The sequence below is a fragment of the Chitinophaga niastensis genome, assembly GCF_003014755.1.
Classification (GTDB): domain Bacteria; phylum Bacteroidota; class Bacteroidia; order Chitinophagales; family Chitinophagaceae; genus Chitinophaga; species Chitinophaga niastensis.
Genome location: NZ_PYAW01000001.1, coordinates 865,073 through 922,743, shown reverse-complemented (window position 1 = coordinate 922,743; position 57,671 = coordinate 865,073). Strand labels below are relative to the sequence as shown.

Sequence of the window (57,671 nt, the reverse complement as noted above, 5' to 3'; positions counted from 1 at the left end):
TACAGAACAAGAAATAAATGGTGAGGTATATATTTATATTCCTTTCCCCTATACTATAAAATACCTGGCAAACATATCAGCGCCGGAGCTTAAAAAATATTCCATACGGCTGGCCGACCTGCTGGAGCAACGTTTCTGTGGAAAATCAAACCTTCTTTTCCATTTTGAAAATGCTAACTGGGGCTACCTCGCACAGCGTATCAAAACAACATTGAATGCTATTATTACATGCGGATATAATGGAACAACAATAACCGGCAATACCATGCAGCTGGCCATGATAACATGCGCAAACAGCATACTTTGCACCAGTCAGGTTGCCAGGAAACAATTGCTGGTCGCTTATCCGCATGCCATCGAAAAGGTAACCGTAATATATAATGTTACCACCCGGATAAATAAAACAGCGATTCTTCCGGAGCAACGTAATGCCTCCAAAATAGCCTGGGGGCTTCAGCCGGAGGAAACTATATTTGTTTTTAACAAACAAATAGCCGGAGAGCAATATAATATGCAGTCTCTTATTCTTGCATTCAGCGCTTTTAAACAGGAGATCCCGCAGGCCAGGTTATTTATCCTCCACGAACCGGATATCATGTCATATCCAGCATTTATAGAGAAGAACTTATGGAGTAGTATCACTTTTATTAACGGCTTGTCAGAGGGCGAAGTGATGGAGTTATATGCCACCGCGAATGCTGTTATCATGCCTGCGCTCACCGAAGATAACTTTCTATACATTTTATTATTGTTACAAAGAGGGATTCGCTTTATTTATGATAACGCACCGGATGATAACAGCTGGTTTAATGAGCTGGTAAATATGGAAGTGGTAAAGCCTCTAACAAGCAACAGTAGTAGCACGCACTATTTATTGCATCAGTTGAAGAATGTGCTTACACAAAATAATAATGCACCCGGGAAAATGCTGCCGGCCGCTTTTACAACAGCATTTATACAGGAACAGCTCATAGCTGTTTATGAGAAGATACTGGGTGCTAGCGTAATCGGCTGAACGTAAAACTTAATGATTAGTATATCAGATCGTGAATAAGATTCATTTAATAATTTAATACATTAAAATGCCGTCTTTACTTTTTCTCTAAATACTGCTGCGCTTCAACAATCCAGTTTTGTGAGGAATTCAGTTTTATCGCAGGCTGCAATCCTACATTATCAATACCTTTTCCCATATCAATTCTCCTGCTCCTTGTTGTTGCATAATACAATGTATATGGCATACACGGAAGTGCCACCTCCCTCATATTCGCATAGTCCAGTACGCCGGCAGTCGCTTCACCCATTACGGTTACTTTCTTACTTTGCATAGCTTCCAGCAGGAACTCCTCCGTAGTACTGCCACACCCTTTGTTGACGAGGATGGCTATTTTCTGCGGGTAAGGCCTGATACTGTCCAATACCTGTTTCTCGTCTTCATCCAGGCTCACAAAGCCTCCCTTCCCCCGTTCCATTGATTCAATCATTCCCGCAATTTGTTTTTTCTGCTCTGCAAGAATATCATCCATTTTCAATAGTGGTTTCCACCCTTCAATATTTCTTTCCGTTGCTAATACATCTGCACCAATTTTCTTAATAGTATCGGTATAGAGGTAGGGCGTGATGGGCTCATAAGCGAAATCTGATCCTCCACCATTGTCCCGCAGATCTATAATCAGATTAGGTATTTTATCCAATACAGCTTTATGTGTTTTAAATAAAGAATCAATATTGGCTGCGTTGCTTTGATCAAAGGATCTTATTTTAATGTAAAATGTCTTTTCAGATAATAACCTGCCAGCTACACTTTCAGTAGAGAGGGCTTCACCACTATTCCTCACAGTACCTTCCCGTTGCCAGGTTCCCAGTGTGTTTGTGGTAACAGCAAATATCTCACCATAAGGAGTATGATCTGCAGCGTACATAATTCCTATTAGCTCGTTTTCCTTATTGGATTTTCTTAACTCCAGTTTTACCTGACCCTCTTTCCAGGAAGCTATTTTTGAATAGGTAATCACACCTGCATAATCCCGGAAATTGTTGGCGCTTTTTATGATAGCTATACGGTAAGCAGAATCATTACTCCAATAAATGCCATCAATGCCTTTCGCGTGCTTCAGTTTATCCAGTTGCTGTTTTGTGAATTTTATGTTTTCCGTTTCCGAAACTATTTTCTGCAAAGCTACTGTTGATAAAGGATTCCCACCAAAATATATATGCCTGTCTTTAAAGAAATTCAGCCAATCATTAATCAGTAAAGCACAATGATGCGGGCTTGTTATTCCTTTTGTTTCTTTAAGAATCCGTTGCGTATATGTTGTATACGTCACATTTGTAACTGTCGTTACTTTATCCTTGAATCCTGCATAGTTATGTGTTATCTGATCCTTAACATACAGGAACTCATCTGTGCAATTGCAGGTTTGTCCAATCGTGCGAATGCTGATAAATAAACAGATAAACGAAAAAAGTAAATACTTCAAATTCATAAATAAGACGTTTCACGGATGAACAGCTAATACTGGTATTGTCGGGTATATTTAGTGCGCCTAAGATAATTGAATTCCAATAAAATGAAAGACCTTATCCGGTAATACAGCTGATCGGTTGGGTACATAAAAAAGACTTTCAGTTTTTCGCTGAAAGTCTTTTTATGGTTGCTCCCCCGCTTACGTTTGCTTATCGATTAGCAGAGTGCCCTGCCAAGCAATAGTCCGGATACTATCGAGGCTATTACTAAACGAGCACCGTCCATCAATGCTATCCAGCCCACAGGCCTGGCTTTTACGTTATAGGTGGCATACGTGGAAAAAAAGTAGGTACCAGTCACCAGCAGAACTGGGATAATGGATAAATAGATAACCGGCTGGGAGGACCAGTAAATCAACAGGGTGATTCCTGCTCCCTGCAGGAGCTTCTCAATAATAATGGCCCAGAGTGGCAGATCAGTCTTATCTCTTGCAATATGCCCGAAATGAGCCTGAAACCAGCGCGGTAATAGCGCTGCGAAGATAATAGCGCCGCTGATGAATAACCAGGCTGCAGCAGCCAGCATTGCTATAAGAAAGTGTATCATAATTATTGATTTTATGATATAAAGATATTCATAGGTTTTGACAACCCTATGTCAGCAGGTCTGTGAATTATTTTGCTGGTCAATTTCAGATATGTATCTGTTGAAATGCATCTTATGCTTTCAGCGTAAGCGAATAAATCTTTGCACAAATACCGGTATTGCCAACAGGGCAAAGATGTAGCACGCGTAGGAAATGTAGTTGCAAACAATACATTTTTATTTATTGGGGGAATTTGTCTGTTTTGGGGAATCCTAAAAAAGGAACTGCTTGGGACTAAAAAAAGCTAAGTACTAATTAAAATGTCAGGGGAGTAGCTAAAAAAAATTTGAAACCCTTTGTATGCAAAACAGTAAAGGCTTTCAACGTTAATCCGTTGAAAGCCTTTACTGTTTTGCTCCCCCTGCTGGACTTGAACCAGCGACCCTCTGATTAACAGTCAGATGCTCTAACCAACTGAGCTAAGGAGGAGTGTTTCCCTTATCGTTTGTGCGATTTGGGATTGCAAAAATAGGTAAATTTTCATTTTTGCAAAATCTTATTCCACTTTTTTTGAAAAAAACTTTAGAATTTAAAACACGCTCAGCCAAAAACAGCCACCACAGCCGATCTTCCAAAAAAATAAAAATAATTATTTCACCTCCACAATTACCCTTTCCCCTAAAGCACCCGCTCTGGTCGCCTTTCGAACGAATGGTAAATCCAGTTTACTCACGTAAAAATGCGGAAATGATTTGATGACGGTACAGATATGACCTTGCTGTTGCAACCCGGTTACGGCTTCCGGGGTGGTGAATAATAACACGGGAGACGCAAAAGTAGCGGTGTCATAACGCGCTACCGGTGCTTTCATATAAAAATCAAATGCATAGGAATTAGCGGCGTACATACCAATAGTGCGGCCAGGGAGGGAATTATTGGCATAAGCACCCGCTGTACTTCCGCTCTGGTATTGCATCATATCAGGATATAAAATAGTATTCAAATATAAATTCAGCAGAATACTGATAGATACGGTACGATAAAAGATAGCCTGCCTGGTGGATTTATCGAGCCAATAATGCAATAGTACGTAAAGCAGGATCAGCGCACCTGCGAGTAGCAGCCAGGTATAATGCATAGCTGGCTTGTAAAGCAGGTCGATTACCACGCCGGCAACGGCTATCAGTATGATAATGGTGTACTGGGTGATACGGAAAAATTTCAGCCCCTTCTCTGTTTGCAGCGACAAAATATATTGCGCTGTCAGGATAGCAAAGAAAGGAAAGATGATATTCAGGTAATGTGGCAGCTGAAATTTAGACAGGGAAAAGAGTGCAAAAGTGGCCATGGCTGCACATATACAATAATATTCCTTTTGCTGCTTCCATTTTTTTATGAAGATGATGACCGCCGCGTATAACATCACCGACCAGGGTAAAAATGCCCACAACAACGTATGAAAAAAGAAAAAAGGATCCCCGGCACCCTTGATGGGTCCTGTATTCATAAAACGCCCAAACTGGCTGTCCCAGAAGAAAAACCGCAGACCAGACACCCCGGTGGTACCAAATACCAACTTCTCCGGATGCAGGTCAAACTGCTGATACAGGGCATATAACTCCGGTGTAATAAATAAAGCGGTCAACATTAATGCAATCAGCCACCTTATATGTAGCAATGCTTTCCAATCGCGCGTAAACAGCAAATGCCCCCCAATAGCGGCGCCTATCGGCACCAGGGCGAACATTCCCTTAGTCATGATAGCACAGGCCGTAAAAAGGGCTCCCGGCAGCATTTGCCGCTTGTAAAAATGATATACCCCGGCAATGATCAATCCGGTGAGATAAGGCTCCGCTCTTACATCATTGTTGGAAATCACGAGATGTTCTGCAGTAAGTAGTATACAAACGGCCCATCTGGCCACCTTTTCATCGTATAAGTCAAGGGCAAAGCGGTAGGTATACCACGCACCCGTCAACAAAAATAAAATAGCAGGCAGCTTGTAGGACCAGGTATGAATGCCAAATAAATTAAAACTGATGGCAGCCATCCAGAAGGGAAAGTGGGGCTTATCCAGCCAGTCGTGGCCATCAGCATAGAGATTCCAATAATCATGTTTGAGTACCATGGTTTTGGCTATGCCGGCATATAGGGCACCATCAGGCTCTAAGATGGGTACAAACAGGGCACTGAACTGTAATAGTATAACCGTGACCGTTATAAGCAGCCAGACCTGTTTTTCTGTAAGAATAAATTGACGGGTTGTAGGTGTAGTCAGCATGACGAAAAGTTACAGGCATATACCGGTTCCTTCAAATACACACATCACTTTTAACAGAAAGATAATTGCCTACCAGAACCACCCGCTCTTCTCCATACCCAGATAGGGCCCGTCTGCACGCTGTTCTATAGGGTAAGTTTTCAGGTAGTAGCCTTCTCCGCTGGAATTATACCCATTTTTAAGACTAAACTTATAACGGTGCAGCGGACAAACGATATTACCGGCGGCATCGATCACTCCATCGGCCATAATGCCACCGGCATGCGGACATTTATAAGAAAAGGCAAACAGTTGCCCCTGGTAAAGGGTACAACAAATCTTTTTCCCATTTACCTCCATTACACTGATCTCACTTTCAACAAACGGTAAACGGCCTTCCTCCAGTTTATACCAGGAATACTCTTTGGCCATTAGTAGAAGAATTCGGTTTTATAAGGGAAACGCTCCTTATACAGCTGGGCAACCTTGTCCAGGATGGTTTTGCGCAACTCCTCTATATTCCTTTTCTCCAGTGCGGAAATAAATACGCAGTTACCCTGGCTCTTCGTTTCCCAGCCCTGTTTCATTGTAGCCAGTATATCCTGTTTCACCTCATCTTCCAGCCACTGATCAAATGTGTTGGCCTCGTAAAGATCCATCTTGTTAAAGATCATGATAATGGGCTTCTCAAACGCTTTCAGCTCCTGCAGGGTGCGGTTTACCACTTCAATCTGCTCTTCGTACTTAGGGTGGGAGATATCTATCACATGTATGAGGATATCGCTTTCACGCACTTCGTCCAACGTGGATTTGAAGCTCTCTACAAGGTGATGCGGCAGCTTGCGGATAAATCCTACCGTATCGCTTAACAGGAAAGGCGTTTGGTCAAACACCACCTTGCGTGTAGTGGTGTCCAGGGTAGCAAACAGTTTATTTTCGGCAAACACTTCACTTTTGCTGAGCAAATTCATGATAGTGCTCTTGCCTACGTTAGTGTAACCTACCAGTGCCACACGGATAAATTCACCGCGTTCCTTGCGCTGGGTAAGGGCCTGCTTATCAATATCCTCCAGCCTTTTGCGTAAAAGAGATATCTTATCTTTTACAATACGACGATCCGTTTCAATTTCCGTTTCACCCGGACCTCTGCTACCAATACCGCCTCCCTGGCGTTCCAGGTGACTCCACATACCTCGCAGTCGTGGTAAAATGTATTGGTATTGCGCCAGTTCTACCTGCACTTTCGCCTGTGCCGTGCGGGCACGACGGGCAAAAATATCCAGGATCAGATCACTACGGTCTATCACTTTTACCTTCAGCACTTTTTCCATATTGGCAATCTGTGAGCCGGTAAGCTCATCGTCAAATATGACCAGTGATATATCCCTACCTGCTACAAACTGATGTATTTCTTCCAGCTTCCCCTTGCCTACAAATGTGGCTCTGTCGGGGTGCGCCAGTCTTTGGGTAAAACGTTTTACGGCAACAGCACCCGCCGTTTCTGCCAGGAACATCAGCTCATCCAGGAATTCGTTTACCTGCTGCTCTGTTTGATCCTTGGTGATAACGCCTACTATTACGGCCCTTTCCTCTTTTTGTATCGCTTGTTTTTTCTCAATCAAGGTATTTCTGAATTTGCAGCAAATTTACTGAGAATTTGTTCGCTACGCTCGCGTAAATTTTCTTGCTCCCGATTAGACTGTTTAACCATGGTTTTTCTGATTGCTAACAATTATTCCTTTTATGCTAAAAAATCTCAATAATAATTTTAAACAAATACAGGAAAATCAGAACAATCATGGCTAATCAGTCTAATCGGGAGCAAGAAAATCTCTGTGAGCGCAGTGAGCAGGGATAACTCCCCATTTCTTCCTACATTTATACGATCCAAAACAACCCTTCCAAATCATGTATAAACCATTTTTACTGACAGGACTATTAATTTCAACTATGGCAGTAGCCCAGGACAAGATGACACCCGAACTGCTATGGCAGCTGGGCCGGGTGAGTGCAGAAGCATTGAGCGCAGACGGCAAAACCGTTATCTACGGCGTATCTCAGGTAAATATTGCAGATAATAAGAGCGAAAAAAACCTTTATGCAATCCCCCTTGCAGGCGGTACACCACACCAGCTTACGCAAACACCAGGCGCAGAAGGCGATGTAGCCATATTACCCGGCAATAAAATAGGCTTCTCACTAAAAGGACAGTGGTATGAAATGAATGCCGACGGCTCCAACCCGGTGCAGAAAACCAATGTGGAAGGCGGTATGCAAAACATCCGCATTTCTCCGGATGGCACACATATCCTGTTTTCCAAAGAAGTAAAAGTGAAGAAAATATCCGGGGCAGACTTCTATCCCGATCTTCCCAAATCCAATGTACAGATCTACGATAACCTCAATTATCGCCACTGGGATGCCTGGGAAGATGGTAATTTCTCTCACGTATACTATGCTACCTATAACAATGGGGAAATAGGTACACCGGTAGATATTATGGCAGATGAACCCCATGATTGTCCGCAGATGCCCTCCGGTGGCGCTGAAGACATGATCTGGAGTCAGGATGGCAAAAGTATCGTATACGTGTGCAAGAAGAAATTCGGCAAAGATTACGCACTCAGCACCAATACAGACCTATACGAATATAATCTCGCCACCAAAAGCACCAGCAACCTCTCCGAAGGAATGATGGGCTACGATGTAGCACCAGCCTTCAGTCAGGACGGTAAGTACATCACCTGGTTAAGTATGGCACGTGATGGTTATGAGGCCGATAAAAATGATGTGATCATCCTGAATCGTGCTACCGGCGTAAAAACCAACCTCACCAGGAGCTGGGACGGTACAGCATCCGCAGTGCGCTTCAGCAATGATGGCAAAAAAATATATTTCCTCGCCGTAGTAAAAGGTACAGAACAACTGCTGGAAATAACCCTGCAAAAAGATCTGGCACAAACAACGGAGAAGCATATACGTCAGATTACCAACGGCGATTTTGATATCAGTGAGATGCTGGCCCAAACCGGCAACACCCTGGTGGTATCCCGCACAGACATGAACCATGCAGCGGAACTGTTTACGGTAGACCTCCAGAAAGGCGCTGTGGTGGCCATCACCAATGTAAACAAAGCGACCTATGATAAAATAGGCATGTGTAAAGTAGAAAAGCGCTGGGTAAAAACCACCGATGGTAAAGAAATGCTTACCTGGGTAATCTTCCCGCCAAACTTTGACCCTGCTAAAAAATATCCAACCTTGCTGTATTGCCAGGGTGGGCCACAGTCCGCATTATCCCAGTTTTATTCCTATCGCTGGAACTTCCAGCTGATGGCATCACAGGGATATATTGTGGTAGCACCTAACAGAAGAGGGATGCCTGGTCATGGCGTAGAATGGAATGCCGCTATCAGCAAGGATTGGGGTGGACAACCCATCCGTGATTACCTGAGTGCCATTGATGAAGTAAGTAAAGAAAGTTATGTAGATAAGAGCCGTCTCGGTGCAGTAGGCGCCAGTTACGGCGGCTATTCCGTGTATATGCTGGCGGGTGTACATGAAAACCGTTTTAAAACATTCATTGCACACGACGGACTGTTTGACCTGAAAAGCTGGTACGGCACCACCGAAGAACTCTGGTTCGCCAGCTGGGATATCGGCGCTTACTGGGATGCCGCCAATGCCAATACCTATCAGCATTTCAACCCAAGCGAATATGCTAATAAGTGGCATACACCCATCCTCATTATACAGGGTGGTATCGACTTCAGAGTACCCATTGAGCAAGGCTTACAGGCCTTCCAACTGGCACAGCTGAAAGGTATCAAAAGCAAATTGCTGTACTTCCCTGAAGAAAACCATTGGGTCCTGAAGCCACAGAACGCCCTTGCATGGCAGCGTGAGTTCTTCAGCTGGCTGAAGGAAACGCTTTAAAATATGACTGTATGTAAATATTTAGTTGCAGTAAGATTTTTCTACTGCAACTAAATATCCACATCATAAAATAACTAAATCCCAAATTCTCATGTCTGCTTTATTACTGGATATCAAAGATGGTATTGCTACCATCACCCTAAACAGGCCGGAAGTATACAATGCCTTCAACGATCCCCTCAGCTATGAACTACAGGACGCATTGAAACAGGCAGAAAAGGATAAATCAGTGAGAGTGATAGTGCTGACGGGTGCCGGCAAAGCTTTTAGCAGCGGCCAGGACCTCAAAGCATCTATGGAAGGGGGCAAGCGTAACCTGAGCGAATCGCTGCACAAGCGCTATAATCCTATTATACGCGCTATCCGTAATATGCCTAAGCCGGTGATTTGTCGCCTGAATGGCGTGGCAGCGGGTGCCGGATGTTCATTGGCATTGGCCTGCGACGTTATCATCGCCAGCGAAGCAGCCACCATGATCGAAATTTTTGTAAATATCGCCCTGGTGCTGGATTCCGGCTCTTCCTATTTCCTGCCCCGTACAGTAGGCTACCATCGCGCATTTGAACTGGCCACCAAGGCTACCAAAGTCACTGCACAGGAAGCACTCCAAATAGGACTGGTAAACAAAGTCGTCCCTGCAGCCGACCTTGATGCAGCGGTACAGGCAGAAGCAGCATACTACGCTGCCGCACCTACGAAAGCGATTGCATTAATGAAGAAGATGCTCACAAAAGGCATGACCGATAATCTCGACACTGTGCTGGACTATGAAGCTTATTGCCAGGAAATTGCCGGTAACTCTGAAGATAATGCAGAAGGTATCAATGCTTTCCTGGAGAAGCGAAAGCCCGCATTTAAAGGGATATAATAATTAGCGATTAGCGATTAGCTTTTAGCAGTTAGCTTTTAGCAGTTAGCTTTTAGCGCGAAAACACAACGGCCATGGTTATAATAACCATGGCCGTAATTTCTTTATTCTAAAAGCTAACTGCTAAAAGCTAATCGCTAATTATTACAGTCCGCTCAGGCAAATACCAATCTGGTAAGGTCTGATATCCAGGTTATTGTTGCCGTCATTTTTCAGCATCGGATTCAGCGCATAAGCACCAAACAGCGCAAAGTTGCCGAAACCTACACGACCTGTGGCTGAAAAACGCCATGGATTAAAGAAACCTCTGTTGGCCTCTTTTTCAATATTTTTATTGCCGTTAGGAGCAGTAAATTTTGCTTTTGTATGCGCATCTACGAGGGCACCTACTTTCACGCCCAATGCAGCTTTAAAGCCTTTATTAGCGTTATCAGGCACACTGCGATACCTTAATTCAATAGGAATTTCCAGGTAAGTAGTAGCCACCTTGAATTTCTTGTCAGTTGTGTTAGAAGGGAAAGTCACTTCCTTTGGATTGCTTCTTCCGGAGATGTCCATTGTATGATCCTTCAGATACACTCCGCTGGTGCTAATGCCTAAACCCGCTGCTACACTCAATGGTGATTTCTTAAACGGGAAATCATACATCAGTGCTACGTTAAAGCCTCTGTTCAGACCAGTTTTAACACTATCCTTTGCTCCGGCCCAGCCGTCATAGGATAACTGTATCATCAAAAAATCCCTGGAATGGGTAGCCCTGTTTACTGCCTTATTCATTGGCGAGCCGCCATCCTGCGCAAAAACTCCAATAGAAACAGCTATCAGACCAAGGGTAAAAATTATTTTCTTCATATAATATACATACTTAGGAAAAAGAATATTAGGCAAATATAATGGAATGATTGTAACACAGTTGGTTAAAATATTGCAAAAACATATTCCGCATTACACCCGCCGCGTTGAAAGTTACAGAAAAAGTCATATTGATAATCATATTCTTTTCCTGATACCTTCATTCCACTGAACAAGATGAACAGCAATATTGGCGCAAAATATCCTAATTTGAATAAAGAATCCTTCATCAAGGCCATAACCCCTGCCAAAGCTTTAAATAAGTCTGTGAAAAACAACTAATGAAGAAAATCGTAAACACAGTCATAGTCCTCGTCCTCCCGGTGTTGATGGCACTTAGCGGCTTCATTTACTATGCCTGGGTGGTACAGAAAAGAACCAGGGATGCTGCGGTATGGATAGGGAACACCAATATTATCATCGACAAGGCAAGAACTGTGGCCGCGCTGGATATGGCTTATACTAACAGTATCCGGGACATGCTGCTGATGGACAAAAGCACCCTGCCGCCCCTGAATTTTTCTCCGCCGGATAGCATGCTGACTACGCTCCGTCAACTGGAGATCATGACAAAAAATGACACCCCACGACAAAAGGTACTCATAGCTATGCGGGCACTGCTCCTGGAGAAAATTGAATATAACAACCAAATACTGGCCATAGCGGCCTCACAACCAGCAAAAGCAAAGCAACTGATCACGGCTCCGGCAGCAGCAGAACAAAGAGCAACGCTATTAAAACTATTCAACAAGCTGTTGCAGGTAAACCGTACCTCTCTGCTCAACAGAGTGGGCAATGACCTGCATTATACCCTTTATTCCTTCTGGACCACTATCATCATCAGTGTATTCGCCCTGATCCTGATAGGTGGCGAAGCCCGTTTTATTTACCAGCTTTTCCGAAAACTAAAAGCGCGGGCTAACCGATTGCAAAAAAGAGAACAATCATTTATGCGGCTGGCGGAAGAATCAGAACATATTCATTATAGAGCCGGTATAGACGGCATCTTCACCTACGTAAGCAAACGCGCTGCAGAGATCACCGGGTATTCCAATACCGAATTGATTGGCCAACACTATTCTATCTTCCTGGATAAAGAAGTGTTTGAAAACCTCCAGGCATTCTACTGGCAGCAAATAAAAACCGGTGAGGACTATACTTCCCTGGAGTTTGAAATTATCACCAGGTCAGGCACTAAAAAATGGGTGGAACAACTGGCTTCTCTTGTATCAGATGAAAAAGGCCATGCTAAAGAGTTCCAATGCATTGTACGGGATATAGACAGGGAAAAGAGAACGGATGACCAGGTAATGTACCTGCAAAAACGCCTCGACGCTATCCTGGATTTAATGCCCTCCATGATGTTTATGAAAGATATGCCAGGCAAATTCCTGCTGGTAAATAATCGCTTTACAGAGATTATGCAGGTAGAGAAAAATGATATCATCGGTAAAACAGATGCCGAACTATCTCACTACCCATGGGCGGCCCGCTATGCGGAACTGGACCAGCAGGTAATCGCCAACGGCGGCAGGGTGAAGATGGAAGATTCCATTACTGTAAATGATAAAACCTATCACTTTCTGATCACAAAATTCCCCTTACGTAATGCAGAAAATGAAATGATTGGTATATGTGGCATAGGACAGGATTTCACCGAGAAAGCCGATTATATCAAGGCTATTGAATATGCACACCAGGTGTCAAAAGATGCCGTTAATGCACAGGAAATATTCCTCGCCAACATGAGCCACGAAATTCGTACGCCCATGAACGGTATAATAGGTATGACCAACGTGCTCCTGCAACAAAGCCAGCTAACACCCTCCCAGATGGATTATGTAGCCGGTATAAAAGCATCTGCCAGCCTCTTGCTGGTTATCATCAATGAAATCCTCGACTTCTCTAAAATAAAAGCCGGTAAACTACATCTGCAAAATGAACCTTTTGAAATATATGAAGTGATAGACAGCGCCTTGTTCCCACTGAAATTACAGGCGCAACAAAAAGGATTGTCATTTTTTGATAAGATAGACAATGTTATCCCGCATCATTTACTGGGTGATGAAATAAGGGTGAACCAGGTTATTACCAACTTAGTGGAGAATGCTATCAAATTCACGCCCGACGGACACATCAGGGTAAAGGTAACATTAGTCAGGGAAGAGGAGCACACCGTGCAACTCGGATTTGAAATAAAGGATACTGGTATCGGCATCGCTGCGGATCAACACCGCCACATCTTCGAAAGCTTCTCACAAACACATACAAACAATGCCAGGGAATTTGGTGGAACTGGCCTGGGACTGGCTATCAGCAAAGAACTGATAGAATTACAACATGGCTTTATCACAGTAGAAAGCAATATCAATGAAGGCGCTACTTTTTATTTCGAATTGCCTTTTACCAAAAACCACTCCCTGCCATTACATAAAAATGATAGTAACAAACTACCCGGATCTGAGAAAGTCTTACAGGGGAAAACAATACTGGTAGTGGAAGACAACGATATCAACCAACAGGTAGCTTTTCACACACTACGCAATGCAGGCGCCCGTGCAGATATAGTGAGCAATGGAAAAGCCGCCATAGAAATGTTAACATTCAAATCCTATAACTGTATCATTATGGATATACAAATGCCGGAAATGGATGGGTACAAGACCACAAGAACTATCCGTCAAAATGGAACCAATACCTGCATCATCGCCATGACAGCCTCCGCACTAAAAGGAGAAAGAGAACGCTGCCTGGCAGCCGGTATGAATGATTATATCTCCAAACCATTTGAACCCGAAGAACTTTATCACAAAATCCTGAAAGGAATGGGAGAAACAGTACCAGACTTCGTGGAAAAAGCAGCAGCATCTAAAGCAAGTGTAAGTCCTGCTAACTTTAATGCCGCCTATATCCTGATGTCAGGAGACAGCGATCATGTAAAATTGTTGCTGGAAGAGTTGCTGAATACGATACCTCAGAAATTCATAGAAATGAAGCAACTGACTGCTGCAGAAAAATGGGAACCCCTTTATATGCTGGCCCACCAGATGAAATTTAACCTTGAGGTGGTAGACATGCACCAGGCTTCCAACATCGCTTATAGTATTGAAAGAGATGCCCGGTTGGAAGAAAATACGGAGAGTATACCTACCCGCATTCAAACAATAATGGACATCTATTACCAATACGTACATCTCGTCAGAGCGCATATTGATCAATGCTAGGCTTCCGGCAGCGTAAAATAAAAACGGCTGCCTTTTTCCTCTTCACTATCTACACCAATAATGCCTCCCTGTGCTTCAATAAATTCTTTGGAAATGGCCAGTCCCAGGCCGCTTCCTTTATGCCCTTTCATGCCGGGTACCTGGAAAAAGCGCTCGAAAATTTTATCTCTGAAAGCAACAGGGATACCTTTCCCATAATCGCGTACAGTAAAGGAAACCATTTCCGTACCAGTAGGCGTTACCGTTAGTTCTATGGTAGACCCGCGCCCGGAATAACGAATAGCGTTTGTTAACAGATTTACGAGCACCCAGGCCGTTTTTTCTACATCCGCCAATACCTTCGGCAATGTATCCGGCACATCGGTATGAATAGTTACTCCCTGCTGTGCAGCTTGTTTCTGCACAGTGTCCATGGCGTATTGTACAATATTCAAAGCAGTTACAGGCTGCGGTTGCAATTGTATGTTCCCGCTTTCTACCTGCGACAGGTCCAGCAGCTCACTCACAATCTTTATCATCCGCCGGTTATCCTGCTTCAAACTATCAATCAGCTCTTTCTGCTCCGTGCTGAGTTGTCCGGTTCTTTCATCTTCCAACAATTTAATACTGAAATCAGAAGCCGCCAATGGTGTTTTTAACTCATGAGATATAGTAGCGATGAAATGTGTTTTGGCAATATCCTGCTCTTTAAAAGTGGTGATATTTCTCAATATAACGACATAGCCTATACGTTGTTCTTCATGCTGTATATCTGTTGTTTCGCGGGTAAAAAAACATTCTTTCCCATCTACCACTATTTTAAGCGGTGCATTTTCCTGTGTGTTTATCAGGAAACGCAACAGGTCATTTCGCCTGGAAATCTCTTCTGCCGGGCGTCCTACCACATCTTTCTCCTGCATATTCAGCAACTGTAATGCCTGGGTGTTGGCAAACAAAATAGTATTCTTTACATCAAAACCAATGGTAGCATCTTTCAAACTACTGATCACTGCTTCTGCACGTTGCTTTTCAAAAACAATGCGCGCCAGGTTACTATGCTCATATTCATCCAGCCGTTGCGCCATCGTATTGAAGGCGGTGGCTAATTCACCAAATTCATCACCCGACTTAAAATACAACCGTTTGGTGTATTGCTTGTTGGCAATGCCTTTGATACCTTCTGTTAATTCATGAATAGGGTTGGCAATATATCCGGGGAAATTATATACAAACGTGAAGCCCAGTAAAAAGCATACGCCACTGATGATGGCAATATATAACAGGGCATTATCTGCGGTCTTTTTTACCAGTTCATTCTTTCCTACAATCGCCGCCATATTGAGATCCATGATCTTATAGATGCTCATCTTTATGGCTGCAATATTTGCTGTTGAATCTTTACGCAACTGCTCAAAGATGTGGCTTACGGCTGTGGTGGCAGTCATTTCACCACGCTCCGTTACATTGGCCTGTTGCTTTTTCAGATTAACGGAAAACTGTTGTAGTGCAGCAGCGCGGTTCACCGGTAAATCTTCCAGTGCTACCAGCATATTCTTGGAATACTCGAGAGATTCGTAGTTGTCTTTCAGGATAAACTTCGCCTTTTCATTGAGGCGGTTCAGATAGTAATAACCCAGTATGCTCACCACCAGCAACATGATGTAGAGGAACAGTACCCCGAGCGTGATCTTTGCTTTTAATCTGAGCTTGCTCATGATAGTATGATGATGTCTATATCGTTGGAAGATAGTGTTTTCAATAACTGATTAAACAGATTGGTACGTAAAATGATCCGGAAAAGACTGATATGTGGCTTCCCCATACATATTGTAGTAACCCGTTTCTCCAGTGCAATGTTAATGATAGACTCCGATATTTTAACACTATGTTCCTGTACTACTTCAGCACCCAGTTCTGTAGCGAGTTTCAGATTATTAATAAGATGGCGTTGTGCTGCCAATGCAATTTTATCGGCACTTTCACGGGGTGTTTGTACGTATAATACGTACCAGTCTGCATGATAATAAGCGGCCAGCCGGGCCGTTTTCCGGATCACTTTCCGGGCCACGTCATCATTGGTAGAAATGCATGCCAGGAAGCTCTCATGGCGCATCTGCTGGCTGCGTGGTATTTCTGTTTCTACTTTTCTTTCTACCTGCGTCGTTACTTCTTTTAGTGCCAGCTCACGTAGCTGCAGGATTTTATCTGCCTGAAAAAAATTCTTGAGTGCACTTTCTACCTTGGAGGAATCATAAATCTTACCTTCCTTCAAACGGGTAATCAGCTCATCAGCTGTGAGGTCGATGTTAACTACTTCATCTGCCATCTGCAGTACCAGGTCAGGGATACGTTCCTGCACCTCTATACCGGTGATAGATTTCACTTCCTGGTTAATACTTTCGATATGCTGTATGTTCACCGCAGAAAGAACATTAATTCCTGCATTCAGCAAATCCACTACATCCTGCCAGCGTTTTTCATTTTTAGATCCGGGAATATTGCTGTGGGCCAGCTCGTCTACTACCACCCAGTCGGGGGCCAGCAGCAGAATGGTGGAGAGATCCATCTCTTCCAGCATTTTACCTTTATAGAATACCTGCTTGCGGGGAATAGTGGGCAAACCATCCAACAGGGCGTGCGTTTCCGCACGCCCATGGGTTTCGATATACCCTATCTGGATATTAATACCATTTTTTAACATCGCATGCACTTCCTGCAACATGCGAAATGTTTTGCCCACACCGGCACTCATGCCTATGTAGATCTTAAATTTGCCTCTGCCGGCGCGATTGGCCAGGTTAAGAAAATGCTGTACCGAGTGTTCTTTATCTGTCATATGATGTGGTTAGAACCATACTGCCAGCGATGCGGTGATCGCTGTACTTGTATTTGTTAATTCGGTTCCTTTTATGAATGTTTTATTTTTCCCGTCAAACATTCTTCCTTCCAGTCTGAGCATTACGTTATCTACCGGAGTAAAATCAAGGTTAAGGGAATAACCGGTTGTCTGAAATCCTTCCGGGGTACCGCTGTTGATAACTACACCGTGTTGATCGTTATAATGCTCTACACGTCCTGTCATGGCAAATTTATTTGTAAAGGCATATCGTGCAATTACGATAGGACTATACCAGCTATACAACGCATTATCGCCTTTCGTTTTTTGCTGTAAACCGTAATCAAATCCTGCAATAAAGCTGAATTTATCTGTAATACTAAAGGTACCGTAAACATCGTTAAAATAACGCATCTGACGCACACTATCTGGCATATCATTACCAATATAAGTACTCCAGTTGAGTAATATTTTATCTGTGGGTTTAAAGGTGATTTGTGTACCGAAGTTGGGTGTTTGATTCCCGTTTACTTTTTTAATTCGTTGCCAGCCATTGAGATACATAGCAGCAAACGACCACTTCTCGTTAGGCGTCCAGGTTACCTTGGCACCGGTTTCGTAGTAAGGGGAGTTCTCTGCCAAAATGCTGCGGGTGAGGGTAGGGCAGTCCTTTCCGATAGCGCTTTCAAAACCAATATGTGCCGGCATCACACCAGCATCAATCCAAACGGTTTTACCTACACGAATACCAACATTGGCTTCATATACATATTGCATGAGCGTAGGCTCGGCAGACAGGTTGTACTGCGGGTAAGTACCTGCCATCAGGCCTACATTGGCCCTTACACGATCTGAGGTATAGTTGGCTTTTACCATTGCCAGGTTTAAATTCAGTTCATTATGCCGGTTGTAGTTGTAAAGAAATCCAGGCTTCACGTGGTCTGCGGGCTTGTTGATATCATAGCTGTAATAGGCTTCGGCGTAACCGGAAAATGTTACTTTACCTTTTTCTTTGTCCTTTTCTTGAGTTTCTTGCGCAAGGGCTGTAATCGCAGCGGATAAAGTGCCCGCCAGCAATAAAATTCTTTTCATCTTCGAATCGACTTTTAATATAGGTTAATGGTAGTGAATTAGTGGCGATCCGCTAAGAGCGGACCACCAACTAATGGGTTTTCATAAGACATTCACAGGTCAAAGGAATAATAGGAACTTGATTTTACTTCAGATCATCCAAAGCAATATTCAATTTTAACACGTTTACAGTAGATAAGCCGAAGATGCCCAGCACTGGTGCTTTTGTATTGGCATCTATCAGTTGTTTCAAACGATCTGCTGCAATACCTCTGGCTTTTGCCACACGGGATATTTGTACGTAAGCCGCAGCAGGCGTCAGGTGCGGGTCAAGACCACTTGCAGAAGCGGTGACCAGTTCCGCTGGAATATCTGATTTTTTAACGTCAGGATTATGCACCATAAAAGTGTCTATCCTTTCGGCTACCGTTTTCAGGTAATCAGGATTGCCGGCAGATTTATTGGAGCCACCGGAGCTGGCAGCATTATAATCAACAGCAGAAGGGCGTGGTTGAAAGTATTTATCAGCAGTAAATTTCTGCGCTATATTTTCATATCCCACTACTTTACCATTATGCATAACCGTTATACCGTCGCCTTTTCCGGGCGCCATTTTAGCTATGCCTGCCAGGAACAGGGGATATATACCACCCAGCAATACAACCAGGAGCAACGTTAATTTTATAGATGGCCAGAGATACTTTTTCATAATTTAACTTTTATCAATTTTACGATTACATGAAAAGCGCTATCAACATATCAATCAGCTTGATACCTATGAAAGGCGCTATAATACCACCCACACCATATATCAGGAGGTTCCTGCGCAGCAGCGCGCTGGCGCCTATAGGCTTGTAAGCCACGCCACGCAATGCCAGCGGAATCAGCATCGGAATAATGATCGCATTAAAAATTACCGCACTCAGAATAGCAGTTTCAGGGCTGTGCAGCTTCATGATATTAATACCCTGCAAAGCCGGGATGGAAGCCACAAACAACGCAGGTACGATTGCGAAATATTTGGCTACGTCGTTCGCAATAGAGAAGGTAGTTAACGTACCACGCGTCATCAGCAGCTGTTTACCTATCTCCACTATTTCAATCAGTTTGGTAGGATCATTGTCCAGGTCCACCATATTGCCCGCTTCTTTAGCAGCCTGTGTACCACTGTTCATTGCCACGCCAACATCAGCTTGCGCCAGCGCTGGTGCATCGTTGGTACCATCGCCCATCATGGCCACCAGTCTGCCTTCATTTTGCTCCTTGCGGATATAGCTCATTTTATCTTCCGGCTTGGCTTCTGCAATGAAGTCATCCACACCGGCTTTATTGGCAATGTATTTAGCAGTAAGCGGGTTATCGCCGGTTACCATGACCGTTTTTACACCCATCTTACGCAGACGGTCGAAACGCTCGCTGATACCGGGTTTGATGATATCCTGCAATTCAATAACACCCTGTACTTTACTGTTGAGCGCTACCACCAGCGGTGTGCCACCATCATTAGAGATGGCTTCTACTTTAGCCAGCGTTTCAGCAGGGAAACTATAGCCTTCTTTTTCAGCTAATCTTTTGATAGCATCATAAGCGCCTTTACGGATACGGTTGCCATCAGGTAAATCGATACCGCTGCTGCGGGTTTCAGCGGTAAATTTTACCAGGCTGGCGCCACTCACAGATAACTTATTTACAACTTCCTTACCCGCCAGTTCCACGATGGACTTACCTTCCGGCGTTTCATCAGACAAAGAGCTGAGTGCGCAGAGACGAATAAATTCTTCGGATTTAATACCGTTGGTAGCATAAAAGTTAGTAGCCCTACGGTTACCAATAGTGATGGTACCGGTTTTATCCAGCAGCAGCACATCTATATCACCCGCAGTTTCTACCGCTTTACCAGACTTGGTAATTACATTGGCACGCAGTGCACGATCCATACCTGCGATACCAATGGCAGATAATAAACCACCGATAGTAGTGGGGATCAGACATACAAACAAAGAGATGAAGGCCGCAATGGTGATAGGGGTTTGTGCATAGTCAGCAAAGGGTTTCAGCGTTACGCACACAATGATGAATATCAGTGTGAAGCTGGCCAACAGAATTGTCAACGCAATTTCATTAGGCGTTTTCTGTCTGCTGGCACCTTCTACGAGGGCGATCATTTTATCCAGGAAAGATTCACCCGGCTCTGTGCTCACCCGCACTTTAATATGATCAGACAATACCTTGGTACCGCCCACTACACTGGATTTATCACCGCCAGCTTCGCGGATCACCGGTGCACTTTCACCGGTGATAGCTGATTCGTCAATACTGGCAAGGCCCTGTACAATTTCGCCATCCGCAGGAATAATATCTCCCGGATCACATACAAAGATGTCGCCTTTACGCAGGGTAGCAGAAGAAACTATTTTTATTTCGTTGGTAAATATTTCACCAATCAATTCCACTTTTTTCGCTGGTGTTTCTTCTCTTGTTTTACGTAAGCTTTCTGCCTGTGCTTTACCACGTGCTTCTGCAATGGCTTCTGCAAAGTTGGCAAACAGTACGGTGAGGAAAAGCACAACAAATACAGCAGTATTATATGCAACACTTCCCTGATCTGTGTTTTTGGTGATGAATGCATACAGCGCTACTATCAGCATTACAGCAGTGCCTATCTCCACGGTGAACATCACCGGGTTTTTGATCATCAGTCTTGGATTCAGCTTCACAAAGGATTGCTTCAGGCTCTCTATCACCTGTTCCTTCGGAAACAATTTATTATCATTCTTCATGGTCGTAAGTCATTAAAAAATTACAGGGAAAAATACTCTGCGATAGGACCCAATGCCAGTGCCGGGAAATAAGACAAGGCAGTGAGAATAATGATCACAGCAAATGTCATGGCACCAAAAGTGAGCGAATCTGTTTTCAGCGTACCGGCAGATTCAGGTATATGTTTCTTGGCTGCCATCAGGCCCGCAATAGCTACCGGTCCTATAATTGGCAGGAACCTGCCCAGGATCAGTACAAAGCCGGTAGATACATTCCAGAATACGTTACCATCTCCCAGACCTTCAAAACCGGAACCGTTATTGGCATTAGAGGAAGTGTATTCGTACAGCATTTCAGAGAACCCGTGATAACCAGGGTTATTGAGCCATGTGGAAGGCTTCACTGCCCAGTTTACATCCGGATGGTGCACTAATACCCATGATGACAAAGCAGTACCTGCCAGGATCAGGAAAGGCGATAATAATGTGATGATCGCGGCAATCTTTACTTCCCGTGCTTCCAGCTTATGCCCCATGAATTCAGGCGTACGGCCTACCATGAGCCCTGATATAAATACAGCGATAATAATGAAGATGTAATAATTGAGAATACCAACACCACAACCACCATAGAAACAGTTCAGCATCATAGCCAGCAACTGCATCAGGCCGGTCAGTGGCATTGTGCTATCGTGAAAACCACATATAGAACCAGTAGAGATAATGGTAGTAACCGTGCTCCAGTAGCCGGTAGCAGCGGCACCAAAGCGCACTTCCTTGCCCTCCATGGCCCCCGTAGCCTGTTGTATGCCCATATGCGCAATAGCCGGATTCCCCCCCATTTCCTGTTGCATGGATGGAATCAATAAACAGATCATCCCGATCGTCATAATCCCAAATATGACATAGGCAAATTTCTTACGCTGGATAAACATACCCAGTGCAAACACCATGGCAATAGGAATCACTACCTGCGCTACCATTTCGGTCATCCAGGTAACGTAGTTCGGATTTTCCAGCGGATGTGCGGAGTTAGCACCAAACCAGCCACCACCATTGGTACCAAGGTGTTTGATAGCCACAAAACCGGCAGCAGGACCGCGGGAAACATTCACGGTATCACCCTGCATGGTGATCACGGTATCTTTACCGGCGTAGCTCGCAGGCATACCGTTAAAGATGAAGATGAGCGCAATAACAATACTGATAGGTAACAGAATACGGGTAATCGTTTTCAGAAAAATATCCCAGAAGTTACCCAGTTGGGTAGTGGTTTTTTCTTTCATTGCCTTAAACACTACTATCAGTGCAGCAATACCAGTAGCAGCACTTACAAATTGCAGGAAGGCCAGTACAAACAGTTGTGTGAAATAGGTGACGCCAGATTCTCCGGCATAGTGTTGCAGGTTACAGTTTACAACAAAACTGATGGCGGTATTAAACGCCAGGTCGGCCGACTGTCCAGGGTTTCCATCGGGATTCAGCGGCAGTTTATCCTGAAACATCAAAGCAAAAAAGGCATATACAAACCATACCATATTAATGGTGAGGAGCGCCTTCATATGCTGTTTCCAGTTCATTTCCTCTTTAGGATTGATACCGGCAATTTTAAAGAAGAGACGTTCCAGCGGTGCCATAAAATCAGACCAGGTGCGCTCTCCCTTGAATATTTTTACAATGTATTTTGACAGTGGCCAGGCCAGTAGCAGCGTTATGCCGTAGGTGGCTATTACGCCTAAAATTTCTGTTGTCATTTCTATAGTTAGTTAAAAAGCTTTGCGTATAGGCATAGGAGTTATATTGCTCCCGTCAGAATTTTTCAGGTTTCAGCAACACATATAACATGTACCCGAAAACGAAAATTGATAGCACAAATAATGCGGTCATAATTACAGTTGTTTAATTAAATTTTTTCGAAATAATCTACTGATTTAAAGAAGAGGGCAAAGCAGGCCAAACCCGCCAGTACCAGGAGAATCGTCATCATCATAAAAATTGTTTTAAATGGCTATTGTTTGTAAATGCTGTATCCTTACATTCTTAAGCGATAAAGGCAGTAGTTCCTTATGTTTAGTGCACAGCAACGGAGATAACGTATACATAAATACACTTTCAATGGCATTGCGTAATACATTACTTCCATTGTGGTACAGTACACCTGCTATGGTAAAGCAACGCCTAACCTCCTGTAATTGTTCACCGCGGATCATATGGCTGGTATAGTCAGCAAACGTGTGAATTACTTTACTAACCGTCCCTTTCACAGGAACCTGTTGCTCAGCAGGAAATGACAATCCCGGGATTTGTAAACCAATTAACTGGGAGATTTTAGAGTCTGGTAACATACAGATCAAATGTTTTGATACAATATGTATAATACCAGCGAAGTGCCAGCATATAGCATAAGTCATAAACGATCTATAACTACCTGATATTCAATAAGATAAATAATATTCAGGGAGATAGGGGAATTATGCCGGTCAGGAAAACCATGCAGAAATAGTAGGGTATATGCAAAAATTGAAAACGTTAAACAGTTGCCCGTCTAACGTTTTTCTTATAATTTCTTCTTGCCAAAGTGATAGTTGATCATAAACATTCCTACTGATCCGAGTTTAACCCGGTAATAAGATCTGCTGGCATCCGGATCAAAAGATCCTTTTTCATAAGGAGTAAAATAGTGGCAGTTCAGCGTAAGTTCTGTTGAAAGAGAAGGAAAGCTCACTGTAATATCACTGCCCACTGACTTGTCAAATTTTTTCGTAGTAGCATTCCAGTTATAATTACCGGCATACTTCGCGAAATCAAAACGGCCAGTTTGCTGGTCCAATACATAACCATAGAATGTCACATCCAGCACATCTGTGATACTAATCATGAGTGGTTAATAATCAACAAAATAAAAGGTGAGATATTTACGCTTTACAGCGATAAATAGCTCACCTTTTACAAAAACTATTAAGCGTATTAACTAAATAAATACAATACATCTTCTTTCGTCAGCTTCTTCACAAAACCGCTATCATCAGAAATTATTTCCTTCACCAACGATTTTTTGCGCTCCTGTAACTGCAGTATTTTTTCTTCTACCGTATCCTTACAAATCATACGATACGCAAAGATGTTTTTCGTTTGCCCGATACGGTGTGTACGGTCAATGGCCTGTTGCTCTACTGCCGGGTTCCACCAGGGATCTACAATGTATACATAGTCGGCCGCAGTGAGGTTCAGACCCACACCACCGGCTTTCAACGAAATCAGGAATACACGGCACTCATCATTATTCTGGAAGTTCTGAATTGCTTTTTCACGATCCATTGTGGAGGTGCTGCCATCAAAATACTCATATGGAATCTTCAGGTGCTGCATCCTGTCGCGGATCAATCCCAGCATACCCAGGAACTGGGAGAAGATCAGCACTTTGTGGTTACCGATGTTCTCTGAAATTTCGCGGGTAAGTTCATGCAGCTTCACAGAATGGTTCGGATACTGTTCCGTATCGTTCAGGATAGCCGGGGAATCACAGATCTGGCGCAGCTTCATGAGGCCTTGCAGGATGGTAAGCTGCGAACGCTCCATTCCCTGATCTTCAATTACACCCAGGATCTTGGAGCGATAAGTATTGCGGTAAGCATCATAAATATGCCGTTGTTCCGCATCCATTTCGCAGAAGATCACTGTTTCAATTTTTTCCGGTAAATCTTTCGCCACCTGTTCTTTGGTACGACGAAGGATAAACGGATATATCAGCTTACGCAGATGTTCTTTTCTTTCTTCATCCTGGAACTTATCGATCGGTGTAGCAAATTCATTACGGAAAAAGTCTACACTACCAAGCATTCCCGGGTTCAGGAAGTTCATCTGTGCATAAATATCAAATGTATTATTCTGCATAGGTGTACCACTCAGTGCCAACCTGTTTTTGGTATGCAGCAGCTGCGCGGCCTTAGTCACCTTGGATTGCGGGTTTTTAATCGCCTGCGATTCATCCAGGATAACATAATCAAACTCTACTTTCATGAGCATCTGTATATCACTACGCAGCGTACCGTACGTGGTAATGATAGCATCATATTTCATGAGCTCTTCTACATCTTTCAGCCTGGCAGGGCCATGATGAATATGGTGCCTGATATCCGGCGTGAATTTGCGGATTTCGTTTTCCCAGTTATAAATCAGTGTAGTAGGACAAACAATCAGGGCCATACATTTACCCTCATTCTTGTTCTTGTAATACTGTACAAAAGTGAGTGCCTGGATAGTTTTACCAAGACCCATGTCATCTGCCAGAATACCGCCCCATTTGATATCATCCAGGTAGTTAAGCCACTGGAAGCCGCTCTCCTGGTAAGGACGCAGGGTAGCCTGCAAATTATGCGGCAAATCGATGTTGCGGATTTCATCAAACTGCAACAGCTTTCTGCGTTTTTGTTCCAGTTCCAATACAACAGCTTCATCATCTATAAACTCGTATAGTTCATCGATAACACTGAAGTTATATTTGCTGAGTTTAAGTCCTTTATCTCTTTCTTCCCCTACTTTAAATAACAGGGAATACTTGCGCAGCCATTCTTCCGGCAACAGGCCCAGAGAGCCGTCTGCCAGCTGAACATAGTTCTGTTTATTGGCCAACGCATTTTTAATATCCTTGATGCTTACTTTCTGATCACCATACAATACTTCAATCTGTGCATCAAACCAGTCGATGCCGGAGCTGATCTGTAAATTAGTGACTGGCTTATGCGAACTGAATTTGAAATTGCGCAGGGAATCAAAACCAAATACGCGCACATTCATTTCTTTCAGGGCATCAAAAAAGAGGAAGAACCAGTTGTTCTTCAAGGCTTCTTTGGCGCGCAGATAAAAATAATTGTGGTTATCGTGTTGCGCAAAATTGGTATGTAAGGTGCGGAGTTTATTAACAAACTCTTCTTCCGCTTCTTTATTACGATGGATGATCAGCACTTTATTTCCTTCCTGCACAGTGATCTTGCTCTCATCATTCCATTCCACTTCCTGACCGCGATAAGCGAATCCGGGTTGTATAATAAATGTTTCACCCAGTTCTTTCAGGTATACGCGGCATTCAGGAATAATATCATCCACTTCCGCTAGCAGGCCCTTATCAAACTGAATATCGTATTGTCTGCTCAACGGCAGCAGGTAATCTTTGAGGTATACCGGCCATTCCTTGTTAGCAATACGCAGTTTTCCGCTTTGTCTGAAAAGCTCTACGTGCAGCGCATCCTGCGGGCTTTCAAATAAATAAAGTACTTGTTTATGCAGGAATAACAGTGGGCTTTCCCAGGCATTATCCGCTACATTTATCAGTTCGCCTTCAATAGAAACATAACAGTTCACCTCTACATGCGTATCGCCTGTGGTGGTTTTAATGATCAGTTTCAGTCTGTCGGCACCTATTTGTAAATGCTGTAAATTTTTTGTTTTAAAGGCTTGTCTGTTGGGCAGTTCAAATACCAGCCCATGTTCTGCCAGTTGCGGAAAAACCTTTGCCAGTTTAGGATGCAGGTATTCCAGCATCAGTTCTTTTGTTTCGGTAGGCAGTTCTTCCGCATTTTCATGCGTAATATTTTCCCAGATGCCAGCAAACGGAGAATTTTTGCTGAGGAATTTGCTCACTTCAGTGCCTTGCAATTTTCGTATAGGCGCTATGAGTTCCCTGTCCTTTTCCTTGAACTGGTAAAAGTCTACGTACTTGGTCAGATCCAGTTTACTTGCCAGCGAAACAAAGGCAGTATGTTCTTCGTTTGCTTCTCCGCTTACCAGGTCTATCTTAAAGTAGGGATATAATGATTCGTTGGCATTGAAAACCGCTGCCAGTCGTTGTGTTACCGTAATAGTTTCTTCTTCCTGTGGCGGGGGAGCCGTTACGGCTGGTTGCCGGCCGGCAGTTACGCCATCCACCCGTTTGATGGAAGGGTCCAGCACACGCAGGAATGGCTTCCCGTCCATATACGAGAAGGCAAATTTGCCGTTCAGGTCATCTGACAAAGAATAACCATATAACGACAGGAGTTTATTTTTTTCTTTATCCCAGTTACGCAGGGTATCAAAATAGAATGGGCCATGCTTTTGCAACAGTTGCAGGAACAGGGCGGTTTTATGTACACACAGCGCGTGTTCTGTTTCATCGCAGGTGCAATGGGTATCATAAAAACGTTCTTCATTCCGTTGAATAATCAACGGATATTCCTTGTCATCCAGCTTCAGCAGGGCTTCTATCTTCTCATCCTTTGCCAGCTTTATTTTGGCAGGATGTTTTTTGGCGATATCTTCTGCCTCAGAGAGCATAATGCCGGAAGTGAGCAACTTGATTGTTTTAATATCAATAGACTTCATTTTAATCAGCGTATGCTGCTGATCAAACTGAATGTCGAAGCTCTCGAAATGATTTTTGTCCAACATCTCCTGCAGCTGGAAAAGCGCTGCAGCTTCGTGCCGGCAAATATCACCCAGATTATACGGGCATTGGCACCGGATGGACATTCCCGTTGTTTCTCCATACTTGCTGATGGAAACACGGTAGTAATTGGCATGTGTGTCGCTCTTTACGCGGAAGGTAGCTGATTTCAGCACCGGGTCTGCCTCTATGAGTTCAACGCCCCCGGCCGAAAAAATACGCTTCCCCCTGCGGATCACTTCATCAGTGCCGTTGTTGTAAACATATTTTAGCAAATGGGGTAGCGACATACTATACGTTGCCTGCTTTTATTATCAGCAAAAGGGTTACTAGATATATCAAAAATATTTAACAGCTGATAAAAAGGCAATCCACAAAAGTAAGCAGAAAATTTCTAATTAAGATCATGAAACAGATTAAGAAGCCATTAACCGCACCCCGTTTGCCATGGCTGGAAATGCGGTATTTTCATACATCGTTTTTTTAAATAATTTAAAAGAATATAGTTCGCTGTTTATCAATCGTTTAATCGCTCAACGGATATGTTGCAGGTATCTTTCTAATGAAAAATCTACTGCCGATTGCGCACCGGTTTTAATATATTTCCCAAAAGCACCATACATAGCATCGTACGCCAACGGCTTTATAGCGGCATGCAACGTATTTATTTCTTTAGCAGATAAAGGAATATTATTAGGATAGCTGTACATCACTGAAACAGTTTTTCTATCCGTAGATACCTGGATTACATCGCCCACCAGCAGCATACCTTTGCTTGCAGGTGTGTATAACACGTTTCCACCGACAAAATGGCCACCACACAGCACCAGCTTAATGCCATCCCACAAAGCCAGCTCGTTACCTTCCCATAATTGAATGTTTTTATCCCGGCGTTGCAGCCACATGGCGTCCAGCTTATGTACATATACCGGCGCGTTATCAAATGCATGACTCCACTCCACAATGGTGGAAAAGTAATGTGGATGGGAGATCGCAATGGCTTTGATACCACCCAGGTGCTGAATAATATTAATCGTAGAGGCGTCGAGGTTAGCAATACAGTCCCACAGGATATTGCCGCCGGGAGTAATGAGCAAATGTGCCCGCTGCCCGATGGCAAAGTCAGGAGCAGTATAAATGGCGTACAAATTGGGCGCCACCATTTCTATAATATTCTTATGCGTTTTTTGTACCTCTTCCAGTGTAGTCCAGCTTTGGCCACCCGGATTCACGTACTGTCTTTCATCTTCACAAATAGGGCAGTGGGCAGGCGCTTCAGCCGTGGCTTCATATTGCACCCCACAGGTACTGCAGAGATAATGATGCATAGTTCCGTTTTTTGCTGATAAAAGATATGGATTTTTAAATAAAACAGGCAAACCCATTGCGGCAAGGCTGCAACAATTCAGAGAACAAGAGCGGGAAATTGTCTGAATCAGGATTAGACTGATTATACAGATTTCCCTGATTTTATTTTTAAGATTTTAAAAAGATGGGCGAAGATTTAAGCGGATATTGTCTGAACCAGGATTTTTAGGATTGAATGGATTACCCTGATGGATGCCGAAGACCTTAGCAAAGATATTCGCGTATTTCTTTCAAATAAAAAAACAACATAACACCCATCAGGGTAATCCATTCAATCCTAAAAATCCTGGTTCAGACAATATCCGCTTAAATCTTCGCCCATCTTTTTAAAATCTTAAAAATAAAATCATGGAAATCTTGGAAATCAGCCTAATCGGGAGAAAGACAATTACCCCGCAACCAATTCTCCATCCTTAAACAGCGGCAATACATTTGCACCATCCGCTGTAAGGCAATAATGAATATCCTTTTCAAGCCCGTAATTAGCTAAACGCTGATAGTGGGATGCCTGCTTCATGAAAGTATAAATATCTCCTTTAGCAGATTCGTAAAGCGATTCAGCAGCAATGGCGGAATCACAGCTTACATCAAAGTGTTGCTTAATGCGGCTTACCACGGCGCCGGCAAACAAGGTATCTTCCATGTTTACACGATCTTTCCAGGCGGCGCAGCCCAGGATTACATTTTGATTTTGTGCAATGAGATAGTCGCAAACTGCACTGATATTAGGAAAAGAGCCGGTAATAATTTGCACTGCATCTTTAGCCATGTGTAATAACTTGGTGCCGTTGGTGGTAGTTAATACCAGCGTTTTATTTTCGATAAACGAACGCGGATATTCAAACGGTGAATTACCGTGTACCAGTCCTTCCGCGACCTTGCCATCACGCTCGCCGGCAGTGATGCCGCCAATAGCACGGCCGATATTCACACATTCTTCCACACTGGCTACCGGAATCACTTTAGCAGCACCGTTATACAAAGCAGTGCAGATAGTAGAAGTAGCACGCAGCACATCTATGATGACTACAATGCTGTTCTTTACATCAAATAAATGTAATAAAGCCGGAGATAAACATACTTCCAGGCTGGGTTTCTTGCTCTCTGTCATTCAATTGCTTTTAGCATTAATCAAGGATTACTCTCCACTTTTCACTTTCTGCATAATCCTTAATAGTATCATTACGCAGCTGCAGGAGTTTGGTCATATATTTTTGCAGATAGATCCGCTCGAATAGTCTTCCTAACCAACCGTACGGCGTGCCAAAATCCATGATATCAATCATCACGGTGCCGTTGCCGATTTCTTTAAAATGATGGGCGTGTTTCATATGGGTAAAATCCCCATCTGTCATCTCATCCGTAAAAAACTCCAGCGGGCGCATGTCCGTGATTTTTGTTGTCAATTCCCGTATTTTCCCCAGGTGCTTTGCACGCCAGGTCACTGTTTCATTATACGATATCAGTCCGTTGGTGCGGCCTTTAATCGCTTCTTCCTGCAAATGCGTCATACTTCGCTTGTGCAGTGTGATGCTCCTGCTCAGGTCGAAGACCCTTTCCAGCGGAGCATGAATGACGGTAGTTAAATGGATAGTAGGCATAGATATGGTAATAAATATAAAAATTTCGGTGTACCGAAAACGTTCCAGCCACCGAAATTAATAACTTTAACCGGCTATTCCTAGCTCAGGAATGGCACTTTCACCACTTTTGCCTTCAGCGACTTGTCCCTTACAGCAATAAATATTTCACTATCCTGTGCAGTAAATGCTGTTTTCACATAGCCGAGACCGATAGCCTTCTGCATTGTAGGCGATTGTGTACCGGAAGTAACACGACCAATTACATTGCCATCAGCATCTTTAATTTCGTAATCATGACGGGGAATACCTTTATCCACCATTTCAAAACCTACCAGCTTCTGGGTAATACCATCGGCTTTCTGTTTTGCAAATTTTTCGCTGGAAGTAAATTCCTTGGTGAATTTGGTAATCCAGCCCAAACCCGCTTCCATTGGAGAAGTACGGTCGTCTATATCATTACCGTAGAGGCAGAATCCCATTTCCAGGCGGAGGGTATCACGAGCACCTAAACCAATAGGTTTCAGACCTTTAGGTCCGCCGGCTGCGAAGATAGCATCCCAGATTTTATCTGCTGCGCCATCTACATCTTCAAAATAAATTTCAATACCACCCGCACCGGTGTAGCCAGTAGCACTGATCAGCACATTAGGCACACCCGCAAAAGTTCCTTTTGTAAAAGTGTAATACTTCATATTTACAATATCCACTTCTGTTAACGGCTGCAGCAGGCTGGTAGCGTTAGGTCCCTGAATAGCCAGTAAACAGGTTTTGTCGGAGATGTTGTGCATTTCCACCCCTTTGGTGTTGTATTGGCTGATCCAGTTCCAGTCTTTTTCAATATTGCTGGCATTTACCACCAACATGTATACTTTATTTTCTTCAATGCAATATACCAGCAGATCGTCTACTATACCACCATCCAGGTTAGGTAAACAGCTGTATTGGGCTTTGCCGGCAGTGAGTTTGGAGGCATCATTGCTGGTAACACGCTGGATCAGGTCCAGGGCATGTTCTCCCTTTAACATAAACTCGCCCATGTGGCTAACATCAAACACGCCGGCGTTTGTACGCACCGCCTGATGTTCATCGTTGATACCAGTGTAGGAAATAGGCATGTTGTAACCCGCAAAGGCAGCCATCTTAGCTCCCAGCGCAATGTGTTTCTCTGTAAAAGGCGTGTTTTTCATACTTTGTTTTTAAAACGGGGCAAAAATAGCGATTTGGCAAATAGCAACGACGAATTACCCCGGATGAATGACTTTTTACAGACCAAAGCATATATTAGAAATACCTCAAATACAATACCGTCGTGACAAATAACTATCTTGCAGTACAGTATTTTGATAACCCGTAATTCGTAATTTTGCTGGAATACCCAAAAACAGATTGCTGTGAAAAAGATAACCTGGCTGTTACCATTGGTATTAACTACCATGTATGTAAATGCTCAGAAAAAAAATGATCGTAAAACAATTGGAAACCTGCAACTGCACATCACCTACCTGAGCAGCGATAAGCTGGAAGGGCGTAGAACAGGAGCTCCGGGCGAACAGCTGGCAGCAGCATACATTTCAACACAGATGCAGCAAATCGGCCTCTCCCCTAAAGGAGATGATGGTTTTGTACAAACTTTTATCGTAAAAGAGAGCCGTGAGCCGGCAACAGCCTGCACCATGACTATTAACGAGGATCATCTGCTGGCTGGCTCCCAGTTTATACCATTACCTTTCAGTGCTGTTAAATCTGCCAAAGGAGAGGTGATCCCCAACGTAAATGAACCAGATAATATCTGGCTCATCAACGCAAAAGAAATGGATACGGATACCCACAAAAGCATGCTGGAACAGTATCTGCAGCAAACGCAGGTAGCCGCTAAATCAGGTGCTACAGGTGTTATATTTTATAATGGGAAAGAAGCACCTGCCGCCGTACTGCAATGGCTGGAACAAAACCCGCCTGCAACAAGCATCCCGGCCGTATGGGTGAATAATGATGTCAGCAAAAAACTGAGTGCTGACGATGCCAACGGATTCCAGATAAATATGCAGGTGGCCTTTAAACCGATTAAGCGCACCGGCACTAACGTGATCGGCTATATAGATAACAAAGCACCTAAAACAATTATCATCGGCGCCCATTATGATCACCTGGGTTTTGGAGAAGATAAGAACAGCACTGCAAAAGTACTCTACCATGGGGCAGATGATAATGCCAGTGGCACAGCTGCTTTGCTGGAAATAGCCCGTATGCTGAAAGCTTCCCACCTGCATAATAACAATTTTGTGATCATCGCTTTCTCCGGAAAACAGCAGGGATTATACGGCTCAAAATATTTTGCTTCCCACAGCACCGTGGATCTCACACAGGTCAATTACATGATCAACCTGGATCATATTGGCCGGCTGGACCAGGCTTACGGACTGCAAATCGGCGGCATCGGCACTTCTCCGGGATGGGCAGCTATTATACAACAGGCTGCTACCAAAGAAACCCACCTTGTATATGACTCCAGCGGCGTAGGCCCATCTGATCATACTTCTTTCTACAGAAAAAATATTCCTGTACTTTATTTCTTTACAGGCATCGACAGCGATTCCCTGCAGTCTGACGACAGTGCAGATAAGATCAATTATGAGGGCACGCTGAGCGTAGTAAAACTGGTGTACGACATCGTTGATAAAACAAATGAGATGAACAAACTCGCATTCACCAGCACGCGCGAACCACTAAATACCGGGAGTACAACACTTTCAGGTAAAATGATGAATAAATAAATACACGCCGGGATCAGTTCGAATTGTATAAATTCGCAATTTATTATTCGCAATGATTACAAATTTATCCCTGTAAATGGACGAGAAACTGGCGCTTGTATACCGGTATTTCCAACTGCTGGAGAGTTTTTCAGCAGATCCCGTTGAATTTGCCAGCATTTTTCATCCAAATATTATTCAGACAGAATATCCAAATCAGCTCTCGAATGATATTAAACAAAGAAATTTTGATATCATGCTGGAGAGCATGGTCACAAATAAAATAATTTTGAAATCCCAGCATTTCAGTGTGCTGAAAGTAGTGGAAGCAGGCAATACCCTGGTGGTAGAGGCCAAATGGACCGGCGAAATTGGGGTAGATGCCGGACGGTTCCGGCGCGGGCAAGTAATGAAAGCATTTATCTGTACCATCATAGAATTCCGCGATGGAAAAATTTATCGTCAACGCAATTACGATTGCTATGAACATTAAAGCTCTGAGATTATGAAGAAAATATTATCGCTATTAACAATTATCTGCCTCTTATTCGCGTGTAACCCCTCCCGCAATGATCATTCAGTAAACAGATCTGCTTATGATGTGATCAGCGAAAAATGTTATGTATACCGCGAATTCAAGCCAACACCCGGTGCACTCACCGATTCTGTATTGCAACTCAGGAAACAATTGATGAACTACCTTGATCAACACCAATACAAGGCACATATTGCCGGCAAAGACAGCCTGCTTTTTCACCGCGATAACGGACAGGAAGTAATTATTGAATTACCTGTACCGCAGGATATCTGGGAGCACAGCACAATAATTGTGTTTGATCCGCAAAAAAATCCTTTGTTTGTAAATTTACACAAAGGCACCTCCCAGATAGAACAATACATTCAAGCAAAATAATTCGATAGCAGTTTGCCAATAAAACAGAACATCAGACTAACCGTAGACGCGGTCGTATTCGGATATATTCCCAAGGAGGGCATTGTGGTACTGTTGATTAAACGTACCATAGAGCCTTATCTGCACAGCTGGGCACTGCCCGGTGGCTTTGTACTGGACGAAGAAGCGCTGGAAACAGCAGTGACCCGTGAGCTGCTCACAGAAGCCGGTGTTAATATCAACTACCTGGAACAACTTTATACTTTCGGGTTACCCGGCCGCGATCCGCGGGGCAGGGTAGTATCTATTGCCTACTTTGGCCTTGTAAACCCTACCAATTTTAAACTGGCAGCCAGCTCCGATGCAGAAGATGCCTCCTGGTTCAATATCAAAGAGCTGCCCGCCCTGGCCTTTGACCACGCGGCTATTATTGATGTGGCCGTACAACGCCTTCGCAGCAAAATCCGCTACGAACCTATCGGTTTTGAATTGCTCGACAACAAATTCCCCATCGCCGACCTGGAAAAACTCTACGAAACACTGCTGGACCGGCCTATTGATCGTCGTAACTTCCAGAAAAAGATCAATCACCTGGGCATCCTCATCGCACATAATGAAAAGCAAAAACAAGTATCCCAAGGGCGGCCTGCTAATCTTTTCAGCTTTGATGAAGAAAGATATTTTCAGTTGAAGAAAGAAGGGATGACGTTTGAGATATAATCGAAATGCAATACTAGTAAGGGTTCTGGTAATCAAGTCTATATTTTGTGTAATTTTTACAAAAAATATTTTGCAAATATGAAATCGCTTTCTATATTTGTGTAATAATTACACAAAATAGCTCGGATATGCAAAACACAAAGCCCACAGGAGTTATTATAGCCCGCTTCCAAACACCTTCTCTGCATGAAGGTCACCTGGAGCTCATCAGACAGGTTAAACAGAAACACAACCGCGTGTTAATAATACTGGGCGTAAGTCCGGTGAAAGGAAGCCGCAAAAATCCGTTGGACTTCTACACCCGCGAACGCATGATTAAACAACAGTTTCCCGAAATCATTGTGCTGCCACTTAGCGACCAGAAAAGCGATCAGGTATGGTCTAAAAAACTGGATGAACTGCTGCATAACAACTTCCCCCATGAAACCTTTGTTTTATATGGCAGCCGCGATAGCTTCATGGGTACTTATACCGGTCGTTATACCACCGAAGCATTACCACCGGTAAAAGATTACAACGCCACCGCCATGCGGGAAGCCATATCAGACAAAGTATTTGACACAGATGAATTCCGCTCAGGCATCATCTACAACACTTACAATCTGTTCCCATCTGTATATGCGACCGTAGACATCGCATTGTTCAGAAATAATAAAACCCAGCTGCTGCTGGGCCGCAAGCCCAACGAAACGGCCTGGCGATTCCCTGGTGGCTTCTCCGATCCAACGGACGATAACTTTGAAATGGCTGCTATCAGAGAGCTACAGGAAGAATGCGGTACCATGGAAACAAGTCCCATGGAATACGTAACCTCCATGCGGGTAAATGATTGGCGGTATCGCTCCGAAGTGAACAAGATCATCACCACCCTCTTCAGCACCGATCTGCTTGATGGAGAACCTGCTGCCGGCGACGACCTCGCAGAAGTTCGCTGGATAACGGTAACGGATATACCGGAAATGATCTCCAAAGGAGAAATAACAGACACACACCTCCCATTGCTGGAAAAACTGGCAGCAAAATATTCTTTCTAAGACTAAAACATTGAGATATGACTAAGGAAAATCTGATCCTACTGGCCGACGCTTACAAATACTCTCACCATAAACTGTACATTCCCGGTACACAATTTATTTACTCCTACCTGGAAAGCCGTGGCGGCAAATTTGAAGAAACCGTATTCTACGGTCTGCAATATTTCCTGAAAGAATATTTAGCCGGCGTAGTATTCACCAAAGAAAAGCTCGATGAAGCAGAAGCTACACTGCTGGAGGTTTTTGGCAGAAAAGATGTGTTTGATCGCAGCAACTTTGAATATATTATCAACAAACATGGCGGCAAATTACCCATTCGCATTAAAGCAGTACCAGAAGGCACGGTAGTGCCTGTACGAAATGTGCTGATGACCATCGAAAACACCGACCCCGAATGTTTCTGGCTCACCAACTTCCTGGAAACACTGCTCATGCAGGTGTGGTACCCCTGCACGGTCGCCTCTGTATCCCGCGAAATTAAAAAAGTGGTGAAAAAATATTACAACGATACCGCCAGTGCAGCAGCCTTTGCAGGCATCGATTTCGTACTCAACGATTTTGGGTTCCGTGGCGCCAGCGCTGTAGAAAGTGCAGGTATCGGCGGAAGTGCCCATCTGGTGAGCTTCTCCGGCAGCGACACTATCCCGGGATCTATTTTTGCCAAACGTTATTATAATGCTCCAACAGCTCCAGGTTTGTCCATCCCAGCTACCGAGCACTCTATCTGTACCTTACTGGGAGAAGCAGGAGAACTGGAGATCTTTAAACACATACTGAATACTTTCCCTACCGGCACTATCGCCTGTGTATCCGACTCCTACAATATTTTCCGTGCCTGCGAAGAATACTGGGGTACTGAATTAAAAGAACAGATCCTCAATAGGGAAGGTACACTCGTAATCCGCCCTGATAGCGGTGATCCGGTACAAACATTGCTCCGGATATTTGAAATACTGATGAACAAATTTGGTTACACTACCAATGAAAAAGGTTTTAAAGTATTACCACCACAGGTACGCGTAATTCAAGGCGACGGCATCAGTTATTCTTCCATACCCGGCATATTCGAAGCCTTAAAACAAGCCGGTATCAGCGCTGAAAACCTGGTACTGGGCATGGGCGGCGCCTTACTCCAACGTGTAAACCGCGACACACAAGAGTTTGCACTCAAATGCGCTTACGCAGAAGTGAACGGTAAAGGCATCAACGTACAAAAAATGCCGGTAGAACTGGATGCTACCGGACATCTGCGTACCTCTTTCAAAAAATCAAAAGCCGGCAAACTCAAGCTGATAAAAGAAAACGGCAACTTCAAAACTATTACCGCCGCAGAAGAACCTGCAGCTACAGATATTTTACAAACAGTTTTCGAAAACGGTGTAGTCACTAAAAGCTATACGTTTGAGGAAGTACGCAAAACAGCTGCGCTGTAAAAAAGTAATTTTTATTTCTTCCAAAACCGTTTACCTCAGCCCTTCCGGGAATTATCTTCCGGAGGGGTTTCTGTTTTCCAATAAACATCCGGTTAAATGAATGACTTCATTTCTTAACTTCACGCCATGTATTTACTCATTCCCGGACGTCACCATCTGTTGACGGATTTCCAGTTTAAATATCTGAATCGCCTGATCAAGTGTAAACTGGAAGGTGAAATAGACGTATATGGCACACCGTTAGTCCCCCAGGAAATTGAAGGGGTTATCTTTGCTGTAACTTCAGCAAATCACCTGGGCACCAAGCGAAACCCGGTACCATTCTACCTCCGCGCCATGATCATCCAGGAATTTTCTAACTCGCTGGATGTACCGGCATTTGTTTATGGCATCGACGACGTAGGAGTAATAACAGATTTCTCAGAATATACGGTTAAGACTATACGTCATTCCAGCGAAGGCGCACATGCGCTTACGCCGGAAAATACCATCGTGATTTGCTCCACCGGTGTAAAAGAAATGTACCTGCATCATGGGTTCAAAGTACTGCCGGCAGAATGGGACCCGGCCACCAATCAATTTACACAGCCCATGCCATGGGATATCGTAAAACAGATTGCACAAGCGGGCGAATGGCGCAAAAACAAAACAATACTTGATCAGATGCATCCCGCATCTTTCAAAATATGGTCGTTGTACGGAGTAGGAGAGAAGGTACAACATATCCTGAAAGACCCTATCATAGGAGCAGATGGGGATCTTACCGCTACCCGCGACTATAACGTATATGTAAAACAGATGGATGATATTGCGGCCCTCAAATACCGCGAAACAGCACCTTATATCCAACCCGGCACCATCGGCGATATCGGCTGTGCTGTAGGCTCCTGGATCAAAATGGCTTGTGAAGATGATCGTCTCCATGAATGCGATTTTTACGGCATTGAGGTATCCCGGCATTTGTACGACATCTGTCTGCAACGCAAACACAACGGCGAATTCGCCAACCCATCTGTTTTTTTCTCACAAAAGAATGCGGTCACAAGTCTTGTGTTTGAAGCCGGCAGCATGAATACCATCCACACGTCTTCGCTCACACATGAAATAGAATCTTATGGCAGCAGGGAGGACTTAATTGCGTTTATCCGTAACCGTTACCATGAGTTAGTACCTGGTGGCGTATGGATTAATCGTGATGTGGTAGGCCCGGAAAATAAGGAAGAAACAATATTGCTGTGGCTCAATGAAGAAGACGGACAAAATGATATCCTTATGCCGGAAAATGCCGGCACGCATGAACTGGCCGAATACCTGGGGAAGTTATCCACGCTTGCCCTGTTTAAACGTTTTGCACAGGATTTCCGCCAGCACGAAGGGTTTAAGTTGCCACACGAATGGGTAAACATCGACGGAAAAACGTATTGCCAACTCACCATGCAAAACGCCTGTGAATTTCTCTTTAAAAAAGATTATCACGATAACTGGCTTAGTGAAATGCATGAAACATTTTGTTTCTGGAATTATAATGACTGGAAATCAGCCCTGGAAGAAGCGGGGTTAAGGCTCGATAATTTATCCAATACTTACCGCAATGAGTGGATCGTAAAAAACAGGCTGGAAGGAAAGGTACAACTGATGCGCCCGTGCAAAAATAATGTACCCTTGCCCATTCCATTTCCTGTATCGCATATGCTGTTGATGGCAAGAAAATAATTATTACAATCCGATCTTCGTCAATGGTAATACCTCCAATCTGTTATCCAATAATTGCGGGATCAACAGCTGGTGGTTTTTCCTGTCCAGCGCAATATCCGCGGGAGAACGTTTCACTTCGATCCTGCGATAACTTTTGGCAGCGATATCATATACGTATAAATTACCTTTTGTCGGATCTTTGATCGTAATCCAGTCTGATATCAGCAAATGATTATCATCTAACTGAACAATACCATCAAAAAGGCCAACAGGAGCGCCTTCCATTAACTCAAATGCTGCGTTGCCGTCATGCAGTTTTTTCTTAAATAATGTTCCGGTACCATCTAAATTATTACCCATAGAACATACATATACCTCATCTGTATGTGCATCATATAATACACCATTAGGAACAGGAATACTACCTTTCAGAATAGTGTAAGTAGCTGTGAAAACATTTACCAGTAAAACATCATCTTTGAAAGAATCTGTTACCACTAAAAAACTATCACCGGCACTGCTTAGATCGTTGAGCAATGTCACTTTACCTTCGAGGTTCAGATCAAATACTTTTTTTCTTGTGTCAATATTATAGCCTTTCAGACGATCTATATCAGCCACATATATAACATTCCCAATAATCTCTAATCCTTTGGGAGAATTAAGTGTATCATCAAAATATTTAAACGCCACTAATTTGCCGGCATTATTGATGAAAGAAATAGCGCCATCGCCATCTTTCGCCAAAGGTTCCAGTTTGGTACCTATTTCAGATACAAAATAACCGTCTTTATAAGCCACAGCACTCTCCGGCATCGCTAATCCGGTGATCGTTTGTTGTGCCTGAACAGTAAATTGAAAAAACAATAACGCTAAAAGGGGGAAATACTTTTTCATAAGAATCATTTATGAAACAAAGGTAATGGGAAGGAAGAGAGGAGGGAATGTGAAAAGGAAAGGAATTATTGTTAAAATCAAAGAAAACAAAAAAAACCGGGATATGAATATCCCGGCTATTACCTAAACCTACAACTGTTACACTGTTAGTAACATCTCTTTAAAATATCTTAATTCGAATGAATTTCATTTAGCGGCACTTCTTCATAAGTTGCCACCATACGCTGTCTGATATAGCGTTTGGTAGATAACTTGCCAATGCCAAACTTCGCCATGATCTTATCTACTACCATGTATACTACCGGCACTACAATCAGTGTCAGGAACATAGAGCTGATCAACCCACCAATAATTACCCAAGCCAAACCATTTTTAGTAGAGGCCACACCACCTGTTGCCAGCGCAATAGGTAACATACCAATCACCATCGCAATGGTTGTCATGAGGATAGGACGTAAACGCGCGTTATTGGCATGTACCAGCGCCTGGAAGGTGCTTTGGCCCTGTTCTTTCATCTGGTTGGTGAAATCCACCAGGATGATCGCATTCTTCGCAACAAGACCTATCAACATAATCATACCCAATATAGTAAAGATGTTCAGCGTATTATTGGTCAGCGCCAGTGCAAGCAATGCACCGATAATGGCCAAAGGAATAGAGAACAATACCACAAAAGGATAAATATAGTTATCATATAATGCCACCATGATCAGGTACACCAGCACAATAGAGATCAGCAATGCTGCGCCCATTGTACCAAAGGAATCACCCTGGTTTTCTGCATCACCGGCAAACAGGTAACTGATACCGGTTGGCTTGCTCATTTTCGCCAGCTTAGCCGCAAACTCCTGTGTAACGGTACCGGAAGGGCGTCCCATTACCTGCGCCTGCACAGATACGGACGTATTTTTGTCCCTTCTTTCCAGGTGGCTGGGGCCTGACCCTTCTGTTACAGCAGCAAACTGCGACAGCTTAATCAGTTGCCCTTTATCATTAATAAACTGAATATTGGAAACGTCCTGGATGTTCTTCCTGTTGAATTCATCAAAACGAATATTAATGTCATATTCATAATCACCCTGACGGAACTTCACTTTGGAATCATCTGCAGTACCGCTGAAAGCCGTTTGCATGGTACCACCCACTGCATCAAGCGTAAGCCCTAAAGCTGACATCTTATCACGATCTACCTGCACATTAATTTCCGGGTTACCATCTTCTACAGACAGTTTCACTTCCGTAGCACCACTGACAGTTTTCAGGGTATCCATCGCTATTTTAGCATAGTTCATTACGCTATCGAGCTCAGTACCCATTACTACCAACTCTACCGGCGCTCTTTCTGCAGTACCAAGAATGCTCACATTCGTGGTTTTTACTTTCACCCCTGGTAATATCGCTTTCAGTTCCTTCTTCACCTTGGCGGCGTAAATATCAGAAGCGTCCTTACGTTTTTCAGGATCCACCAACATAACAGTGATCTCTGATTTATATGCAGTGGATTGCGAATTACCAAAACCATCTTCACTGGTTTGTCCTACAGTGGTGATCAAACGCGTTATTTCCTGTTTTTTATTGAGATATTGTTCTGCCGTTCTGGTAGCCTGATTAGTTTGTTGTACGGAAGCGTCTTTAGGCATTTCCAGCATCACAATAAATTGTCCGCGGTCGCCGGTAGGAATAAATTCACCTCCGATATAACCTTTGCCCACCAGCATGAAGGAGAGAAACAGCAAGCCTATTGCTGCTATCAGCGTAATGGCTTTATGATGCAGGGCCCATTTCAGGACACTTGTCATCCAGTTGGTGAAACGTTGTAATTGTCTTTCAAACCAAAGGATAAATTTCTCAAACCAGTTCTTACCTGTAATATGTTCCAGTTTACCGAAGCGGGAGGATAACAGCGGAACAATCATGAAGGAAGATAATAAACTCAACATGGTAGATATCATTACCACCACACAGAACTCACGTACGATCTTTGATACCAGCTCATTGGTCAGAGAGATCGGTAAGAATACCACCACAATTACCAGGGTAATGGAAGTAACGGTAAAACCAATTTCTTTCACCCCATCAAACGCGGCACGCACGCGGTTTTTACCCATCTCCATATGCCGGTAAATATTCTCCAGTACCACAATGGCATCATCCACCAGGATACCTACCACCAGCGACAAACCCAACAGCGACATAAGGTTGAGCGAAAAGCCCATCAGCTTCATGCCTATGAAAGTAGCTATCAAAGAGGCCGGAATGGAGATCATAACAAACAAGGCACTACGTATACTGTGCAGGAACAACAGCATCACAACAGCCACCAGCGCTACCGCCAGGATAAGGTCATGTATTACCGAGTCTGCAGATTCCAGTGTAAAGTCTGATGAATCATTTGCCACTAATATTTTCAGATCGTTCGCTGCATAATCGCTTTGTATGCGGCTGATCGCTTTTTTCATCTCTTCACTTACCGTTACCGCATTGGCATCTGTTTGTTTCTGCACCTGCAGCGCAATAGCGCTTACACCATCTACACGGGCAATACGCTCTGCATCCTTCTGAGAATCCTGTACATCTGCTACGTCTGTTAAACGCACCTGGGTGCCATTTTCATTGGTTTTAAGTACCAGGTTACGCAGTTGATCCACGTTCTTATACTTACCGGCCAAACGGATCAGGATCTGCTCATTCGCTGTTTTCACCTTACCAGTAGGAAAGTCCAGGTTGGCATTGGTGATCAGCTGACGGAGTTGCAGAATAGATAAATTGAATGCCTGCATTTTTTTAGGGTCCACATTTACCTGTATTTCACGTTCCTGTCCACCAATCAGCGAAACCTGTGCTACGCCCGGCAAACGGGATAACAGTGGTTGCAGCTTTTTATCTACCAGGTCATAAAATTGTTTGTCATCCATTTTAGCGGTGACAGACAATGTCATGATCGGCAGATCGTCCAGCGAAAACTTATTGAGAGAAGGTGGTTTGGCATCTCCCGGCAAATCAGCCAGGATGGCGTTTACCTTACGTTGCGCATCCTGCAATGCAATGTCCACATTGGCATCGTTATTCAGCTCAACAGTAATAACAGAAAGACTTTCAGAAGATTTAGAAATAATCTTCTTGATCTTTTCCATAGATGCTACCGCATCTTCTATCTTTTTGGTAATGGTACTCTCCACCTCTTTAGGCGAAGCTCCCGGATAAATGGTAGCAATAGTTACCACCGGGGAGCTGAACTTTGGCAGCAGCTCGTAGTTCAACGATTTATAACTCATTACGCCCAACAGGGTGAGGATGGTAAATACCACCACCACTATTGTAGGTCGTTTTATGGATACTTCAGTAATCTTCATGTTGCAAAAATTTGGTCAATCACCAGATACAATTCCTCACTTACTTGGTGGCACGTTGTACCGCTACAGTAGCACCTTCTGTCAGGTTGATCTGACCGCTGGTGATAACAGTATCACCTTCGTTCAGCCCTTCCCGTACCTCTACCTGGTCGCCGATAATACGACCGGCAACCACCTTGCGTTTTTTTGCTACTTTACCATCCATGATAAATATTTCGTTGCTGTTTACACCGCCTACAAAAGCAGTGCGTGCAATGAAAATAGCTTTATCCGTTTGAGGGTAAGAGAAATGTGCAGTACCGTACATGCCGGCTTTCAGCTGCTTTCCGGGAAAATTGTTTACTTCCATTTCTATTGGATAGTTGAGTGAGTTATCACCTTTTGCAGCAATAAAAGTGATGGTACCATCATAATTGGTTTCCGGGAATACATTGGATGTTACCTGTACCTTTTGCCCTACTTTCAGATTTACCACTTGTTCCTCCGGCACTGTAACAGCCAGTTTCAGCCTGGATACATCTACAATGTCAAACATTTTATTACCAACAGAGAGATAAGCACCCTGCTCGATATATTTTTTATTGATGATACCGGAAATAGGTGCTTTCACGTAGGTGTCGCTGACACGGCGGCTGGCAGCCTCATAGCGGGTTTTAGCGATTTCATATTGCAGGCGGGCATCATCCATTTGTTTTTGGGTAACGCCACCTGTTTGAAAAGCGCTTTCATATCTTTCTTTATCTACTTTCAGCTGATTGAGATTAGCTTTTGCAGATTCCAGGTCTGTACTTACGATCTGACCATCAATGTAAGCAATGGGTTGTCCCTGTCTTACTACACTGCCTTCATCTACCAGCAGTTTAGTAATGCGGCCGGCAGTTTCTGCCAGGTAAGACAATTCGCGGATAGGAGCAAAGTTGCCATTGGCCAGGAATCCCTGTGAAAAATCATTGCGGGTTACCTGTTGTACCAGTACAGGAATGTCGCCGATATTGCTTTGTTTAACAAATTCAGTTTTGGCTTCATTTGCTTTTTTATTCGCGTTAAGTTTCCACATGATCAGTACCACTGCACCTATTGTTACCACGCCCCAGATTATAAACTTTTTCATCTGCAAATAGTTTGTGTGTTCTATCGTTGTTTTCGTTTATACGTTTAGTTTAGGAGATCTTTCAGACTTCCTTTGCTCTTTATTATTTCCAATTCTGCCAGCTTGTACTGCAACAGTGCTTCGTTGTAGCTGTTCTGTGCATCTGCCAGGGATGTTTCTGCATTCAGCAGGTCTGTTAAACCAGCCAAACCGAGTTTATAGTTATTCTGTGTAGAATAATATACTTCGTTGGCCAGGTCCATGTTTTCTTTTTGTGTGGTGATGGTAGATAAATTACTTCTCACCTGTAGTTTGGCATTTTCGTATGCTGTGTTCAGCGACAGCTCTGTGTCTTCCAGCTGTTTATTCACCTGACGCAGTGTAACGTTTGCCTGGCTTACTTTAGAGCGACGTCCAAATCCATCAAAAATGGGGATCTTCAGCGATACGCCGATAGCGGCCGCGCCAAACCAGCTGGTAGAATTGGAAGGATCTTTTGCAAAGGCAAACTGACTACTCATACCATTGTAGGAATAGCGGCCAAACAGCGACAGGGAAGGGTAGTTTTCTGCCTGGTATGCTTTTTTCTGAAACATTTGCAGTTCTTCCTGTTTCTTCAGCAACCTGAATTCTGTTCTGCTACCGATGTTCATATCATCATACTGTAACACGCCTGCAGCTTTGTTTTCAATCTCCTTTAAGGAAGCCGGCGGGAGAGAGAAAGCTGATTGCAAAGGCATCCCCATCACACGTTTCAGGTTATTGGTCTGTGTGGCGTATTGGTTTTGCAACTGTATGCGTTGTGTTAAGTAATTCGTCAGATTTACCTTAATACGGTCCAGGTCAATTTTTTTAGCGAGGCCGTTATCAAACTGCGATTTAGTAGCACTTACCAACTGTGTCAGTTTTTCAATATTGCCATTGACCGTAGTAATTTTTTCCTGTGTAACCAGCAGCTGATAATAAAGCTGGGACACATTATAAATCACATTCTCAGTAGACTGTTCTGTTTGCAGCGCATAATATTCTTCGCCTGATTTAGCCGCTTTCAAACCGGTAAAAACAGCCTGGTTATAGATCTGTTGACTCAGTTCAGCACCGGCCGTGGCATTATACTTTACACCAAAAGCCACCAGTATAGAACTATCTGGCTTACCAAAAACAGCACCCGGGATGAGCGATTTCTGCAGCATCAGGTTATCTGTATAAGAGGCATTGACATTTACCTGTGGCAGTGCCTGGGAGCGGGCTTCCTGGGTTTTATACTTACCCATTTCTTCATCCAGCTTTGTCCGGGCCAATTGTTTGTTATTAGACAGTGCAAACTTCAGCGCTTCCTGTAAAGTGAGCTGCGTTTGAGCATAGCCATTATACACCCCTATCCCCATCAGGAGGACAAGCGTTAACTTTAATCGCTTCATAAGTTAATTAGTTAGCGTCGTAGTAGTTTATTCTTCTTCTTTAATTTGCAGATACTGGTTTACCAGTTTATGTCCTTTAATAGTGGCAATTCCCAATATAAAATGGGCAGTTACCTGGTCCATTACCGTGGGCATTTCAAACTGATCTGCCGGGAACTGGATTGGATCAAAAGCAGCTTCCAGCTGCAGCTGGCGCATGCGTGCTACAATATCGATGTGGAGGTTCTGACGGTATAGGCCTTCCGTCATCCCTCTTTTTAAATTCTCTTTGATGTTATACAGTATGCTATCTGCTTTAAAGTTTTCGATGCTGCGCCAGGTATCCGGATGATATTTCCGGATCTCGAACAGCATAACCGGGTTAAGGGTTTTGGCAAGTGTGACAATATATCTCATATTACGCACCTGCTCTTCGATAGCATTTTCTGTAGTTTGCAGACATTCATTAAAATAAGCGATGTGGCTATTCAGCAGTTGCTGCATTCCTTCATCTATCAGTGACTGTTTGTCTGCAAAATGTTCGTATACTGTTTTTTTGGAAATCCCGCAATCGCGGGCTATATCAAACATGGTCACCCCTTTCACACCATATGTTCTGAACATTTTTAATGCCGTTTCCAGTATCCGTTCTCTCACCACCATTATTTCCGTTTTATGCTTTCATGCCTTTAATAAATATCTCCAGCAGTTGCTTTTGTTTTTCTATCACTTGTGCAAACTGTTCTTCGTTCAGGTCCGCATCATTTCTGAAATGGTCCGGTACTGAAAAGCGGAGCCCCATCAGTGACTGCACTAATAATTCCGCTGCTTTTGCGGGATGCTTCACTTTAAATTCTCCGGAAGCAATGCCCGCTTTGATAATCTCTGTATGAATTTCTATCTCCCGTTTCTTTGCTTTTATCATTCCTGCATAAAAGAAAGAATTGCCATCCTGCAAAATTTTAAATATTTCCAATCTGCAGAACTTACTCACAAAAATTCTTCTTATTTCAATAATGTTATTCAGTGCCTTTGAGGCTGATTTCACCTGCTGCGTTTCTTTTTCCATCTCCTGGAAGTATGCTTCCGCAATTCTTTCCAGCACCGCCATGTGCATGGCGTTCTTATCAGGGAAATAATAATATAACGATGCCTTTGAGCAATGAAGATCATCGGCAATCTCGTTCATGGTAGTCTTTGAAGCGCCATAGTGAGTAAAACGCTTCAGAGCTGCGTCCAGGATCTTCTCCTGCATTTCGTCTTTTGTCTCTGTATGCATTAACTTTTTGACTTTTTTAGTTTCAAGGTCAAAATTAGGAACATTTTCCGAAATAGTAACACAGGTTGTCCATTTAACAGGTATTTAACTTTTTGATGACAAAAGTCAGAAAGTCAAATAGTCTTACTCCCGATTAGGCTGATTATGCTGATTACCCTGATTTTTTTTGATTTTAAAAGATGAGCGAAGATCAGAGCGGATATAATCGCTCTGATCTTCGCTCATCTTTTAAATCTTTCAAAATCGGAAAAATAAAATCAGGGTAATCAGTATAATCAGCCTAATCGGGAGTAAGACAAAAAGCCCCGGGAGAGCATCTCCCGGGGCTAATATCTAAAAGCTTTATGCTAAATCCTTACTTCAGTTTCTCCAGTGCGGCCTTTAATTTTTCAAACATAGCCGGAATTTCTTCTTTCACACAAGTACCCACACTCAGGCGGTACCATGGAGAATTTTTAGCAGAACCGAATGCATAAAACGGCACCAGGGCTATTTTAGCTTCGTTCAGGATGTAGGAAGTAACAGCAGCCTGATCTTCCAGTTTAGTACCATCAGCAGTCTGTTTGCCTACCAGGTCAAATTTGATGGTGAGGTAAATCGCCGCTTGTGGAGCAACCGCATCTACTTTATGACCGGCTTTCTTCAGGTTATCGAAGCCCTGGTAAATTTTCACCAGTCTTTCTTCGATTTCACCTTTGAAGTGTTGCAGGTACTTATCCACATTTTCTTTTTGTACAAGGTAGCGTGCTGCTGCTTTCTGTTCTGCCATTGGGCTCCAGGCGCCAACGTGCGACAGGATAGACTTCATTTTAGCGATCACGTGTGCAGGTCCTAACGCCCAGCCAACTCTTACGCCGGTAGCAGCAAAGGCCTTACTCATACCATCGATGAAGATAGTGTAGTCCTTCAATTCAGGACGCAGTGTAACCGGATTGTGGTGATGTGTTTCACCAAAAGTGAGCACCCAATACATCTGGTCAAACATTACATAGAGTGGTTTTTCGTCTGCACTCCTGCTTTTGTTTTCTGCCAGTACCAGGTCGCAGATTTCTTCCAGCTGTTGTTTGCCGAAAGCAGTACCGGTTGGGTTCTGTGGAGAGCACAATGCCAGCAGGGTAGCACCTTTCAGCAGGGGCTTCAGTTCTGCAGCAGTAGGCATAAAATCGTTCTCTGCTTTGGTTTCCAGCACTACGTGTTCCGCTTCCAGGAAGTGGGTATAGTGGTTGTTGTTCCAGGAAGGAGTAGCGTATACCACTTTCTCACCACGATCTACAATTGTTCTGAATGTAGCGTAAATGATAGGACGGCCACCGCAGGAAATCACGATCTCTTTAGCAGGATCGTAGGAGAGGCCTTCACGTTCTGCGATGAAATCACCTACTGCTTTCCTCAGCTCCGGAATACCGTCGGCAGGAGGATAGTTAGTCAGGTGCTCCTTATAGGCAGTTATGATTTCCTGTTCAAATTCAACCGGGATGGGAAATACCTTCGGGTCAAAATCGCCAATTGTGAAATTATAAATCTTCTCGCCCTTGGCCTGCTTCTCCTTTATTTCAGCTGCTAACTTAATGATTTCGGATCCAATCAATGTTTCGGCTAAATGAGACAGTTTCATAACCTGCTTTTTTTGTTGGTTTGGAATAATTTTTCAGCGCGGCAAAAGTAACCGATTTGAAGATAATTTAAAAGAATACCCTAATTCTTTTCTCATTCATCAATAAACAATACAACTTATTGCATCTCATCTAACTAAACCTATCTTTTTAATCTTTCTATTCAGCATTATCATTTTTATGCATATATCACACCTTGCAAATCGTTGTGTAAAACCATGTTATCTTAGTGTATAAGATGTGATGAAATTAGGGAGAATGACAAAACTTTCTATCTTTGTTTTACAGTACATTTACACCTTTTACGCGGGTATTATGTGAAGAGATGGCCGTGCAGCGGAGATTACCAATTACATAGCATGTCAAGCAAACTTATATAAATCATGAAATTTATTGTTTCTTCCTCTACTTTATTAAAACAATTACAACAGATCAGCGGTGTTATCAATTCCAATACAGTATTGCCTATACTGGAGGATTTTCTTTTCCTGATTGACAAAAACGAACTGACTGTAGTTGCTACTGACCTGGAAACTGTTATGCGGGTGAAGCTGGAGGTGGAAGCCAAGGAAAGCGGACGGATCTGCATACCGGCGAAGATTATGATGGATTCTCTCAAAAATCTGCCTGATCAGCCACTCACTTTCCACATCGACCTGAACTCTTTTGCAGTGGAAATCACTTCCGACAACGGTAAGTACAAAGTGATGGGCGAAAATCCGGAAAATTTCCCGAAAGAACCAGCAGCTGATGACACAACCTCTTTTACCATGGCAGCAACAGGCCTGGTAACAGCCATCAACAAAACCCTGTTTGCCGTGAGCAACGATGACCTGCGCCCTGCTATGACCGGCGTATTCTTCGAAATTGCTACCGATAGCCTCACATTTGTAGCCACCGATGCACATCGCCTGGTGAAATATGTAAGAACAGATGTAAAATGCCCGCAGGCAGATAGTTTCATTGTGCCTAAAAAACCATTGAACCTGCTAAAATCTGCCCTGCCTGATAACGATACTGAAATCAAAATATCTTATAGCCAGAACCACTTCTTCGTACAACATGAAGGCGCACAAATGATTTGCCGCCTCATTGACGCACGTTTCCCTGACTATAAGGTGGTAATACCAAAAGATAATCCATATCGCCTTACAGTGGTTAAAAGCGACTTCCAGAACGCGTTAAAACGTGTAGGGGTATTCGCGAACAAGAGCACCAACCAGGTAGCCCTGAGTATCACCGGCAGCGAACTGCAATTGTCTGCACAGGATGTGGACTTCTCTTTTGAAGGTAACGAACGCATGAACTGCCAGTACACCGGCGATGACATGCAGATCGCTTTCAATGCCAAATTCCTCATCGAAATGCTGAACGCTGCAGAAGGTGACGAAATTTCCATTGACCTGGCTACCGCTACTAAAGCCGGCATCCTGAAACCTTCTGAAAAAGAAGAAAACGAAGATCTGCTCATGCTGGTGATGCCATTAATGCTGAATAACTAGTCATTAGCTGCTGCCCGTTAGCAGTCAGGAATCTAAAGTTAACGGCTACACTAAAATAAAATTTGTTAAAAGCGAAACGCTTATAGCTAAAAGATAATACATAAAGCAATCTCTCACAAAGAGGTTGCTTTTTCTTTGCCTGTGGCCCCAAAGAGCCCTTTATTTATTCCCCAAATAGTTGTATTTTTTGCCCGGGTTTAGCTGGTTGCAACATATAAACAGCAATCAAACAAATTCAGAACAGCAATGCAAGGGTAATAACAGTAACGCACATAGGATGCTGTTTATTACAGAATAGAATGTAACCACCTCCCCATATCCGCAGTAAAGATTTTGTTGGCCTGGTCAGAAGAACCATAAAGAACATAAACACATAGCGCACAGTAATACACTAGTATATATATTTTACCAGCATTATGGTAACATTTTTCGAAAATATTCCGTCTGGCTATCGTACTGCCATATTGGTGGGCGGGCTGCTGTTATTATGGATTATCGAAGGCCTGGTGCCCCGGTTCCGCTTTTCCAGTAACCGCTACCGGCATGCCGGCACCAACCTGTTCTTTACACTCACTACGGTGATTATAAACACGGGGCTGGCGTTTCTGATAGTGAAGGCTTCCCTGTGGACCAGCGCAAAGCAGTTCGGGCTCCTGTACTGGCTGCAATTGCCGTTATGGCTGCATACTGTCATGGCCCTGCTGATGCTGGATTTCATCGGCGCCTGGCTCATACATTGGGTACAGCATAAAACAGCCTGGATGTGGCATTTTCATAAAATACATCATATAGATACACAGATAGATGCAACCACTGCTTTACGTCATCATCCTGTAGAAAGCCTGTTCAGGGTAATTGCATTGTTTGTTGCCATTATCACTATGGGTGTGCCTTTCTGGATGGTTATGTTTTATCAGACGATATCCGCTTTTATGTCGCAGTTCAATCACGCCAATATCAGGTTGCCTCAATGGCTGGATAATACACTAAGCTGGGTTATTGTATCACCGGATATGCACAAAGTACATCACAGCCATTTTCAGCCGGAAACGGATGCGAATTATGCTAATATTTTTTCTATATGGGACCGGCTCTTCGGCACCTTCGTGAAAGTAGCGGATACCAGGAACATTAAATATGGCCTGGATCAATATCAGGACACCCGCTACCAGGAAATAGGACCACTATTGAAAGTGCCCTGGGAACAAAACTATTCTGCAAGTGAAAAATTAAGTGGTCAACATAATAACCTATAAACAATTATTCCTTCACCTGTTTTTAAAAATTCGAATATATATGCAACATTCAACAGCTTTAACAAAAACGGCCTGTATATCAGCGCTGATTATTGGTGTATTATCGGCAGCATTTGCCTTTAGTACAAAAACGCCCTCCTACGCAGTAACCGCAGGTGCAATAGGCGCCCTTATCGGCTTAACATCCTTATACATTGGCAGAAAAAATATTGATGATATGCAACTCGCCGCTGCCGGCGTATTTATGGCTGTTGTAGCCTGTCTCGTAGGACTGTGGCAAATTTATAACTAGCAATTAGTTGTTAGCTATTAGCTGTTAGTAAAAACTAATACTGGTGCAAAACACACCAAAAGCTAAATACTAAATGCTAAAAGCTATTTAATACTCTTCCGGTATTTTTCTGTATAACCCTCGGCGGCCTTTACAGGAAACAATACCAGCGAAGTATCTGACAGCGCTTTAATAATAATCGTATCCACCATTCCGGATGTATCTTTTACACCTTCAGAATGGTTCCATAAGAGTAACGTATCGTGCGCCAGCTGCCATTTTTCATATACCAACGTGTACATATTAATGGATCTGGCGGTTCCGTTCTTTCTTAGTTGAAAACCCTGCATTTCTTTTTCTACGCCTGCTACAGGCTGCATCCATTTTCCTATGAGCTTAGCTGCATCAACATGCAGCGTATCCGCAACAGCAGCGATGCTATCAGTAATGCCGGCATTACTGCTGTCTGCGGTATTCACCAAACTACTGTCATGACGCACTTCCTCCACCGGCTCCTTATGTACCGGATTACACGCAACAGTCATTATCAATAAAGACAGACACAGCAAATTGAATCTTACCATAGTCCTAAATTACGAATTACGAATTATGAATTGCGAATTTTAGTGAAGATGTTCATTTGAATTTCCACATAAATCTGTAATTCGCAATTCGTTATTCGTTATTTCTAATATTTACATTACTTTTACGCCATCACTTTAGGGGTGTTTATCCAAAGTAAATATGGATAAACTGAGATGATACCCTCAGTACCTGAAGCAGTTCATACTGCCGTAGGGAAAAGTAACTGAACCTTTCTTCATCTTTCCACATCCTTAAAGTTTATTGTTTCACTTTAATTCCAATAATCATGGAAGTGCATGTAAACAATAAACTTTATGCGGTGCAGCCGGGAATAACCATTGCTGCACTCTTACAGTTTATTCAACTCTCTGCTCAAAAAGGCATTGCAGTAGCCGTCAACAACCAGGTAATACCTAAGGGATCCTGGGAAAACCAATCATTATCGGCCGCTGATAACATTACTATTATACGCGCTACACAAGGCGGGTAAATGCCTATCTATCAATTTTCGTATATCCTTTTCCGTAGTTAAATATTACGGAACCATTATTTCTATCTGTAAAAATCCAAACAACATGCATAATCAGCATGCGGCTATTAGTCGCGCTCCTTTCCCTGCTTCGGAAAAAATTTATATCGATGGCAGCATACATCCTATTAAAGTGGCCATGCGTCGTGTAACCCTCACGGATACCCGCATGCACGGAAAAAATGGCGCTGCTACACCCAATGCCCCGGTAATAGTATATGATACCAGCGGCGCGTTTTCTGATCCACGTATATATATTGACGTTAGTACAGGCATTCCGCGTATCAGACAGGAATGGATTACCCGCAGGGGAGATGTAGAGCAGCTCCCGGAATTTTCCAGTCCACACATACAGCAACTGTTGCAGGATGGCGGAAAAATGCCGCTCATGAGCAATACCAACAAGCCTTTCCGCGCAAAACCAAGAAAAAATGTAACACAACTTTATTACGCGCAACAAGGAATTATCACGCCGGAAATGGAATACATTGCCATCCGTGAAAATCAATGCGTAGATAAATTATATGAACAGCACAATGACCTCTGGCAACAGCATAAAGGAAACAGTTTCGGCGCCAACACACCAGTAAAATATATTACGCCGGAATTTGTACGCCAGGAAATTGCTGCCGGCAGAGCTATTATACCCGCTAATATCAATCACCCCGAAAGTGAACCAATGATCATTGGCCGTAATTTTTTAGTGAAGATAAATGCCAACATCGGTAACTCCGCTGTTACTTCCAGCATAGAAGAAGAGGTGGAAAAAGCAGTGTGGTCCTGCCGCTGGGGCGCTGATACTATTATGGATCTCAGCACCGGCAAAAACATCCACGAAACCAGGGAATGGATTATCCGCAATTCGCCTGTTCCCATTGGTACAGTACCCATTTACCAGGCACTGGAGAAAGTAAACGGTAAAGCCGAGGCCCTCACCTGGGAAATATTCCGCGATACCCTGATAGAACAGGCAGAGCAAGGCGTTGACTATTTCACCATTCATGCAGGTGTGTTATTAAGATATATACCGTTAACGGCTAAACGAATGACAGGCATCGTATCCCGTGGCGGCTCTATCATGGCAAAATGGTGCCTGGCACATCACAAAGAAAATTTCCTGTATACACATTTTGAAGAGATCTGTGAGATCATGAAGGCATATGACGTGTCCTTTTCACTGGGTGATGGCCTGCGCCCCGGCAGTATAGCGGATGCCAACGATGCAGCTCAGTTTGCTGAACTGGAAACACTGGGAGAGCTTACCAAAATAGCGTGGAAACACCAGATACAGGTGATGATAGAAGGCCCTGGTCATGTACCGATGCACCTGATCAAAGAAAACATGGATAAACAGCTGGAACACTGCCATGAAGCTCCATTCTACACCCTGGGTCCTTTAACCACTGATATTGCTCCGGGCTATGATCATATCACCTCCGGTATAGGCGCCGCCATGATAGGCTGGTTTGGCACTGCGATGTTGTGTTATGTAACCCCTAAGGAACATCTTGGACTACCAAATAAAGAAGACGTAAGACAAGGAGTTATTACCTACAAAATAGCGGCGCATGCAGCTGACCTGGCCAAAGGCCATCCCGGCGCACAACACAGGGACAATGCCCTCAGCAAAGCCCGGTTTGAATTCCGTTGGGAAGACCAGTTTAATTTATCATTAGATCCGGAAACAGCACGTTCTTATCACGATGAAACATTGCCTGCTGAAGGCGCAAAAGTGGCCCATTTCTGCTCCATGTGCGGACCTAATTTCTGTTCTATGAAAATCACACAGGAAGTAAGGGAATTTGCAGCTCAGCAAGGCATGGCCGCAGAAGAAGCGCTGACAGCAGGTATGGAAGAAAAAGCGAAATCATTTGCTGAACAGGGTGGAGAAATCTATTTATAATTCCTGAGATTCTTTTAATATCAAAATCATTTTTAATGATTTGGATCATCACATCACCTGAACGTATACACGAAGAAGAAAAAATAATAGTTGAGCTGCTGCAGGCCGGCGCTGCACGGGTATTAATACGCAAACCGGAATGGACAATGGCCCAACATACTGCACTACTGGAAAAAATAGATGTTGCCTATTATGACCGTATCATTATGCGCGATAATCTCTGGGCCCAAAGCCGGTACTCCCTGGCGGGTGTACACTGGAGCTGGAAGTCGCGGGCATTATTTACACCCGATCAACTGAAACAGCTACTGAAACAATACCCGCAAAACAGTACCGGTGTTCATTCGCTTGAACAAATACCGGAAGCAGACAACAACTTCAGTACTTTATTGCTGAGCCCTGTATTCAACAGCATCTCCAAACCAGGCTACGAGGGGATGTTTGCGCAGGCATTAAAAAACAAAGGCAATCACAATGTATTAGCGTTGGGTGGTGTGGATCATACTAATATAGGCTTACTAAAACGCTGGCAATTTGATGGAGCGGCCTTACTGGGTACTATCTGGCAAACGCCGCTGCAAGCTGTTGAAAATTATTACCGTATACAGGAATTATGGAACAAGAGCGACCTTACGTGATGAGCTTTGCCGGCCTGGATCCAAGCGGGGGCGCAGGTTTACTGGCAGATATCAAAACATTTGAACAACACCGCGTGTATGGATTCGGCATATGCACCGCTATTACGGTGCAAACAGCCGATCAGTTTATGTCGGTAGAGTGGCTACCGGTAACGCATATACTGGCACAGGCCAAACCGTTGCTAACAAGCTGCCAGGTGCAGTATTGCAAGATTGGCATTATGCCGGATATACAAGCTTTACTGGAGCTCATCCGACAGGTAAAACAACTGGCACCCGGTATACGTATTGTTGTAGACCCGGTACTTAAGGCTTCTGCAGGCCACACTTTCCATGGCAGCATACATCAGCAGGCATGGAAGGAGTTGTTATCAGAAATTTACCTGCTCACGCCTAACTACGATGAAGCGTTACTGTTAGCAGGCATGGAAGATGGAGAAGCAGCGGCCAAACAACTATCGGTTTATTGTGCGATACTGCTGAAGGGTGGGCATCACAAAAACAAACCCGGTTGCGATACTTTATACACCGGTAATGTAATACACGTTTATCCGCCGGGCAATGGCATTGTATTTCCCAAACATGGCTCCGGCTGTGTATTGTCTGCCGCCGTAACAGCCGGCCTTGCACTGGGGCAATCCATCCATGATGCCTGTTATAACGGTAAAGTATATACGGAAAAATTACTGGCAAGCCATTCTTCACTAACAGGATACCATTACAAATGATCAGCACATTACACTATATATCGCAAGCGTCGCATACCGACAATATCCTGGCAGCCTGTGACGCCGGTTGCAAATGGATACAGTTGCGGATTAAAAATGAGTTACCGGAAAAAATTATGCCGGTAGCGGAAGCCGTAAAAAAAATATGTGACCGTTATCAGTCAGCACTTATCATCAATGACTATCCACATATTGCTGTAGCCGTAGGCGCCACAGGCGTACATGTGGGCAGGCTGGACATGTCTGTAGCCGCCGCAAGGGCCATCACAGGCAATAACATGACAATTGGTGGCACTGCTAATACAATAGCAGATATCCTGCAACATGTCCAGGATGGCGCCAGCTATGTTGGGGTAGGGCCGTACCGGTTCACTACTACCAAACAAAACCTCAGTCCTGTGCTGGGATTAAGTGGCTATCAGGCAATCATGCAGGAATTACAGGAAAAACGTATATCCATTCCCGTAATTGCCATTGGAGGTATTTTATTGGAAGATATTCCTGCACTGATGCAAACGGGCATTCATGGCATTGCAGCCAGTGGATTAATTACGCATGCAACAGATAAACAACAGTTGGTGCGCAGTATTTATGAACAAGTAAATCAATCATCAACATGGGTCCATTAATGATAGCCGACAGGCAATTTTCCTCCCGGTTGTTTACTGGTACCGGTAAATTTTCTTCCGCACAGATAATGGAAAACGCGCTACTGGCCTCGGGCAGCGAGCTGGTGACCGTAGCACTCAAACGGGTGGAAATGAATAATAAAGCAGATGATATGCTCCGGCACCTTATACATCCGGGGATTAACCTGCTTCCAAATACTTCCGGTGTACGCACGGCAAAAGAGGCCGTGTATGCGGCACAGTTAGCCCGCGAAGCGCTGGAAACAAACTGGATCAAACTGGAAATACATCCTGATCCCCGTTACCTTATGCCCGATCCGGTAGAAACCTGGCTGGCCGCAGCCGAGCTGGTAAAGCTGGGCTTTGTGGTACTACCTTACATCCACGCAGATCCCGTTTTATGCAAACGTCTGGAAGAGGTGGGCGTAGCGGCTGTAATGCCACTGGGCGCACCCATCGGCAGCAACAAGGGCTTAAAAACATTCGACTTCCTGGAGATCATTATCGCCCAGAGCAATGTACCGGTTATCGTAGATGCTGGTATTGGCAGTCCGTCCCATGCCGCACAAGCCATGGAAATGGGTGCCAGCGCTGTTTTAGTGAATACAGCTATTGCCGTAGCCAAAGATCCGGTAAGGATGGCCGCCGCCTTCAAAGCTGCTGTGGAAGCTGGTCGCATGGCTTATGAGGCAGGGTTACCGGCCACCAATTCCCAGGCCGTTGCCTCCAGTCCGTTGATTGCTTTTCTGGATGAGGCATAAATCAATTTCATCATCTTATTAATCCTTCATCATGTTTAAAAGCATATTTGATCAGTATGAGTGGAACGAGGTTAAAGCGGGCATCTATGCTAAAACGCCGCAGGATGTTGAACAGGCGCTGCACAGCAATCGCCGCACCCTCGATGATTTTGCTGCACTCATATCTCCCGCGGCAGCAGCCTACCTGGAACCCATGGCAGCCATGAGCAGCCTGCTTACGAAGCAGCGATTTGGCCATACCATGCAGTTGTATATACCACTATATCTGTCCAACGAATGCCAGAATATCTGTACCTACTGCGGGTTTAGCCTGGATAACAAGATCCGGCGAAAAACCCTCAGTCCCGGGGAGATATTGCTGGAAACGGCTGCCATCAAGGAAATGGGCTATGAACATGTATTGCTGGTAACCGGCGAAGCCAGCCAGCTGGTGGGTATCGATTACTTTAAAAAGGTATTACAGCTGATCCGCCCACATTTTGCCAACATCTCCATGGAAG

Annotated in this window: 49 protein-coding genes, 1 tRNA gene and 1 riboswitch (2 of these 51 running past the window's edge); of the genes, 21 read left to right on the top strand and 29 right to left on the bottom strand. The window is 43.8% G+C overall.

The features are described 5' to 3' along the window. Positions 1-1,015 carry the 3' portion of a glycosyltransferase family protein gene (locus CLV51_RS03945; RefSeq protein ID WP_106526695.1) on the top strand. It extends 137 nt beyond the left edge of the window, so only the last 1,015 of its 1,152 coding nucleotides appear in the window; its start codon lies beyond the left edge, outside the window; it ends in the stop codon at positions 1,013-1,015. A 76-nt stretch (positions 1,016-1,091) separates the two neighbouring features. Here the strand turns inward: CLV51_RS03945 and CLV51_RS03940 are convergent, their stop codons facing one another. The 6 genes from CLV51_RS03940 to hflX all read right to left on the bottom strand — a co-directional run bounded on the left by CLV51_RS03940 (position 1,092) and on the right by hflX (position 6,935). Further along, entirely contained in the window at positions 1,092-2,486 is a 1,395-nt protein-coding gene (locus tag CLV51_RS03940) for a S41 family peptidase (protein ID WP_106526694.1), read from the bottom strand. Between the two features lie 197 nt (positions 2,487-2,683). Next, complete coding sequence (locus tag CLV51_RS03935; protein ID WP_146151219.1) at positions 2,684-3,073, bottom strand: hypothetical protein; 390 nt, start codon at positions 3,071-3,073, stop codon at positions 2,684-2,686. 395 nt (positions 3,074-3,468) lie between these two features. Beyond that, positions 3,469-3,542 (bottom strand) — tRNA-Asn (locus CLV51_RS03930). A 160-nt stretch (positions 3,543-3,702) separates the two neighbouring features. Continuing rightward, positions 3,703-5,334 carry an ArnT family glycosyltransferase gene (locus CLV51_RS03925; RefSeq protein ID WP_245898612.1) on the bottom strand — a complete coding sequence of 544 codons (1,632 nt, stop codon included), beginning with the start codon at positions 5,332-5,334 and terminating at the stop codon, positions 3,703-3,705. A 69-nt stretch (positions 5,335-5,403) separates the two neighbouring features. Beyond that, the gene (locus CLV51_RS03920) at positions 5,404-5,745 is read right to left on the bottom strand and encodes a Rieske (2Fe-2S) protein (protein WP_106526692.1); all 342 of its coding nucleotides are present in this window, start codon (positions 5,743-5,745) and stop codon (positions 5,404-5,406) included. Next, complete coding sequence (hflX, locus tag CLV51_RS03915) at positions 5,745-6,935, bottom strand: GTPase HflX (protein ID WP_106526691.1); 1,191 nt, start codon at positions 6,933-6,935, stop codon at positions 5,745-5,747. The genes CLV51_RS03920 and hflX overlap by 1 nt, the downstream gene beginning before the upstream one ends. Positions 6,936-7,221: 286 nt before the next feature. Between hflX and CLV51_RS03910 the strand changes: the two genes are divergently transcribed. Together CLV51_RS03910 and CLV51_RS03905 are read left to right on the top strand one after the other, a co-directional pair. Then, complete coding sequence (locus CLV51_RS03910) at positions 7,222-9,249, top strand: S9 family peptidase (protein ID WP_106526690.1); 2,028 nt, start codon at positions 7,222-7,224, stop codon at positions 9,247-9,249. A gap of 91 nt (positions 9,250-9,340) precedes the next feature. Next, positions 9,341-10,117, top strand: a complete 777-nt coding sequence (locus CLV51_RS03905; protein ID WP_106526689.1) for an enoyl-CoA hydratase-related protein — start codon at positions 9,341-9,343, stop codon at positions 10,115-10,117. A gap of 144 nt (positions 10,118-10,261) precedes the next feature. On the opposite strand, the gene CLV51_RS03900 is transcribed toward CLV51_RS03905, so the two are convergent. Further along, on the bottom strand, positions 10,262-10,969 hold the full coding sequence (locus CLV51_RS03900; RefSeq protein WP_106526688.1) for a porin family protein: 708 nt from the start codon (positions 10,967-10,969) through the stop codon (positions 10,262-10,264). 281 nt (positions 10,970-11,250) lie between these two features. On the opposite strand from CLV51_RS03900, the gene CLV51_RS03895 reads away from it, so the two are divergent. Beyond that, on the top strand, positions 11,251-14,193 hold the full coding sequence (locus tag CLV51_RS03895; protein ID WP_106526687.1) for a PAS domain S-box protein: 2,943 nt from the start codon (positions 11,251-11,253) through the stop codon (positions 14,191-14,193). Here the strand turns inward: CLV51_RS03895 and CLV51_RS03890 are convergent. From CLV51_RS03890 to gcvT, 14 genes are all read right to left on the bottom strand, one after another. Continuing rightward, on the bottom strand, positions 14,190-15,887 hold the full coding sequence (locus CLV51_RS03890) for a sensor histidine kinase (protein ID WP_106526686.1): 1,698 nt from the start codon (positions 15,885-15,887) through the stop codon (positions 14,190-14,192). The genes CLV51_RS03895 and CLV51_RS03890 overlap by 4 nt on opposite strands. Further along, positions 15,884-17,008, bottom strand: coding sequence for a histidine kinase (locus CLV51_RS03885; protein WP_106526685.1), 1,125 nt, complete (start codon positions 17,006-17,008; stop codon positions 15,884-15,886). The genes CLV51_RS03890 and CLV51_RS03885 overlap by 4 nt, the downstream gene beginning before the upstream one ends. A 9-nt stretch (positions 17,009-17,017) precedes the next feature. Next, positions 17,018-18,100 (bottom strand): porin, encoded by a 1,083-nt coding sequence (locus CLV51_RS03880; protein WP_106526684.1) that lies wholly within the window; start codon positions 18,098-18,100, stop codon positions 17,018-17,020. A 124-nt stretch (positions 18,101-18,224) separates the two neighbouring features. Further along, positions 18,225-18,788, bottom strand: a complete 564-nt coding sequence (locus tag CLV51_RS03875) for a K(+)-transporting ATPase subunit C (protein ID WP_106526683.1) — start codon at positions 18,786-18,788, stop codon at positions 18,225-18,227. A 25-nt stretch (positions 18,789-18,813) separates the two neighbouring features. Then, entirely contained in the window at positions 18,814-20,859 is a 2,046-nt protein-coding gene (kdpB, locus tag CLV51_RS03870) for a potassium-transporting ATPase subunit KdpB (protein WP_106526682.1), read from the bottom strand. A 20-nt stretch (positions 20,860-20,879) separates the two neighbouring features. After that, complete coding sequence (gene kdpA, locus CLV51_RS03865) at positions 20,880-22,592, bottom strand: potassium-transporting ATPase subunit KdpA (RefSeq protein ID WP_106526681.1); 1,713 nt, start codon at positions 22,590-22,592, stop codon at positions 20,880-20,882. Positions 22,593-22,647: 55 nt separating this feature from the next. Then, positions 22,648-22,725: a potassium-transporting ATPase subunit F gene (locus CLV51_RS29885; protein ID WP_116975749.1), complete on the bottom strand. Its 78-nt coding sequence runs from the start codon at positions 22,723-22,725 to the stop codon at positions 22,648-22,650. A 113-nt stretch (positions 22,726-22,838) separates the two neighbouring features. Next, positions 22,839-23,183, bottom strand: a complete 345-nt coding sequence (locus CLV51_RS03855) for a DUF7674 family protein (RefSeq protein ID WP_106526680.1) — start codon at positions 23,181-23,183, stop codon at positions 22,839-22,841. A gap of 212 nt (positions 23,184-23,395) precedes the next feature. After that, the gene (locus CLV51_RS03850; RefSeq protein ID WP_106526679.1) at positions 23,396-23,716 is read right to left on the bottom strand and encodes a hypothetical protein; all 321 of its coding nucleotides are present in this window, start codon (positions 23,714-23,716) and stop codon (positions 23,396-23,398) included. Between the two features lie 89 nt (positions 23,717-23,805). After that, positions 23,806-27,549 (bottom strand): DEAD/DEAH box helicase, encoded by a 3,744-nt coding sequence (locus CLV51_RS03845; RefSeq protein ID WP_106526678.1) that lies wholly within the window; start codon positions 27,547-27,549, stop codon positions 23,806-23,808. A gap of 243 nt (positions 27,550-27,792) precedes the next feature. Continuing rightward, complete coding sequence (locus tag CLV51_RS03840) at positions 27,793-28,587, bottom strand: MBL fold metallo-hydrolase (RefSeq protein WP_106526677.1); 795 nt, start codon at positions 28,585-28,587, stop codon at positions 27,793-27,795. 428 nt (positions 28,588-29,015) lie between these two features. Next, positions 29,016-29,738, bottom strand: coding sequence for a 2-phosphosulfolactate phosphatase (locus CLV51_RS03835; protein ID WP_106526676.1), 723 nt, complete (start codon positions 29,736-29,738; stop codon positions 29,016-29,018). Between the two features lie 16 nt (positions 29,739-29,754). Further along, complete coding sequence (locus tag CLV51_RS03830; RefSeq protein ID WP_106526675.1) at positions 29,755-30,228, bottom strand: SRPBCC family protein; 474 nt, start codon at positions 30,226-30,228, stop codon at positions 29,755-29,757. Between the two features lie 80 nt (positions 30,229-30,308). Then, positions 30,309-31,397, bottom strand: coding sequence for a glycine cleavage system aminomethyltransferase GcvT (gene gcvT / locus CLV51_RS03825; protein WP_106526674.1), 1,089 nt, complete (start codon positions 31,395-31,397; stop codon positions 30,309-30,311). Between the two features lie 204 nt (positions 31,398-31,601). Between gcvT and CLV51_RS03820 the strand changes: the two genes are divergently transcribed. From CLV51_RS03820 to CLV51_RS03790, 7 genes are all read left to right on the top strand, one after another. Continuing rightward, positions 31,602-32,984 carry a M28 family peptidase gene (locus CLV51_RS03820; RefSeq protein WP_106526673.1) on the top strand — a complete coding sequence of 461 codons (1,383 nt, stop codon included), beginning with the start codon at positions 31,602-31,604 and terminating at the stop codon, positions 32,982-32,984. A 76-nt stretch (positions 32,985-33,060) separates the two neighbouring features. After that, the gene (locus CLV51_RS03815) at positions 33,061-33,456 is read left to right on the top strand and encodes a nuclear transport factor 2 family protein (protein WP_106526672.1); all 396 of its coding nucleotides are present in this window, start codon (positions 33,061-33,063) and stop codon (positions 33,454-33,456) included. A 12-nt stretch (positions 33,457-33,468) separates the two neighbouring features. Next, positions 33,469-33,876, top strand: a complete 408-nt coding sequence (locus CLV51_RS03810; protein ID WP_106526671.1) for a hypothetical protein — start codon at positions 33,469-33,471, stop codon at positions 33,874-33,876. A 12-nt stretch (positions 33,877-33,888) separates the two neighbouring features. Continuing rightward, positions 33,889-34,575, top strand: coding sequence for an NUDIX hydrolase (locus CLV51_RS03805; protein WP_106526670.1), 687 nt, complete (start codon positions 33,889-33,891; stop codon positions 34,573-34,575). Positions 34,576-34,703: 128 nt separating this feature from the next. Next, complete coding sequence (locus tag CLV51_RS03800; RefSeq protein ID WP_106526669.1) at positions 34,704-35,609, top strand: NUDIX domain-containing protein; 906 nt, start codon at positions 34,704-34,706, stop codon at positions 35,607-35,609. A gap of 17 nt (positions 35,610-35,626) precedes the next feature. Further along, the gene (locus tag CLV51_RS03795; protein ID WP_106526668.1) at positions 35,627-37,042 is read left to right on the top strand and encodes a nicotinate phosphoribosyltransferase; all 1,416 of its coding nucleotides are present in this window, start codon (positions 35,627-35,629) and stop codon (positions 37,040-37,042) included. Between the two features lie 126 nt (positions 37,043-37,168). Next, entirely contained in the window at positions 37,169-38,755 is a 1,587-nt protein-coding gene (locus tag CLV51_RS03790; protein ID WP_106526667.1) for a class I SAM-dependent methyltransferase, read from the top strand. Between the two features lie 3 nt (positions 38,756-38,758). On the opposite strand, the gene CLV51_RS03785 is transcribed toward CLV51_RS03790, so the two are convergent. From CLV51_RS03785 to CLV51_RS03755, 7 genes are all read right to left on the bottom strand, one after another. Next, positions 38,759-39,634 (bottom strand): YncE family protein, encoded by an 876-nt coding sequence (locus CLV51_RS03785; protein WP_106526666.1) that lies wholly within the window; start codon positions 39,632-39,634, stop codon positions 38,759-38,761. 170 nt (positions 39,635-39,804) lie between these two features. Further along, positions 39,805-42,987, bottom strand: coding sequence for an efflux RND transporter permease subunit (locus CLV51_RS03780; protein ID WP_106526665.1), 3,183 nt, complete (start codon positions 42,985-42,987; stop codon positions 39,805-39,807). A gap of 40 nt (positions 42,988-43,027) precedes the next feature. Beyond that, the gene (locus CLV51_RS03775) at positions 43,028-44,098 is read right to left on the bottom strand and encodes an efflux RND transporter periplasmic adaptor subunit (RefSeq protein WP_106526664.1); all 1,071 of its coding nucleotides are present in this window, start codon (positions 44,096-44,098) and stop codon (positions 43,028-43,030) included. 44 nt (positions 44,099-44,142) lie between these two features. Then, a complete protein-coding gene (locus CLV51_RS03770; RefSeq protein WP_106526663.1) occupies positions 44,143-45,498 on the bottom strand; it encodes a TolC family protein in 1,356 nt (451 codons plus the stop codon). A gap of 27 nt (positions 45,499-45,525) precedes the next feature. Further along, positions 45,526-46,140 (bottom strand): TetR/AcrR family transcriptional regulator, encoded by a 615-nt coding sequence (locus tag CLV51_RS03765; protein ID WP_106526662.1) that lies wholly within the window; start codon positions 46,138-46,140, stop codon positions 45,526-45,528. A 10-nt stretch (positions 46,141-46,150) separates the two neighbouring features. Next, positions 46,151-46,756 carry a TetR/AcrR family transcriptional regulator gene (locus tag CLV51_RS03760; protein ID WP_106526661.1) on the bottom strand — a complete coding sequence of 202 codons (606 nt, stop codon included), beginning with the start codon at positions 46,754-46,756 and terminating at the stop codon, positions 46,151-46,153. A 355-nt stretch (positions 46,757-47,111) separates the two neighbouring features. After that, complete coding sequence (locus CLV51_RS03755) at positions 47,112-48,371, bottom strand: pyridoxal phosphate-dependent aminotransferase (protein ID WP_106526660.1); 1,260 nt, start codon at positions 48,369-48,371, stop codon at positions 47,112-47,114. 381 nt (positions 48,372-48,752) lie between these two features. Between CLV51_RS03755 and dnaN the strand changes: the two genes are divergently transcribed. From dnaN to CLV51_RS03740, 3 genes are all read left to right on the top strand, one after another. Next, complete coding sequence (dnaN, locus tag CLV51_RS03750; protein ID WP_106526659.1) at positions 48,753-49,871, top strand: DNA polymerase III subunit beta; 1,119 nt, start codon at positions 48,753-48,755, stop codon at positions 49,869-49,871. A gap of 416 nt (positions 49,872-50,287) precedes the next feature. Next, entirely contained in the window at positions 50,288-51,127 is an 840-nt protein-coding gene (locus CLV51_RS03745; RefSeq protein WP_106526658.1) for a sterol desaturase family protein, read from the top strand. A gap of 40 nt (positions 51,128-51,167) precedes the next feature. Further along, positions 51,168-51,419, top strand: coding sequence for a hypothetical protein (locus CLV51_RS03740; protein WP_106526657.1), 252 nt, complete (start codon positions 51,168-51,170; stop codon positions 51,417-51,419). Between the two features lie 83 nt (positions 51,420-51,502). Here CLV51_RS03740 and CLV51_RS03735 read toward each other — a convergent pair whose 3' ends face one another. Then, on the bottom strand, positions 51,503-51,982 hold the full coding sequence (locus CLV51_RS03735) for a lipocalin-like domain-containing protein (protein ID WP_106526656.1): 480 nt from the start codon (positions 51,980-51,982) through the stop codon (positions 51,503-51,505). A gap of 127 nt (positions 51,983-52,109) precedes the next feature. Further along, positions 52,110-52,216: riboswitch (TPP riboswitch) on the top strand. Positions 52,217-52,269: 53 nt separating this feature from the next. Here CLV51_RS03735 and thiS point away from each other — a divergent pair. The 7 genes from thiS to thiH form a co-directional block, all read left to right on the top strand. Continuing rightward, complete coding sequence (gene thiS, locus CLV51_RS03730) at positions 52,270-52,473, top strand: sulfur carrier protein ThiS (RefSeq protein ID WP_106526655.1); 204 nt, start codon at positions 52,270-52,272, stop codon at positions 52,471-52,473. An 85-nt stretch (positions 52,474-52,558) separates the two neighbouring features. Beyond that, positions 52,559-54,415 carry a phosphomethylpyrimidine synthase ThiC gene (gene thiC, locus CLV51_RS03725; protein ID WP_106526654.1) on the top strand — a complete coding sequence of 619 codons (1,857 nt, stop codon included), beginning with the start codon at positions 52,559-52,561 and terminating at the stop codon, positions 54,413-54,415. 35 nt (positions 54,416-54,450) lie between these two features. Beyond that, complete coding sequence (locus CLV51_RS03720) at positions 54,451-55,053, top strand: thiamine phosphate synthase (RefSeq protein ID WP_106526653.1); 603 nt, start codon at positions 54,451-54,453, stop codon at positions 55,051-55,053. Continuing rightward, positions 55,029-55,781, top strand: a complete 753-nt coding sequence (locus CLV51_RS03715; protein ID WP_106526652.1) for a hydroxymethylpyrimidine/phosphomethylpyrimidine kinase — start codon at positions 55,029-55,031, stop codon at positions 55,779-55,781. Before CLV51_RS03720 ends, CLV51_RS03715 begins: the two co-directional genes overlap by 25 nt. Then, positions 55,778-56,410 carry a thiamine phosphate synthase gene (locus CLV51_RS03710; protein WP_106526651.1) on the top strand — a complete coding sequence of 211 codons (633 nt, stop codon included), beginning with the start codon at positions 55,778-55,780 and terminating at the stop codon, positions 56,408-56,410. The genes CLV51_RS03715 and CLV51_RS03710 overlap by 4 nt, the downstream gene beginning before the upstream one ends. Then, positions 56,398-57,171 carry a thiazole synthase gene (locus tag CLV51_RS03705; protein ID WP_106526650.1) on the top strand — a complete coding sequence of 258 codons (774 nt, stop codon included), beginning with the start codon at positions 56,398-56,400 and terminating at the stop codon, positions 57,169-57,171. Before CLV51_RS03710 ends, CLV51_RS03705 begins: the two co-directional genes overlap by 13 nt. A gap of 31 nt (positions 57,172-57,202) precedes the next feature. Next, positions 57,203-57,671, top strand: partial view of a 2-iminoacetate synthase ThiH gene (gene thiH / locus CLV51_RS03700; RefSeq protein WP_106526649.1) — the beginning only. 638 nt of this gene lie beyond the right edge of the window; 469 of the gene's 1,107 nt are visible here — the first part of the coding sequence; it begins with the start codon at positions 57,203-57,205; its stop codon lies beyond the right edge, outside the window.

Coding starts and splice junctions, on each gene's coding strand:
- CLV51_RS03920 (WP_106526692.1), bottom strand. CDS start 5,745: ATGGCCAAAGAGTATTCCTGGTATAAACTGGAGGAAGGCCGTTTACCG.
- CLV51_RS03770 (WP_106526663.1), bottom strand. CDS start 45,498: ATGAAGCGATTAAAGTTAACGCTTGTCCTCCTGATGGGGATAGGGGTG.
- CLV51_RS03780 (WP_106526665.1), bottom strand. CDS start 42,987: ATGAAGATTACTGAAGTATCCATAAAACGACCTACAATAGTGGTGGTG.
- CLV51_RS03840 (WP_106526677.1), bottom strand. CDS start 28,587: ATGCATCATTATCTCTGCAGTACCTGTGGGGTGCAATATGAAGCCACG.
- kdpA (WP_106526681.1), bottom strand. CDS start 22,592: ATGACAACAGAAATTTTAGGCGTAATAGCCACCTACGGCATAACGCTG.
- CLV51_RS03735 (WP_106526656.1), bottom strand. CDS start 51,982: ATGGTAAGATTCAATTTGCTGTGTCTGTCTTTATTGATAATGACTGTT.
- CLV51_RS03940 (WP_106526694.1), bottom strand. CDS start 2,486: ATGAATTTGAAGTATTTACTTTTTTCGTTTATCTGTTTATTTATCAGC.
- dnaN (WP_106526659.1), top strand. CDS start 48,753: ATGAAATTTATTGTTTCTTCCTCTACTTTATTAAAACAATTACAACAG.
- CLV51_RS03775 (WP_106526664.1), bottom strand. CDS start 44,098: ATGAAAAAGTTTATAATCTGGGGCGTGGTAACAATAGGTGCAGTGGTA.
- CLV51_RS03760 (WP_106526661.1), bottom strand. CDS start 46,756: ATGCATACAGAGACAAAAGACGAAATGCAGGAGAAGATCCTGGACGCA.
- CLV51_RS03910 (WP_106526690.1), top strand. CDS start 7,222: ATGTATAAACCATTTTTACTGACAGGACTATTAATTTCAACTATGGCA.
- CLV51_RS03830 (WP_106526675.1), bottom strand. CDS start 30,228: ATGCCTACTATCCATTTAACTACCGTCATTCATGCTCCGCTGGAAAGG.
- CLV51_RS03905 (WP_106526689.1), top strand. CDS start 9,341: ATGTCTGCTTTATTACTGGATATCAAAGATGGTATTGCTACCATCACC.
- CLV51_RS03875 (WP_106526683.1), bottom strand. CDS start 18,788: ATGAAAAAGTATCTCTGGCCATCTATAAAATTAACGTTGCTCCTGGTT.
- kdpB (WP_106526682.1), bottom strand. CDS start 20,859: ATGAAGAATGATAATAAATTGTTTCCGAAGGAACAGGTGATAGAGAGC.
- CLV51_RS03935 (WP_146151219.1), bottom strand. CDS start 3,073: ATGATACACTTTCTTATAGCAATGCTGGCTGCTGCAGCCTGGTTATTC.
- CLV51_RS03795 (WP_106526668.1), top strand. CDS start 35,627: ATGACTAAGGAAAATCTGATCCTACTGGCCGACGCTTACAAATACTCT.
- CLV51_RS03850 (WP_106526679.1), bottom strand. CDS start 23,716: ATGATTAGTATCACAGATGTGCTGGATGTGACATTCTATGGTTATGTA.
- CLV51_RS03835 (WP_106526676.1), bottom strand. CDS start 29,738: ATGACAGAGAGCAAGAAACCCAGCCTGGAAGTATGTTTATCTCCGGCT.
- CLV51_RS03720 (WP_106526653.1), top strand. CDS start 54,451: ATGATTTGGATCATCACATCACCTGAACGTATACACGAAGAAGAAAAA.
- CLV51_RS03925 (WP_245898612.1), bottom strand. CDS start 5,334: ATGCTGACTACACCTACAACCCGTCAATTTATTCTTACAGAAAAACAG.
- CLV51_RS03800 (WP_106526669.1), top strand. CDS start 34,704: ATGCAAAACACAAAGCCCACAGGAGTTATTATAGCCCGCTTCCAAACA.
- CLV51_RS03900 (WP_106526688.1), bottom strand. CDS start 10,969: ATGAAGAAAATAATTTTTACCCTTGGTCTGATAGCTGTTTCTATTGGA.
- CLV51_RS03755 (WP_106526660.1), bottom strand. CDS start 48,371: ATGAAACTGTCTCATTTAGCCGAAACATTGATTGGATCCGAAATCATT.
- CLV51_RS03845 (WP_106526678.1), bottom strand. CDS start 27,549: ATGTCGCTACCCCATTTGCTAAAATATGTTTACAACAACGGCACTGAT.
- CLV51_RS03885 (WP_106526685.1), bottom strand. CDS start 17,008: ATGACAGATAAAGAACACTCGGTACAGCATTTTCTTAACCTGGCCAAT.
- CLV51_RS03895 (WP_106526687.1), top strand. CDS start 11,251: ATGAAGAAAATCGTAAACACAGTCATAGTCCTCGTCCTCCCGGTGTTG.
- CLV51_RS03785 (WP_106526666.1), bottom strand. CDS start 39,634: ATGAAAAAGTATTTCCCCCTTTTAGCGTTATTGTTTTTTCAATTTACT.
- gcvT (WP_106526674.1), bottom strand. CDS start 31,397: ATGAAAAACACGCCTTTTACAGAGAAACACATTGCGCTGGGAGCTAAG.
- CLV51_RS03810 (WP_106526671.1), top strand. CDS start 33,469: ATGAAGAAAATATTATCGCTATTAACAATTATCTGCCTCTTATTCGCG.
- CLV51_RS03880 (WP_106526684.1), bottom strand. CDS start 18,100: ATGAAAAGAATTTTATTGCTGGCGGGCACTTTATCCGCTGCGATTACA.
- CLV51_RS03740 (WP_106526657.1), top strand. CDS start 51,168: ATGCAACATTCAACAGCTTTAACAAAAACGGCCTGTATATCAGCGCTG.
- CLV51_RS03815 (WP_106526672.1), top strand. CDS start 33,061: ATGGACGAGAAACTGGCGCTTGTATACCGGTATTTCCAACTGCTGGAG.
- thiS (WP_106526655.1), top strand. CDS start 52,270: ATGGAAGTGCATGTAAACAATAAACTTTATGCGGTGCAGCCGGGAATA.
- CLV51_RS03890 (WP_106526686.1), bottom strand. CDS start 15,887: ATGAGCAAGCTCAGATTAAAAGCAAAGATCACGCTCGGGGTACTGTTC.
- thiC (WP_106526654.1), top strand. CDS start 52,559: ATGCATAATCAGCATGCGGCTATTAGTCGCGCTCCTTTCCCTGCTTCG.
- CLV51_RS03855 (WP_106526680.1), bottom strand. CDS start 23,183: ATGTTACCAGACTCTAAAATCTCCCAGTTAATTGGTTTACAAATCCCG.
- CLV51_RS03745 (WP_106526658.1), top strand. CDS start 50,288: ATGGTAACATTTTTCGAAAATATTCCGTCTGGCTATCGTACTGCCATA.
- CLV51_RS29885 (WP_116975749.1), bottom strand. CDS start 22,725: ATGACCGCATTATTTGTGCTATCAATTTTCGTTTTCGGGTACATGTTA.
- CLV51_RS03765 (WP_106526662.1), bottom strand. CDS start 46,140: ATGGTGGTGAGAGAACGGATACTGGAAACGGCATTAAAAATGTTCAGA.
- CLV51_RS03790 (WP_106526667.1), top strand. CDS start 37,169: ATGTATTTACTCATTCCCGGACGTCACCATCTGTTGACGGATTTCCAG.
- CLV51_RS03710 (WP_106526651.1), top strand. CDS start 55,778: ATGATCAGCACATTACACTATATATCGCAAGCGTCGCATACCGACAAT.
- CLV51_RS03715 (WP_106526652.1), top strand. CDS start 55,029: ATGGAACAAGAGCGACCTTACGTGATGAGCTTTGCCGGCCTGGATCCA.
- CLV51_RS03705 (WP_106526650.1), top strand. CDS start 56,398: ATGGGTCCATTAATGATAGCCGACAGGCAATTTTCCTCCCGGTTGTTT.